Raw genomic sequence first — 57,671 nt, 5'->3', positions numbered from 1 at the left:
ATGTTGATTATGATTTTGCATCCATTGAAGTTTTCCAGGAACATCTGAATGCTGGTATGATGGGCTTTTCGTCATTCAAATTTACTGCGGGCGATTTTTTCAACCGCAATAAACTATACTTTATGGACTATAACCATTTCCAGGGTAACCAGGGTACTACATTCGACCCGACACCCGGCAGTTTCCATTTTCTGCCGTTTTATACTTATAGCGCCAACCAGGGGTTTATTGAAGCGCATTTTGAACATAACTTTACTGGTTACCTGTTTAATAATATACCCGGTTTAAGACGGTTAAAGCTCGATGAGATTATAGGAGCGAATTATCTGAGCGAAAATAACAATCATAATTACTCAGAATTCTATTTTGGTGTACAGCGATTGATCTTTCGTGTCGATTATGGATTTGTTTTCGAGGGTAATCACAAAACAATGCAGGGCTTCAGGATATTCTATGGTATAAAATAACGAGAGCTTAAGGGGTTGATATTCAGCACTTAAATGAAAATCCCCTGCTATATTAGTAGGGGATTTTCGGTATAAAGAATTAATTAGGGTGCTGCAAATATATAAAAGTTGTTTAAAAAGAAAAATTATTTATCTAATAAATAATTAATTGTGCCGTAATTAATTATAAGCCCTATCTGAACCTTGTAGCCTCATACTTTTAGAATATTGCCGAAAAATTGTACATTTGCGGCTCATTTAACGCTGTTTGCAGCAGTATCAATGTTTATGACAAAGTATAACACACTACTCTATTATTGCTATTCGGCAATAGAAGATGCGGAGCAGTATGCTGCCGATCATCTGAAGTTTTGCAAATCATTAGGTTTGTTTGGACGTATCATCGTAGCTGACGAAGGCCTTAATGGCACTATATCAGGCACGGCTGATGCTTGCAAAACCTATATGGACGCTGTTCATTCCGATGCTCGCTTTGCAACTACAGAATTTAAGATCGACGAAGTGGATGAGCCTTCATTTGTGAAAATGCATGTGCGCTATAAATCAGAGATTGTACATTCAGGCCTGCGTGATCCTAAGATCATCAACCCAATGGAAAAGACCGGCAAACATTTGGAGCCAAAAGATTTTCTAGCAATGAAAGACCGGGATGATGTGGTGGTTTTGGATGTGCGTTCAAACTACGAGCACTCGCTAGGTAAATTCAAGAATGCCATTACGCTGGATATAGAGAACTTCAGAGATTTCCCGGCTAAAATAAACGAGCTCGCTCAATTCAAAGATAAAAAGATACTTACCTATTGCACAGGTGGTATTAAATGCGAAAAAGCTTCAGCCCTACTACTGCATGAAGGTTTTACGGATGTATACCAGTTGCATGGCGGTATCATTAAATATGGTAAAGAAGCAGGTGGCGAGGATTTCGAAGGCAAGTGCTATGTTTTTGATAATCGTTTGGCCGTAGATGTCAATTCCGTTAATCCGGTTGTGATATCAACCTGCTTTAACTGTGGCAAGCAGACCGATAAAATGATCAACTGCGCCAACCCGGAGTGCAACGAGCATTTTACTCAATGCGACGAATGTGGCACTGCCCTGGATGGTTGCTGCAGCAACGACTGTAAATCGCACCCAAGGAAACGTGAATATGACGGTACCGGATATTATGTAAAAATTCCTCAACCGGTGAATGAAAAAAAAGGCGCTAAGGTTTGATCGTCAGTTAAGTCAGGTTGCAAAGGCAATCTTATAAGAATTAATTTATTTAGCGTGTAACAAATTACCTTTCTTAACGTAATTGTTATTGTATTTCTATTTACCAAATATCTTATCAACTATGAAACCGACCAATGTTTTTTCTCGCCGTTATCTATCGCTATTATTGTTAATATTTATCGCGGCTGCCTGCAAGAAGGCTGAACAGTCAAACGTACATGAGGGGCCTCCGGCAGACCTTCCTGGTTATACTTATACGTTCGCAGGACGTGGAGGAGCCTGGGGGGCAAATAATGCTAAGGGCAATGCTGCTACATTTGCTGCTCCAAACGGATTAGCTATTGATGCCAGCGGAAATTTCTATGTTGCCGATCAGGCAAATAATATGATCAGGAAAATTACGCCTGATGGGACAGTAAGTACGCTCGCAGGAAATGGTACTGCCGGCTTCAGAAATGGAACAGGCGCGGATGTTATGTTTAATAATCCAACTGGGGTGGCTGTAGATGCATTAGGGAATGTTTTCGTAGCCGATTTCGGAAATAATGTAATTAGAAAAGTAACTTCTGCTGGTGCTGTTACTACATATGCAGGAAATGGTACTGTTGGGTTTGCTGACGGCGTCGACAGCTTGGCAACTTTTAATGGGCCAGATGGTATTGTGGTTGATCGTGCAGGAAATGTTTTTGTGTCCGATAATCATAACGTAATACGGAAAATTGGTACAGATAAGCAGGTCAGCACATTTGCGGGTAAAGTATTTGGAGGACCAGGGTTTGCTAACGGAATAGGTTCATCCGCTAATTTCAGTCTTCCCGGAGGATTGGCAATTGATGCTTCTGACAATATTTACGTTGCAGATAATACTAATAACATGATACGGAAGATTACGCCGGCCGCTGTTGTAACTACCCTGGCAGGACAATTAACTCCAGGACTAACAGATCAACAGGGTGAGTTAGCTGCTTTTAAAAATCCTTACTATGTAGCAGCCGATGCCACCGGCAACGTTTATGTAACCGACAATGGCAATAATGTTGTCAGAAAAATCACGCCCAATGGTACAGTAACCACATTAGCGGGGAGTGGTATTGTTGGCAGCAGCAATGGCAAGAATTTGTCAGCTACTTTTAATAATCTGCATGGTATAGCTGTGGACGCAAAGGGGAATGTATTTGTTTGCGACGAAACAAATAACCAGATAAGAAAAATAATCCCTGATATTACCCAATAATCGATGGGCGATATTTTCTGATAAATGTACTAGGTTTGTTTGGCATCTGCCCAAGTCGTATTTTCGTCTCTATGCCTTTCTCAGGGACGAGGGTAAACTTAATTATGCGTAAACCAATTCTGATCATTTTATTTTTTTTGCTGCTTTCTTCGCTGCACGCGCAGACTGGATGCGGCATTAATCAATTTAAAGCCTTAACGATCATTTCAAAGAAGTACTCATTAACAGATTTGGATTTGGATATTTCCGTTCAACTATTAAAAAAGCTGGAGAGGGATAAGTGTTACGATTATATAGGTAAAAAGAATGGTCATGAATATGTTATTGCTAGCCGTACCTACTTGTTTGGGCAGATATGCCTTAAAAGAAACAGCCACAGCGCTGCTAGGGAGTATATAAACTATTTGAAAAGAGAGCATGGTTCGGCAGAAGAGCAGCTAAGCTTCTCATTCGAAAAGATTTTTGCTAAACGACCGGAGGATGTCTTATCTCTTTTAAGAAACGATCATGATTTGTTAAATCAATTGGGATGGGGTTTTATAAATAATCATAGCGCTGAGCTAACCGAAAAAAATTGTAAGGCTGTATTTTTTAAAGTTAGTCCTAAAATAAGAGAGATATATCCAAAATATAAAAAAGAAATAGATTATTTGCTCAACGATATAGCCAATGAGCTGAAAGGTTAATTCGTGAAAACAGGCCTATGCGAAAATCCATTCTGATCATTTTATCTTCTTTGTTGCTGGCTTCATTGCATGCAGCTGGTACCGATATAAAAAGTATCGGGGTGCCTTATGTTCAGAATTATACCAAAGCTATTTATCAGTCGGGTAATCAAAACTGGTCGGTTACACGCGATGAGCACGGTATCATGTATTTCGGTAACTCGGAAGGCCTGCTCACGTTTGACGGTAAATACTGGCAATCTTACCGAATGCCTAATGGATTGATCGTTCGTTCAGTAGCTGCTGATGGTAACGGTAAGGTGTACGCAGGCGGATTTGGCGAGTTGGGGTATTGGGAGAACAATAAGAGCGGACAGTTTACATATCATTCGCTTAACCAGCTTGTACCTAAAAAATATCAGCCTATAAATGAGGAAATCTGGAAGATTTATGTTGATAAGAGCCAGGTTGTTTTCCAGTCGTTTGGTTCAATTTATATTTTTAAGAATGGTAGGATAAATGTAGTAAAAGGGCCCCAGCCTTATCTTTTCCTATTCAAAACAGGTAACCGGTATTTTGTTGAGCAGGTTAATTCAGGCTTATACGAACTAAGAGGCAACAAACTTGAATATGTCAGTGGCAGCAACATAATGGGTAACAGCGGGGTGTTGTCCATTTTGCAGTTGTCAGCTAACCGGTACCTGATCGGAACAGCACGCAACGGTTTGTTTATATATGATAGTGGGCAGATCAAACCCTGGTACACCCCAGCTAGTGATTTTTTAAAGAATTATCAGTTAAACAATGGCGTACGGATAGGCAAATATGTAGCCTATGGCACCATCCTGAACGGGATCATCATTATCGACACCACGGGTAATGTAATTCAGCAGATCAACAAATCAAGCGGATTACAGAATAATACCGTCTTGAGCCTTTATATTGATAATGAGCAAAACCTTTGGGCCGGATTGGATAATGGGATAGACCGTATTGAGATCAACTCACCTCTTTACTTTTATTTTGATAAGACAGGTCGTTTTGGAACGGTTTATTCAAGTATCATTTTTAATAATAAAATATACCTCGGTACTAACCAGGGCTTGTTTTACAGCGACTGGATAGAGAACGGTAATAGGCGACTTTTTCAGTCGTTTGATTTTAAACTGATCCCCGGCTCGCAGGGGCAGGTTTGGGAACTATCATTGCAAGGTGGTAAATTACTCTGCGGGCATAATACGGGTACATTTCAGGTAAATGGTGATGCTATTTCGAAGATCACTACCATCAGCGGTGGCTGGACGATAAAAAAACTCAACAACAATCAACTGATCCAGGGCACATATACCGGCTTGATCATTTATAAAAAAGACAATTCAGGCAACTGGGTGTTCGACCATAAAATAGAAGGTTTTGGCGAGCCATCGCGCTATGTGGAGCAAGATAATAAAGGACAATTATGGGTGAGCCATGCTTATAAAGGCATTTATAAAGTGACTCTGAGTAGCGACCTGAAAAAAGCTACTTCGGTTAAATATTACGACAAGCAATACGGCTTGCCAGGTAGCTATAACATAAATGTATTTAACCTTGATAACCGGATTGTTTTCGCATCAGACTCAGGTTTTTATGTCTATGATGATATCAGCGACCGTTTTTCAAAATACGATGAACTGAACAAAAAGCTGGGGTCTTTTGCAAGATCAAACAAAATTATCCCGGCTCTTGGTAAAAAATACTGGTTTATTAATCATGGGCATGTTTCGCTGGCCGATTTTTCTATTCCGGGTAAGATTGGTATCGATTCAAACCGGTTCAGTATCCTTGAGGGCCGGATGGTGCAGAATTATGAGAACATTAGCCGCATTAATAGCTCCATTTACCTTATCAGTGTCGATGATGGCTTTGTGATTATGAATGATGAGGACGCATTAAGGCAGAGTGATGTCAAGCTCCCTTATGTTTTAATCAGAAGAGTGGAGAATATTACAGATAAGATTATAACAATAGCTAGCAATGGCAGCCAGGGCGATATAGAAATACCGTATTCCGAAAATAATATCCGTATATCTTATTCGCTGCCATTTTACAGGCAGGAGAAAATACGGTTTCAGTACTACCTGGAGGGTTACTCGCACCAGTGGTCTGATTGGAGCACACTAAGTCAGAAAGAATTCACCAACCTTAACCAGGGAACCTACCATTTTAAAGTCCGTGCTAAAGTAAACGATCAAAATATATCACCCGAAACCGTTTTAACATTCACCATATCACCTCCGTGGTACGCGGGGCGTATTGCAATTATATGCTATGTTCTGTTGCTTGTATTGGCTTACTTTTTAATACGTAAATATTATCGCCTAAAACTGCAACGCCACCAGCACCATATCCAGGAGCGGATGAAGAAGGAACATGATGAATATTTAAAGCAGGAGGCCATTGCTAACGAGCAACGCATCGCAAAAGTAAGGAATGAGCAATTGCAAGCCGATTTGGCCAGCAAGAGCCGCGAATTGGCCAATTCTGCAATGAATATTGTATACAAGAACGAATTGTTGCAAAAGATCAGTCACGAGATAACACAATTTAAAGACAGCTCAGGCAAAAAGCTGTCGGAAGATCAGCTCAGGAAGATTCAAAAAGTAATTGATGATGGCATGAGTGATGAGCGTGACTGGAATCTTTTTGAAAGCAGCTTTAATGAAGCTCACGAAAGCTTCTTTAAAAAATTAAAGGCGCAGCATCCCGATCTTGTCCCCAACGATCTTAAACTTTGTGCTTACCTGCGCATGAATATGAACAGTAAAGAAATGGCCTCCCTGCTCAACATTTCTGTTCGCGGGGTCGAGATCCGGCGTTACCGGTTACGCAAGAAACTCAATCTAGAACACGATAAGAACCTCGTGGAGTTTCTCATGGAGCTATAACACTACATCATTACCTCTCACTGGCCTTTCTTTATGTACTACCTGGCACTTCTTAAATGTAGTATGTTTGGCATACACATGTTTGATGTTATAATTTTGATAATCAATTCGTTGTGTTGAATTATAGAATCCCCTTGAGAAACTACTTTTTAAATGATGTAATAATGTAGAGTGCAGTTATTTGTTAAAAATGTATTATCTCCACAACTTCGTAGCTGTTACGAACCAATTAATCAATTCCTAAATTAATTTCTAGAACCACATGAAAAGAATCTTTACTATTTCAGGGTTGGTACTGTTGTGTTCCTTTTTCTTCACTTATGCCTATGCACAGAACATTACTTTAAAAGGTAAAGTCACTGATGCCACCACCGGCGAGAGCCTGATAGGGGTAAGTATAACCGTGAAAGGTACAGCAACGGGTACACAAACCGACGCCAACGGCGTATTTTCCTTGGCAGTTCCATCAAACGGAACTTTGATGTTTAGCTATCTCGGCTATACCAACCAGGAAGTTGCTGTGAATGGAAAAAACACAATCAATGTTAAATTATTAGCAAAATCAAACGAACTACAGCAGGTAGTAGTTATTGGTTACGGTACACAACGCAAAATTGATAACACCGGAGCTGTTTCGACGGTAAAAGGTGCTGACATATCCAAGCAGCCCGATGCCAATCCGGTAAGTGCTTTGCAAGGTAAAGTTGCCGGCGTAACTATTACCAACAATGGTACACCTGGCTCGGCGCCAATTATCAGTATTCGAGGTTTGGGTACCGTGTACGGTAACGTAAGCCCACTTTATGTTGTTGACGGTGTATGGTATGATGATATTACTTTCTTAAACAGCAACGACATCGAGAATGTCACCATACTAAAAGACGCGTCAAGTACAGCAATTTTTGGTGTAAGAGGAGCTAACGGTGTAGTACTCATCACCACCAAAAAAGGTGTAAAAGGCAAACCTAACATCAATTATAGCGGATATGTTGGTTTCCAGGCTGCAACAAATCAGCCTAAAATGGCTACGGCTTCTGAGTATGCGCAGGCTATTAATGAAACAGTAGCGTATGGTAACAACTTAGCTACCAGTCCGGATGATATTAAACCACCGATATTTGATAATCCTGCGAGTTTTGGTAAGGGTACAGATTGGTATGGACAAATACTTCGAAATGCCTTTACAACCAGTCACCAGGTGTCATTAAGCGGGGGGACTGAGAAATCAACCTACGACTATTCTTTTGGTTATTTAGATCAGGACGGCCTGGTTAGAAATAATAATTATCAGCGTTTTACCGTGCACCTTTCTAATGAGTTTAAACCTCTGAGCATATTGTCTATTGGATACAATGCAAACGGCGTTTACAGCTATTCAAAAGATGCTCCGGGCGGTATATTCCACCAACTTTATGCCGCATCGCCCACGCTGCCTGTGTTCTATAATGATGGTAAATATGGTGACCCAACTGACTATGGCACGGGTTCAGGCAATAATTTTAATCCTGAAGTGACCCTTGATTATAATAATCACCGTACAGTGGATCATCGCTTCACAGGTGATGTGCATGCTGAATTGAAAATAATAAAAGGCTTAAAATTCAGAACGAGTTTTGGCGGAGATCTTGGTCAGTTGGAGGCGAGAGGATTTACACCATTATATGCAGCTACGGTTGCGCAAACCACCACTACAACAAATTTGAATATCGAACATACCGAAACCAAAAACTGGATCTGGGAAAATACACTGACTTATGATTTCCAATACAAAGATCATAAGTTAACCGCTCTTCTTGGTTATAGCGCGCAGAACTACAGAACTTATCAGATTGTGGCAAATGGGAATGGCGTACCATATGTAAAAAGCGGTAATTTATATGATTCGTACCCACAGGGGGATACTACTGTAACCCGTATCAGAAACGCAACTGATCAAATTCACAACCGCACGTTATCACAATTTGCACGTATCAACTATTCGTATAAAAACAGGTATTTGCTGAATGCCTCGATCAGGCGTGATGGCGCTTCGCAGTTCTATCCAAACCCCTACGGATGGTTCCCTTCAATAGGTGGTGGCTGGGTGATCAGTAACGAATCATTCATGAAAGATCAGCATGTTTTTGATAATCTGAAGCTTCGGGCAAGCTGGGGCAGAATTGGTAATTCTGGCGTACCTATTAACCCGTCGGTTCAAACCGTTGCGGCTGATCCATATTTGACAGCTATTTTTGGTAACCCCCAGGTAGCACGCCAGGGAGCAAGTATTAATACCATTGTCCCTCCAACAACAGGTTGGGAAGTATCAAACTCGACAGATTTCGGTATCGAGGGAGCGATTTTACATAATAAGCTATCTTTCGAAGCTGATTATTATAACCGTAAAACTGAAGACGCCATATTTGCCATCCCAGTTCTTGCATCAATTGGTACCAATAGCGGTAACCTGATAGGCAATCAGGCAACTATTCAAAACAAAGGTTTTGAAATCTTGATTACCTGGAAAGACAAAATTGGCAGTGATTTCGGCTATTCCTTGAGCGGTAATATCGGCGTTAACAACAACAAGGTGTTAACTGTTTTGAGCGGTAAGAACCCTATTTATGCTGGCGGTAATGGTATTGCCAATGGTAACCTGGCAACCCGCACTGTGGTTGGCGAGCCAATTGGCGAATTTTATGGATACAAAGTGACCGGGGTTTTCCAAACGCAGGCGCAGGTTGATGGTTCACCTCAAAAAGGTACAAACACTCAGCCCGGTGACTTTATTTACCAGGATACAAATCATGACGGATCAATTGACAGCAAGGATCGCGTAGTGATCGGTAACCCAAATCCCAAGATCACCTACGGTTTTAATACTTCATTTACCTATAAACAATTCGACCTGGCATTAGACATGCAGGGTGTGGCAGATGTTGATGTATACAATGCTAATATCGGCTTCCGCTTTGGCGGTGAGAACTTTACGCAAGACTTTTACGAACACCGCTGGCACGGGGAAGGAACTTCTAATACCTATCCGTCTACAAACGTGGGTGCAAATAATAACTCTAAGCCAAATTCATTTTTTGTAGAAAGCGGTGCTTATTTCCGCGTTCGTAATGCGCAATTAGGCTATACCTTCCCGGGTTTGTCATTAAAGAAATATGGGATACAACGACTGAGGGTTTACGCGAATGCCCAAAATGCGATCAATATATTCGGGTACAAAGGCTTCACTCCCGAAATTGGCGGAGCAGCGCTTAGCAGAGGAATAGATACGGAGGTGTATCCACTGTTCGCTACTTATAACTTAGGTGTTAACGTTACTTTTTAATTTGAAAGATGATGAAAACTAATAAAAAAATATTACAAGGAACTTTAGGGCTTGGCCTTATAGCTTGTATGGTAGCATTTCAGGGGTGTAAAAAGTCCTGGTTAGATGTTAATCCAGCAGGTAATCAGTCAGCAACACAGTTCTGGAAAACGCAGAACGATGCCACTCAAGCTGTTGATGCTATGTATGCTAACCTGCACGAATGGTCAAATATAGCATTTGCGTCAATCGCCGTTGAAAGTATGGGTTCGGATGATGTGAACAAGGGCAGCAGGGCGGACGACGCGACGTTTATGAACGATTTTCATAATTTTTCAGCGAATTCCGGTGAAGGGCAAATTTCCGACTTTTGGGGTGGCGAATATAAAACCATCAATTTTGCTAACCAGGTATTAGATAATGTACCAAACATTAACATGGATGCATCTTTAAAGGGGCGTTACCTGGCTGAAGCAAAATTTATCCGCGCCTGGTGTTATTTCAGGTTAGTACGCGCATTTGGTGATGTCCCATTGCGCTTGCATGTCCCTAAAGGTGCTTCTGAATACAATATCCCACGTACTCCCAAGGCACAAGTATGGACCGCTATAGAAACTGACCTGACCGATGCAGCAGCTGTACTACCGCAGACATACTCCGGAACTGATGTTGGCCGTATAACCAAAGGCGCAGCTCTGGCGCTTCACGCTAAAGCGGCTATGTATCAAACATTAACAAATAAGGCTAAATGGAATGACGTATTGACTTATACAAACCAGGTTATGGCCTTAGGATACACTTTGTTCCCTAACTATGAGCAAATGTTCCGAACAAATAACAAGAACAATTCTGAATCAATTTTCGAGATCCAATGTATGCTGGTTCCAAATAATCCCGATGCATCTAACTCACAGTACTCACAAGTGCAAGGGGTCGACGGCTCAACTGGTGGCGGATGGGGCTTTAATGTGCCAAGCGCAAGCCTGGCTGCGGCATATGAAGTAGGCGACCCCCGCCGCGATGCCACTATTATTTTCAGGGGTGAAACCACACCAGAGGGCGATGTAATTCCGACATCAGGAGGTAACAGCACGATGTATAATCAAAAATCATACGTGCCATTTAGCCTTTATGTGTCGGGTTTTAATGAAGGATGCCAGCAAAATAAGATCTGCTTGCGTTATGCAGATGTGTTGTTAATGAATGCTGAAGCAAATAACGAGCTTGGAAATACTGCTGCAGCACTGGCTTCGCTAGAACTTGTGCGTGCAAGGGCAAGGGCAGGAAATAACGCAATTTTGCATCCGGTTACAACTACTGATCAAACGGCATTACGTACAGCAATCTGGAACGAACGTCACATAGAATTGGCTATGGAGTTTGACCGTTATTTTGATGTGATCCGCCAGGGCAGGGCCGCTGCTTTATTCGGTGCAAGAGGTTGGAAAGCAGGCAAAAATGAAGTTTGGCCTTTGCCACAAAATGAAATCGACTTGAGCGCAGGTACCTTAACTCAAAACCCCGGTTATTAATTTTTAAAAGAGAAAATGATGAAGACATTTAAAAATATAATTATAGCCGGTATCAGTACAATGGCTGTAGTTTTTGCGCTATCCTCATGTCAGAAAGGTTTTGACGCTAAGTCCTATGCGCCTAAAAAACCTTTGCCAAAGTTTGATGGATATGCCAACTCAAAAGATATCCAACCGGGAGCGCTTGTAGCTTACTGGCCATTTAATGGCGACCTGAAAGATAGCCTTTCGTCGGTAGTTGGTGTTGGTACAAGTACGTCATTCGGTGACGGGACAAAAGGAAAAGGTTTGATCGCAACCGGTAATAGTTATGTAGTCGTTAACACCCCAGATGCGGTAAAATCGCTAACTGATTTTACGATCAGTGTATGGGTAAAAATGCCGCTAAATACAGGCGCTGCCGGTATTGTGAGCGTGTCACATACGAGTAACTTCTGGGGTAATTTCGATATATTTTATGATAATGGCGGTAACGCAACAACAGGACAGCTTAAAGTGCATGTGTTTAACAATGCAAGTCTGGCGGATGCTGCAAATAACGGGAGCTCAAACGCCTGGGAAGGAGGTTATTCAGTTACTGACCCCTGGAATAAATGGACCCACATCGCCGTAACATATACCGGTCACTATACAGATAGTACATCAATGGTGAAAGTTTACTATAACGGCGCTTCTGTAGGTACCAATGAAGTAAAGGGCTTTGCCCCTCTCAATTGGTCAGCAGCCGGCCCTATGGTTTTCGGAACCTTACAATTCCAAACCACGCCATCGCTTACCACAGGTTCAGACGCACAAGGTTGGGCTGCAGCGATAAATGGCGATATAGACCAGGTAAGGGTATACAATAGGCCATTAACGTCGAGCCAGATTGATGGCTTATATAATCTTGAAAAAGCGGGAAGATAACAGTTGATTGATTTAGGTTGAGGTTGTACGTCCGTTAACTTGGCGGACTGCAACCTTTTTTTAATGCCAATTTTTGAATTCTGATAGAATAATGGAGAAGATGAGAAGCATTCGAAATTGCTCGATAGCTACGGTTTTACTTTTACAAATATGGAGCTGCTCGAAAGCGAAACAGCTATCACCCACGCCTGTAACACCTTCTTCATTCAGTTTTGCAGGTTTGAAAGTAAATGGCGTCTCCATTAATTCATCAGCATACAAAAATGTCAATACCCAACCTGTTATCCGTATATCGTTTTCAGCGGCTATCAATCACAACTCGACCGCTCAAAGTATAACTTTTGATACGAAAACAGGGACCGCAGTTTCTTATTTAACAGCTTATGATAATCACGACAGTACAATTGTGATCACGCCATCGGCATTGCAGGCTATTACGCAGTATTCTTTGACAGTTTCCACAAAATTGAGCTCATCCTCTGGTGGTAATTTACAAAGTTCGGTTTCGCTGCAGCTTACTACGGCTGTCGATACCACAAATAAATTCCCTGTCATATCAGACAATGCATTGCTCGATTTGGTACAGAAACAAACCTTTAAATATTTCTGGGACTTCGGTCACCCCACAAGCGGTTTGGCGCGTGAGCGGAATACTTCAGGAGATATAGTTACTACTGGAGGTTCGGGATTTGGAATAATGGCTATTGTAGCTGCTGTCAACAGGCAATTTATTACGCGCGCTGATGGTTTGGCCCGTATGCAGAAAATCGTTGGCTTCCTGAAGACAGCTCAAACCTTTCATGGCGCCTTTCCTCATTGGATGAACGGAGCGACGGGTGTTGCCGTACCGTTCAGCACACAAGATAATGGCGCTGATCTTGTCGAGACTGCATATTTGATGCAAGGGCTGTTAACCGCACGTCAATACTTTAATGATACCGGCGTACCGGAAGCTGCCTTAAGGAATGACATAAATACTTTATGGAAGGCAGTAGAATGGGATTGGTTCAGGCAAAATGGACAAAATACACTTTACTGGCATTGGAGCCCAAACTATGCCTGGTCGAACAATATGCAGGTAAATGGTTGGGATGAGGCTTTAATTACTTATGTGATGGCTGCATCGTCTACTACACACCCGATAACCAAGGCTGTTTATGATAGTGGTTGGGCGATGAATGGCGCTATGAAGAATAGTAATGCTTATTTCGGCGTGACCTTACCTTTAGGCCCGGCCGAAGGTGGTCCGTTGTTTTTTGCGCATTATTCTTTCTTAGGGATTAACCCAAATGGATTGTCTGATGCCTATGCAAGCTACGATGTGCAGAATAAAGCTCATGCCACGATCAACTATAAATATTGCGTATCAAATCCTAATGGGTATAGCGGCTATAGCGCCAATTGCTGGGGCTTGACCGCCAGTGACATCCAGAACGGTTATACAGCCAGTTCGCCAACAAACGATTTGGGTGTGATTGCGCCAACAGCTGCAATATCGTCATTGCCTTATACGCCAACACAATCGATGGCGGCCCTCCGGTACTTTTATTACAAACTGGGCGATAAAATATGGGGGCAATATGGCTTTTATGATGCTTTTAGTATTAATGATGCCTGGTTTGCTAATTCTACGTTGGCTATTGATCAGGGGCCGATCATCGATATGATAGAAAATTACCGCAGCGGGTTGCTCTGGAATTTATTTATGAGTTGTCCAGAAGTAAAAACAGGTATGAAGAACCTGGGCTTTCAAAGCCCGAACCTATAAAACTAAAAATTGATAAAGATGAAATCTTTTTTTATCGCAATTGTATTATGCTCAGCCACCTTGTTGGCCTTCTCTCAAAATAAATCAAAACAAGCTGACCAAGGCATTAAGTCTGTCGGTATCATAAAGGGCCTGTCTGATAGCGCCTTGCTGGATGTGGTTCAGCGTCAAACGTTCCGCTATTTCTGGGACTTTGGTCACCCGGTAAGCGGGCTGGCCCGCGAGCGCAGTAATGTAGCGTATGATTATGGGAATGAAGTAATAACAACCGGAGGATCCGGCTTTGGCATAATGGCCCTGATAGTAGCCGATCACCGTAAATGGATCACTCATGAGCAGGCAGTAGACAGGATGCTGAAGATCGTCGACTTTTTAGCTAAAGCTGATGAGTTTCATGGTGCATTCCCGCATTGGATGAATGGTGAAACGGGTAAAGTTATCCGATTTGGCCGTAAGGATGATGGCGGCGATATAGTAGAAACATCTTACCTTTTTGAAGGACTGCTATGTGCACGCCAGTACTTTACCGGGCACGACGGAAAAGAGCGCCATATCAGGGATGTTATTAATCAGCTATGGGATGAAATGGAGTGGAACTGGTATACACAGGGGGGGAGAGATAATCTATACTGGCACTGGTCGCCCAACAATGGCTGGGTGATGAATTTCCCGATACGCGGTTTTAATGAGTGCCTGATCACTTATATACTGGCTGAATCGGCCCAACGTTATCCGGTAAATGCAGAGATTTATGAAAGAGGGTGGGCACAAAGCGACTTCTTTAAAAACGGTAAAACATACTATGGTTTTAAGCTGCCTTTAGGGTTCGACTATGGTGGTCCGCTATTCTTTTCTCAATATTCATTCATGGGACTTGACCCGCACGGGTTAAAAGACCAGTATGCTGACTACTGGGAGCAGAATAAAAATCATACCCTTATCAATCACGCTTACTGTGTTGACAACCCAAAACATTATAAAGGTTATGGAGAAGACTGCTGGGGCTTAACCGCCAGTGATAATTACGAAGGTTACAGCGCCCATGCACCAGACAACGATCTGGGTGTAATAAGCCCAACCGCTGCTTTATCAGCATTCCCGTATACACCGGAATATTCTATGAAAGCTTTGCGCCATTTCTACTACGATATGGGCGATAAGATTTGGGGCGAATACGGTTTTGTAGACGCCTTCAGCGAATCGCATAACTGGTACGCCAAATCCTACCTGGCGATCGATCAGGGCCCGATCGTGGTGATGATCGAGAACCACCGTAGCGGTTTGCTCTGGAAATTATTTATGAGCTGTCCTGAAGTGCAGCACGGATTAAAGAAAATTGGTTTTCAAAGTCCTGCCTTTGCAAGGAATTGATTAAAAATTCGTTATTTACGTTCTGAAACCTGTAGAAAATATCTAAACGTGATAATGAAAACCATAAAAATATTTTTAACCGGAATGCTGGGCCTATGCCTGGCATTTCCTGTTTTCGCCCAATCGCCCGAAGCTTCGAGATTTGACCGGGGAAGTTATATTAATAAAGGCGATACGATCCCGTATCGTTTTATCTTCCCACAAAATTTCGATCCATCTAAAAAGTATGCGTTAATACTGGTATTGCATGGCGCCGGAGAACGCGGTAATAATAACGAAGCTCAACTGAAATACGGCACACAACTTTTCTTGAATGATACTATTCGCGCCAAATATCCGGCTATTGTGATATTTCCGCAATGCCCTGCGGCCAGCTATTGGAGTAATGTAAATAAGCAAACAGATGCCGCCGGCAAAACAATTTTTAACTTCCAGGCAGGTGGCGAACCCACTAAAGCAATGACGGGTTTATTGGGATTGATTGCTCAATGGCTGGATAAACCTTTTGTAGATAAGCACCACTTATATGTAGGCGGCCTGTCAATGGGCGGAATGGGCACATTTGAGTTGCTGCGCCGCAAGCCGGAATGGTTTGCAGCGGCCTTTGCTATTTGCGGGGGCGATAACACGCTGAATGCAAAGATCTATGCAAAGAAAGTCCCGATGTGGATATTCCACGGCCAAAAGGATAGTGTGGTGCCTTTTGATCATTCACAGATTATGGTAGCGGCTATCAAAGCAGCAGGCGGTGACCCGAAATTTACCGTTTATCCTAATGATGACCATAATAGCTGGGATGATGCTTTTAAAGAGCCACAATTAATCCCGTGGTTGTTTGCGCATAAGAAATAAGGCTGTTTGTTGTGCTGAACAATAGCGAAGCATCTGTTGCGAGTGGCATCCCGCTTTTAGATCCTTCGCTATTGAATGAATGACAAGGGGAGTAAGATATTATTCTTCTTTTTTCGGCTCGTCCTTTTGCTCAGGAGACGGATTTGCAGATTTTGTAACCCCAGCTTTGAATCGTGGTTTAAAACCAACAGGCGCAGATGCAGGCTCTTCTTCTTCTACAGTTTTCTCTGGTTCCGGTGCAGGCTCAGTATTTTCATTTGGTATAGCTGGTTTAGTAACTCCAGCCTTAAATCGCGGTTTGAATCCAACAGGTGCTGATGCAGGTTTTTCATCAGCAGGTTTTTCCGGTTCGGGTGCAGATTCAGTATTGGCCGCAGGCTCTGCTGGTTTAGTAATTCCCGCCTTAAAACGTGGCTTAAATCCGGTAGGGGCAGATGCGGGCTTTTCTGTTTCCTTAGATTTTTCTATTTCAGGTTTTGCTTCCGGTGCAGGTGCCGTTTCTGCCGGCTTTGTTGCGCCAGCTTTAAATTTTGGGGTGAAACCACATTTAGGAGTTGACTGTGCAGGTTTCTCGCCTAAAGTTTCTGTGATGGTTTGTTCAGCCAGGGGATTTTCAATTGCTATTTTTTCTACTTTAGGTTCCGGCGGAGCAGGGAAGCGCAGCCTTAATTTATTGAACCAATATTTTTTGGTGTGGTCGAAGCTTTTTTCGCCCATCTTTTCGAAGTGAACTTTAAATTCCGAAAAAAGTCCGGGCTCGCTCTGTTCAAGAGCGACCAGACTGATCTTTTTCTTCTTAAAAAATTCTTCGAATGTCATTTTATAGATTTGAGATGTGAGATATGAGATTTGAGACATTTGCCTTCACTCATATCTTTTATCTAATACTTAACATCTACATCCAGATCAAGCTGATTAAAATGTATCCCCTTATCTGTCAGTTTCCAATCTTCACGCTGTTCATTGGTAGCGTTTTGAAGTTTAGGGAAAAACTCCAATGGAAAAATCTCCGACTTGCCATCTTCCTTTTCAACAAAAAGCAAGCCATTGCTAAAGGTCACTTTAACTTGCTTTCCCTGCTTACGTGAGGTGAATAAAGGCATGGTGCAAATCTTAAATTCTAAATCCTAAACACTAAAAGCTAATCCCTGGTTAACTAATCACTACTCCGCCATGTTATGATAAACCGCCTGAACGTCGTCGTCCTCCTCCAGCCTATCGATCAGTTTCATGACGTCGGCAACCTGCTCTTCATTCACTTCGTGGAATGATTGCGGTATACGCTCCAGTTTGGCCGATTTTGTTTCAATTCCAATTCCTTCCAGGGCTTTCTGCATCTTTCCAAAATCTTCAAAAGCGGTATGAATTACGGCAATATCGTTACCTTCCTCATCAGCTTCAACGAATAGCTCTTCCAGACCCGCATCTATCAATTCAAATTCCAGTTCTTCCAAATCGCGGTCGCCGGGAACAAACGTAAATACGGATTTACGAGTGAATATAAAGTCAAGTGAACCGGTTTTGCCCAATGTTCCACCTACTTTGGTAAAATAGCTGCGCACATTAGCTACGGTACGGTTGATATTATCTGTAGCTGTTTCTACCAAAATCGCTACACCGTGTGGCGCATATCCTTCATAAACAATTTCTTCGTAATCTTTTTCGTCGCGACTGGTGGCCCTTTTTATGGCGGCCTCTACGCGGTCCTTCGGCATGTTTACCGCTTTGGCATTTTGCACAGCAGTACGTAGGCGCGAGTTAGTGTTAGGGTCACCGCCGCCGGCTTTAACTGCCATTACAATTTCCTTACCCAGGCGTGTAAACTGCACGGCCATCTTCGACCAGCGCTTTAGCTTTCTTTCTTTACGGAATTCAAATGCTCTTCCCATTTTTTCTTTAGTTCATAGTTAACAGTTCGCGGATGACAGGGGTAACTTTATCCCGAACCCTCTGTGTTAAAAGAGGCGGTAAATATAGCTATTTTGTTTTAATGCTTTGAGGGTTAGCCTAGGTCCAGATTGATACTTTAGGGTTTAACTGTATCCCGTGTAGACTCACCCGGTCATCGTTTCGCTCGACCACCCTCTCTACACTGCGTGTAAAGAGGGTTTAGGTTTTTATTTTTTCTTTCTTTTCTTCGCCTTCTTTATGGCTTGCCATAGAGAGGGTCGACCAGCGTTGCGTAGTCGGGGTGAGTTAATTATGCCACTTGTTTTAAGCTAATATGACGTTCTTCAAATTCTTCAGCATATCCTCAGTCATCGTCTTCAGATCATATTCCAGCTTCCATCCCCAATCTTTTTGTGCATAGCTGTCATCTATCGATTTCGGCCAGCTATCGGCTATGGCCTGACGAGGATCATGTTCAGCATAGCTGATTTCAAAGTTCGGGATCAGTTTTTTGATCTCCTCAGCCAGTTGAGCAGGAGTAAAGCTGATGCCAGCAAGATTGTATGATGAACGGATCGTAATTTGCTCCGCAGGGGTATCCATTAGGGTGATGGTAGCGCGGATAGCGTCATCCATATACATCATTGGTAAAGCGGTATTAGCCGATAAAAAGCTTTGGTAGCTGCCTTTTTTTAATGCCTCATGAAAAATGTGTACCGCATAATCGGTAGTTCCGCCGCCTGGATTTGCCCGCCAGCCGATTAAGCCGGGATAGCGCAGACTACGTACATCCAGTCCATGCTTTTCATAATAGTACTCACACCAGCGCTCGCCTGCCAGTTTGCTGAAACCATAAACAGTGTTAGGGTCCATCACGCAATATTGTGGTGTATTTTCTTGTGGCGAATGCGGCCCAAAAACGGCTATAGAGCTTGGCCAGAATACTTTCTTAACCCCAAACTCCACGGCGTAGTCCAGTATCTGTATCAGACCGGTCATGTTTAGGTCCCAGGCCATTTTGGGTTTTTGTTCGCCTACAGCTGATAAAATAGCAGCCAGCAAATACACCTGTGTAGGCTGATGTTTGGTAAAAATATGATGTAGATTGTCTTTGTCCAGCACGTTCACAAACTCGAACGGACCGCTGTGGCGGATAGCATAGATCGGGCTGTTAATATCGGATGCGATTACCTCCTCGGCGCCATATTTATCGCGCAATGCGTTGACCAGTTCGGTCCCAATCTGGCCATTAGCGCCGATCACTAAAATCTTTTCGCTCATGAAGTTAATTATTGATGCGCAAAGGTAGATTTTTTTGCCTGAACCCAAATCTGAAGTTTTTAGTTATTTGAAAAATTTGAAATTATCTGCATGGTTTTTACAATTAATTAAAAATTGGCATTGCAATCATGCAAGAAATTAAGATTCAAATAATTCCAAACCGGTAATGCATGATTAGAATAGAAAAATTCGGATATTTGGGGTTCAATAATCAATTATTTTATTATATAAGTAACAATTTTAGAAAGATGAAAGTCGCAGTAGTAGGTGCCACCGGGCTGGTGGGCACTAAAATGTTGCAGGTTCTAGCAGAACGCAACTTCCCGGTAACAGAATTAATCCCCGTAGCTTCAGAAAAGAGTGTTGGTAAAGAAGTAACATTCAAGGGTAAGCAGTATAAGGTGGTTTCTGTTGAGGATGCGATAAAACAGAAGCCCGACCTGGCTTTATTTTCAGCCGGCGGGAGCACTTCACTGGCCCAGGCACCTTTGTTTGCCGAAGCCGGTACAACCGTTGTAGATAATTCGTCAGCATGGCGTATGGACCCTACCAAGAAACTGGTAGTGCCCGAAGTGAATGCCAATGTATTGACAGCAGAAGATAAGATCATTGCAAACCCTAACTGCTCTACCATACAAATGGTGGTCGCGCTGAAACCATTGCATGATAGATATAAGATCAAAAGGATTGTGGTTTCTACCTACCAGTCGGTAACTGGTACAGGCGTAAAGGCTGTAGACCAGCTTTTCAACGAGCGTAAGGGTATTACCGATGGGCCAAGGGCATACACTTACCCTATCGACCTGAATGTGATCCCTCATATCGATGTGTTTACCGACAACGGTTACACCAAAGAGGAAATGAAGATGATCAAAGAAACCCGTAAGATCATGGGCGACGACAGCATCCGTGTTACGGCTACTACCGTTCGTATCCCGGTTATCGGCGGTCACTCAGAGTCGGTAAACATTGAGTTTGAAAACGATTTCGACCTGGACGAAGTAAGAGACCTTTTGTCAAAATCTCCGGGCGTAGTAGTGGTTGACGATGTTGCCAACCTGAAATACCCAATGCCGCTTGACGCACACGAAAAAGACGAAGTATTTGTAGGTCGTATCCGCCGCGACGAAAGCAATCCGAATACCCTGAACTGTTGGATCGTATCAGACAACTTGCGCAAAGGCGCTGCTACCAACGCGGTGCAGATAGCTGAGTATTTGGTTGCGAATCATTTGATAGGGCAGGCCAGTTTGGTTGAATAAGTTGATTGAGTTGGATTAGATTGATTGAGTTAACCTTTTTTGATCAACTAAAACATAAATGAATAGGGATAGTCAAGCGATTATCTCTATTTTTATTTCTGGACTTTTGTTTATATCATGAAACCTTTAAACCTGTTCCTGATTTTCTTTTGCTGTTCGCTCACATCAGTACTTTTCGCCCAAACGCCAAAACAAATTGAGGGTGATTTGGTAAAATCATATAAGATGATCGAATATTACAGTCAAAAAAATGATTATGACAAAACATCGGTCACTAACAAGAAATTTGAAACCAAGCTAAAAAGTTACATTGAAAAAGTGCCTTCAACTTTAAGCTACCCATTTGAAGCCTTGAAAAAAGCCAATGTGGACATTTCCACTTCAACTGATGGGTTATTCAGGATTTATTCATGGGACACTGAGGGCGGAGGTACAATGCACTTTTTTGAGAATGTGATGCAATTCAAAACAGGAACTGGCGTCAAGTCAATTCTCGACAAGCCAGATGGTGAGGCAGTAAATAACTATAACTATAATAAAGTCTATACTTTGCAGGTAAATAACAAAGTGTACTATCTGGCGCGATACGTAATGATAGGATCAACTAAAGATGTTTCTGATGGCATTCATGTTTTCACAATAGATAATGGAAAACTAACCGATGCCAAAATAATAAAAACGCGGTCTGGCTTGCATAGTGATCTGTCTTATGATTATGATTTCGGTTCGGTCGTAGATATGGATTATGAGAAGCGTCCTCGCCCTTATTTTGATGAAAAGACAAATATTATTTATTTGCCGTTAGTTGACGGTAACAACCAGATGACTAATAAATTCATCCTCTATAGATTTACTGGCCAATGTTTCGAGAAGTAAAAAACTAACTCAATCAATCACTCACATAATCAACCCAATCAACTAAATTCGCACCATGATCTCCTTCGCTCATCGCGTGTTTATGGAAGTGGCAGCCAATTTGAGTTTCTCAAAGGCGGCGCAGGTGCTGTTTGTTACACAGCCCGCCATTAGTAAACATATCAAGGCTTTGGAAGATCAATATAAAGTGCCTTTGTTTGAGCGTAAGGGCAACAGTATTTTGCTTACCGAGGCGGGCAAGCGTTTGAATGAAAATTTACTCCAGGCTACCGAGATAGAGCGGAAAATCGAGTATGACCTATCCATCCTCAGCAATGTATCACAGGCGGCCGGGCATTTAAGGCTTGGCGCAAGCACAACTATCGCTTTGTATATTTTACCCTCTATACTTTCCGGTTTTCAGCGCGAATATGCGAATGTGGATATCCAACTGGTGAACCGCAACTCAGAGTATATCCTGAACGCTTTATTAAACCACGAAGTGGATATCGGCATTATTGAGGTGGATAATAAACTCACTACAGTTTCCTATAATCCGTTTATGAGCGACGAGGTGATCCCAGTTTGCTCGTCAAAAAGTCCGTTGGCAGGAAAATCATTAACGCTAAAACAACTTTTAAAAACACCCATTGCTTTGCGCGAGCGTGGCTCAGGAACGTTGAATGCTTTACTAAAAGCTTTGTCCGACCATCACATCAAACCTGCTGATCTTTCTGTAAAGATTAGGCTTGGAGGCACCGAAGCATTGAAGAATTTCCTTTTGGCCGACCAATGCCTGGGCTTTATGCCACGACCGTCCATTGTGCGTCAACTGGCAGAAGGCGACCTGGTAGAAGTGCCCATTGAAGGGTTAACGATCACCCGCGATTTCTATTTTATCCGCCGAAAGGGAACAGAAGATTTTGGTCTCACCAGCAATTTTATGAAATATGCTATGCAGTTTGTTTGAGCATCGCCTTTCTCAAAAAATCAAAAACCAAGTATTTTGCCAAATGTAGTTTGATAGAAAGAAATTTAATTTTCAATCAATAAACACAAGCGTTATGGCAAGTTTAAATAACCGTAGGGTAGCTATCCTTACCGAAGAAGGGTTTGAACAGGTGGAGCTGACCAGCCCAAAACAGGCATTGGAAGAAGCCGGAGCTAAAGTAGATGTGGTTTCGCCAAAGGCCGGGAAAATAATGGCTTGGGATAAAACCAATTGGGGTATTGAGATCAATGTAGATAAGCTGCTGAATGATGTTAGTCCGGATGATTATGATGCATTGATTTTACCGGGAGGTGTTTTGAATCCCGATAAATTGCGTCAAAATAAAGAAGCAGTGGCCTTTGTCTCAGCATTTTTAGATGAGGGTAAACCAGTGGCAGCCATATGTCACGGCCCCCAAATGCTGATCGAAACCGGTATGATCGGTGGCCGCACATTGACTTCTTATCCATCTCTCGAAACCGATCTGAAAAATGCAGGTGCGCATTGGATAGACCAAGAAGTGGTGGTAGATAATGGTTTAATAACCAGTCGCCGCCCCGATGATTTGGAGGTGTTTAATCAAAAGACGATAGAGGAAATTGGTGAGAGGACGCATCATCATGCGTAAGCTGTGAGATATATGATCTGAACGAAAACGGGTGTCACACTGAGCTCAGTTGAAGTGCAGTTCGTAGAGGCCTTCCCCACCATGCTTCGAGTGCCTCAGCATGACACCCTACAAGAATCAGCGAAATCCTCCAATCAAAATAATCAGCGGTATATTTGCGCCATGCCTGCCAAAAAAGCTTTGATCATTGGTGCCGGAATTGCTGGAATTGCTGCGGCTATTCGCCTTGCAGTAAAAGGCTATGCGGTTGAAGTTTTTGAGGCGAACGATTACCCAGGAGGTAAATTAGCTGAGATCAAACAAGACGCCTTCCGCTTTGATGCCGGACCGAGCTTGCTGACAATGCCGCAATATGTGGATGAGTTATTCCAATTGGCCGGCAAAGATCCATCCCGGTTTTTCAGTTATCAAAAGCTGGATATTATCTGCAAATACTTTTATGAAGACGGCAGCCGAATGATTGCCTATGCCGATAAAGAGCAATTTGTAAATGAGGTTGACAAGCATACTGGCGAAGGAAAGGCTATGCGCTGGTTTATAAATAACAGCGGCAAAATATACGAGCTAACCGACCATCTCTTTCTGCAAAGGTCGTTGGATCGGCTAAAAACATTTTTTACCAGGAAAGCCTTAAAATCATTGTTGAGATTCGGCCAGATCGATACGTTCAGAACCATGCACCAGGCGAACAGTAGGTTTTTTGCCGACCAACGGTTGCAGCAATATGCCGACCGTTATGCCACCTACAATGGTTCTAATCCTTACCAGGCTCCCGCTACACTAAATGTTATACCACATCTGGAGCAGCATTTTGGAGCCTATTTACCGAAAGGTGGAATGTATAAGATCGTTAGTTGTTTGGTGGAATTGGCTGAGTCTTTAGGAGTGAAATTTCATTATAGGTCAAAAGTTGATGAGATAATTTTAAAAGATAAAAAGGCCATTGGTATCGGGGTAAATGGTGAGGTGATTAATGGAGATTTAGTTGTATCCAATATGGATGTGTGGTTTACCTATTATAAATTGCTGAACCAATATCCCGAATATCAGCCTAAGAAAATTCTTGAACAGGAAAGGAGCAGTTCAGCATTAATATTTTATTGGGGTATTAAAAAACAATTCGGGGAGTTGGATCTACATAATATATTTTTTACCAGCGATTACCAGGCAGAGTTTGACCACATTTGGCAAAAACAAACTGTCTATCATGATCCGACAGTGTATGTCAATATCAGCTCCAAACTAAAAACCGACGATGCGCCAGTAAGTTGTGAGAATTGGTTTGTGATGATCAATGTGCCTGCGAATAAAGGGCAGGATTGGAATAAATTAATTCAAGAAGCGAGGGGAAACATTCTTCGAAAACTCTCCCGGGTATTGGAAACTGATATTACTGAATTGATTGTCTGCGAATCCATTCTTGATCCCCGATCTATCGAAGCCCGTACATTATCCTATCAGGGCTCTATTTACGGAACAAGTTCCAATAGTCGTTACGCTGCGTTTTTGCGGCATGCCAATCGCTCACAAAAAATCAAAAATCTGTACTTCTGTGGAGGTAGTGTGCATCCTGGAGGAGGGATACCGTTGTGTTTGTTATCGGCGAAGATTGTGAGTGAAATGATATAATCTAAAGTCGTGCTGAACTTGTTTCAATACCCCATTATGCAGGGGTCTACATCATGCGGACGACTTGTCCTGTTGGATCCTAAAATAAATTCAGGATGACGCTATTGTTTTTCTACCATCCCCGCTAATGCCTCAATAAATTTCGGAGAATCATTCATGCTCTCCACCAGTTGTACGTGCTCACCGCCTAAGGCTTTGAATTCATCGCCATATTCGGTAGTTACTTCATAAATTGTTTCAAGGCAGTCAGCTACAAAAGCAGGGCAAAATACCAGCAGGCGTTTCTTACCTTCTTTAGCCATTTGTGCTACTACCTCGCTGGTGTAAGGCTGCACCCACGGGTCGCTGCCCAGGCGCGACTGAAAGCAAACGGTATACTTTTCTTTCGGGACCTCTAATTCTTTAGCAATTAGTTTTGCTGTATGATAAGATTGAGCCGAATAGCAGAATTTATTTTTATCCGTAAGCGTCTGGCAGCAATCAACCGACTTTAGGCAATGATTATGCGTATGATCCGACTTGATCATCTGGCGCTGTGGCAAACCGTGAAAACTAAACAAAATATGATCGTAAGTCTCTGGTTTATGTTTACGGGCGTTGTCGGCAAATGCTTCGATCATCAATTTATTGTCGTGGAACGAGTTGATAAAAGAGATGGTTGGACTAGTGGGCCATTTGCCGACCAGGTCCATTACCTTTTCATACACTGAGCCGGTACTTGCCGATGCATATTGCGGGAAAAGTGGGATAACCTGGATGTTATCTACTAAAGCAGCCTTCAATCGCTCTAAAGCCGATTCAATATTGGGGCTTTGGTAACGCATTGCCAACTCAACGATAAAATCATCGCCAAGGCGTTTTTGCAATAGTTGCTGTTGAAGTATGCTGTAATGTAATAAAGGAGAGCCGGTTTTCGGGTCCCATATCTTTTGGTACAATTTAGCTGATTTAGGGCCGCGGGTTGGCACAATAATGCCTTTAACCAGCAGGGTACGGGAAATCGGGTTAATGTCGATCACCCGGGGATCCATCAAAAATTCACGAAGATATTTACGCACATCGGCAGTCGACGGACTGTCTGGCGTTCCCAGATTGATTAGTAAAACTCCCTTTTTGCCCATATTGAGGTGCAAAAGTAAAATAATTTTTCCCCTGTTTGACTTTGATAATCAATTATTGCCAATAAATGAATAATGGCATTCAGAAATGTAATGAATTAAAACTCCTCCAGCGCAGCTTTCACATCTTCCATCAGCCACATTGGCGTAGAAGTAGCACCTGCAATGCCCACCTTATCGCCCGGAGCGAACAAGGATTTATCCAACTCGTCAGGTGATGAAATGAAATACGTATTCGGGTTATGTTTGCGGCAAACTTCAAACAATACCTTGCCGTTAGATGATTTGCGGCCCGATACAAATACGATCTTGTCGAACTTGGCTACAAATGCAGGCAGGTCCTTATCACGGTTGGATACCTGGCGGCAAATGGTGTCGTTCGCCTTAACCTCATAGCCACGCTCAATCAGTTTCTCCTTGATATCGTAGAATTTTTCAGTGCTCTTGGTGGTCTGACTGTAAAGGGTGATTTTTTGAGGTAATTCCACTTCATCCAGTTCGGTAATATCCTGGAAAACCAAAGCCTGGTTGTTGGTTTGGCCCGATAATCCGATCACTTCAGCATGGCCATGTTTACCAAAGATCAGTATCTTCTCGTTGCTGTCGTAAGAGGTTTTGATACGGTTCTGAAGTTTCAAAACTACCGGACAGGAAGCATCGATCAGCATAATATTGTTTTCTAAAGCCAGGCGGTAAGTTTCAGGAGCTTCGCCATGCGCGCGGATCAATACTTTTTCGTTGCGCAGATTTTTCAGGTCATCATGACCAATGATGCGCAGGCCCTTTGCCTTCAGCCGTTCTACCTCCTCGTCGTTGTGAACAATATCGCCGAGGCAGTACAAATAACCATCCTGCCCGAGAATTTCTTCCGCCATATCAATAGCATACACCACTCCAAAGCAAAAGCCTGAATCCTGATCGATGGTTACCTTTAACTGATAATCGGCCATAAGGCTGCAAATTTACGCTAAAAAAATTACTTGCACTAAGTATAATGTTCCGAAGAAAATAAATTGGGTTAGAAGGAATACCGATGCGACAACACGTTGATATTTAAAACGGAACAACTCGTAGATCAAAAGCATTACCACACCTGCAAGAAACCACGAGAGATAGTTTTTAAAAGGAACAGCACCGTCAGCCCAGTGCCAATAATCCAATCGCACAGCTACAGGTTCAATCAGAAAATCTAACACGACTAATATGAATGAACCAATAATTACCCTGAAAAGCATGCTTTTTAACCGGCTGCGTTGCATTAACACACTGGCAGAATACGTTAGCAGGAACCAGTTGACAGCTATGATTAAAGGCACTCCTGACACTTTGATCCCTAAAGTTTTGCCATAAGAATAAGCACCGAAAAACCAATGTTGGTGTATCCCAACCCATTCCGCCGCAAATCCAGAGATAAAAATGAGTGCCATGAAAAATATAAAGCGATTGTCGACCCGGTTGTGATTGAGTACGATAACTGCCAGCATCAACAATAAATGCCATGGAACCAAGTATAAGAATATCGTCCGCGTTGCGGGAATGCTCAAACCAATCAACCCGATGAGGTGAAAAATAATGATGATAGAAATAGCTTTTCGGTTGATGGATAATTCCTCAGCTTGTTGGTGGAGACCCGGTAGCCTCAGATTTTCCTGCCTTTCCATTCGGTAGTTTTGGTTAAATATTTTTGTATGGCCGAAAAGGCGATCAGCACAAGGCTGAACATCTGCAGCGGGTGCAAGATAACATTAATATAGGCATTTTGCCCCGATTCCAGCGAGATCATGATACGGGTGAGCAGGATGAGCCCGCTCATCATCAGTATCAACTGAAAGTTTAACGTAATAATAACTATCATTGGACCTGTTATCAGTAGCAAAAGAAAAACAAGGAAGCTGAAAATATTATAGTTAAACGCCGCAAGGAAATTTTTTCCGAAACCATTTATTGCAGTATTATAGCCTGTGTACATGCGACAGCTGATCATACCATTGGCAAGCAGGCTTTCGCCATTAAATCCTCGTGCTTTCACCTGCTTCATTATTTCTACATCTTCCACGACCTTGTCTTTAGCACCTTTATGCCATTCGTATTGGCGGTAGATTTCTGTATTGAACAACATAAACTGCCCGCTTGCTGCAGCCACTGCCGGGTTTTTTGCCAGGTATACCAAACGCAGCGGAAGTAAATTGAGCAATAGGTAATGCATTAGCGGAACGGTTAGCCATTCGCCAAATGTGTTCATTTGCTGATTCGTAAACAAGCTCAATAGGGCCAGTTTGCGAAAATGCATACGATGAATAGCGCTATTGATCAGCCCGTTGAAAATCTGCTCATCGGCGTCAAGGAATAGTAAAAATTCACCCCTGGCCCGTTTGGCTAACTGGTAACAGGCGAAATTTTTGCCCAGCCATGGGCCGGTAAGCTCTTTGCCTTTAATTACACTGAAAGCGGAATGTTTATGTGCAAATTCCGCACAGATATGATAAGTACGATCGCTGGAATCGTCATCCAGAACTATCACTTCGTAATTATTATAGTCTTGTTTTTCGATAGATTGTAAAAGCGTGAGAATGTTTTTTTCTTCGTTTCGTACAGGGATGAGTATAGAAACCAGGTTGTCATAATTTCTGCTCACCCGGCGCAATTTTGGATCCGAAATGAAATTAAAGATCGTTACGGCAAAGCGCAAAATGATGAAAATGAAAGTTGCGTAGATAACAATGAACACTTTATATCACAATTTCGGTTTGCTGCAATTTAGCATTATCATAATGTATTTGATAAGCATTTTTTAAATCTTCAAAACTTTTGTCCTGCAATGGCTCAACCTGCAAATAAACGGCCGCTGTGGGTTTTTTATGCTTCAGATATTGAACAAAAGTTGCTGCAAATAATAATTGGAATTTTCCTTCGGCCTTTTCTATTACACGAGTGATTCCCTTCTCAAACTGCATGGTATTTACAAAGTTGGAGTATAACTTCCCTTGTGGGAATATCAGTACAAGGTTTTGCGGATTTTTTAATAATTCAGCAGCGTAATCCAATGATTGCAATACATCCTTTGATTGTCTATTGATGGAAAATGCACCGCCATATTTCACATATTGAAATTTGATTGTCGTATCCTCACGTACCATTACGTGAAAATTTTTCTTCAGCAATTTCCGGCATAGGATATACAGAATCAGTGAATCCCAATAACTGAAATGATTGGCTATTAAAAGGATTGATTTACCAGGATCAACGCGAATAGGATCGAACTTCAATTCGTGAAAATGGTGCTTTACTATCCAGGTAACATAGTAATGCAGTATTTGACGGATAATAAAATTATTCCCTGGCTTTATCATTAATGCTCGGCATTTACCTGTTCCTTCAAAGCTTTTTTGTGATGGTGGTTGATCACAGTTTTTAATCTTTCAAAATCGAAATCGCGGTTAGTGCCGCAATTCAAAAACCGGAAGTAGACAGACGGTTTCAGGCTTTCGAAGTATTCAATAAAAGCTGAATAATAGATAATCTGACAATCGCCTTTTATCTTTTTGACAATATAATCGATACCACGTTCGATATTGATCTCATCAATATGGTTGGATTCTAATGCGCCCTGCGGGAAAACAGTAACCAGGTTATCGGGATCATCAAGCAGCTTTGCCGCATATTGCAGCGATTCCACCACTTCTTTTGATTTGCGATTAATAGAAAAGCCACCAATCCGATTAAGGAACATGCGCTTTTGCAAATGATCTTCCTGCATCATGATAAAAAAGTCGCGCTTCAGGTAAGTATGGGTTAGATGCCCGGCGAAAAAGCCATCCCACCAACTAAAGTGATTGCATAACAATAATACGGAATGGCCCGGAAGCACCTCGATTTCATCATACTTCAATGTTTTAAAAGCCTTGCGTAGCCTGTAAGCCAGGTAAGGGGCGAACAATTTTTTGATGAGCCGGTTGCTGCGCTGAGGTATCATTCAGACAAATCTAATAAATACTCGTCCAATGCAGGTACAACCAGCCAATGGCCTAATGGCACCTCATGTATTTCGGCTTCAGTCAATTGATCGGTAAATGGTCTGGCTGCTGATCTTGGGAACAACTTATCATGCTTGCCAAATATGATGGTGCATTTAACAGGGTGCTGGTCAATCAGTTTAATTATCTTATTCGTGTCTGGTTGCAATAGGCGTATCAGATTCAATGTGTAGTACACATCCAGGCGTTTCTTTTCCGTATCAATCTCGTTGTAAGCGATGTTATACAGGTTGCCATCAATGATCCGAAGCCTTCTGAGATTCCTCAAAAGTGCAGGTGCCATCCAATTGCTTTTGGTGGCTTTGCGAAAAAAATACTTACCGATGGATTTGTTCGTCAGAAAATCAAAGCCTTTATAAACTGACAAGCCATCTGGTGCCATCAGGATAATCTCGTCAATCCATTCCGGGTATTCTTCCAGCAGGATCAACGCCAGTTTTGCCCCAATGGAATAGGCCATGAGCGATACCCTTTGCGTTCCAAACGCCTTGAACCATTCCTCCAAATAGTATTTTACAAGGCTCCTGGGCATGCCTGCAAGGATGTGTTCTTCAGTCCAATCCTCTAAAGCACTTTCGCCATGAAAAAAATGATCGAAACCGTAAACATGGTATTTGGTCAGAATGGAATTTTGCAGTACATGGAATTGTTTCCCGGTCATGCCATAGCCATGAAAAGCCAGCATAGGTCTATTGCCGCTGCCATATTCGTGATAATGCACTCTGCCCAGTCCGTGAATTTGCAAAAAGCCCATAACGGGCAATATTAAGGATAATGGAGAAGATTGAGTATATCAATTAAAAAACATTGCTAGTCTGAAGTAAGATATCCCATGATCATCTCCGTCGCGCCTGTATGTTCTTTTATATACTCCCCGATCTTTTTTCTGATGGATTGGTAGCGCAGTTCATCTTCTGTTAAAAAATCAAAAGTCTTTTTCAACTCACTTACGTAGCTGATACTAAAGCCGATTTGCAGAGCGATCAAATCCTTAGCTTCTTTAAACTTATCGTAATTTGGTCCGAAGATGACCGGCAGGCCGAAAGCTGCAGCCTCCAGGGTGTTATGAATCCCAACTCCAAAGCCCCCTCCGATGTAGGCGATTTGACCGTATTGATAAAGGGAAGACAGCATGCCGATGTTGTCAATGATCAAAGTTTGTGGGGAGTGGTGACTTCCGACCTCCGACGCAGTAAGTTGTGAATATCTGATGGATGAATTCGGGGGCAATAGCTCAATCAACCTGTGGATCTTTTCCTCTTTTATTTCATGCGGTGCGAAGATAAATTTCCAATCAGGGTGATCCACAGCCAATTTAGCCAATAACGGCTCATCTTCTGGCCAGGTGCTACCTCCTATAAATGTTTTTTTGCCTTGTATAAACTCAGATATGGCCGGGAATGATTTCGGATTTTGGGCATTGGCCCAGACGCGGTCGAAACGGGTATCGCCGCTTACAGATACATAACTGATACCAATACTCTGCAGCAAGTGCTTGGAATTATCATCCTGTACAAAAAATCGTGTCACAAAGCCGAGCATTTTACGGTGCAGGCCGCCGTACCATTTAAAGAAAACCTGGTCAGACCTGAAAATTCCTGAAATGATATACAAGGGAATTTCCCTGTCGTGAAGCTCGCTAAAAAAATGGTACCAGTATTCATATTTGGTAAATACGGCTATAGCGGGATCGATGGCATCGATAAACTTCCGGGCGTTTGAGGCAGTATCTAATGGCAGATAGTAGACGGCATCCGCATAAGAAGTATTTTTCCTGATCTCAAAACCAGAAGGCGAAAAAAATGTTATGATAATTTTTGTGTGGGGATATCTCTCCCGGTAGGCGATCAAAACAGGCAGGCCCTGCTCATACTCGCCCAGGGATGCGAAGTGGAACCATGCGCTTTTACTGAACTGCCTGTAGTTTGTGTTTTTTCTGCCATTGGCCCAAAGTTTTGCTTTTTTATTAAAAAAAGAAGCAATAATTATCAAAATGAAATAAAACCTGACTCCTAAGTTGTAAAGTAGCAACATTGAATTTGAAATTATTACCTTCGCGGGGGTAAAAGTACTAACTATAAAAAACATAAATAAATACTATGAAAATTGCTGTGGTTGGAACAGGTTACGTAGGTCTGGTTACGGGCACCTGTTTAGCTGATACCGGAAACCAGGTTATATGTGTAGATATTAACGAAAAAAAAGTAGAGATGATGAAGAACGGCCAGGTGCCGATCTATGAACCTGGTCTCGAACAATTATTTAACCGGAACATTAATCAAAACAGGTTACATTTTACAACCAATCTCGCTGAAGCCATCGTCGAAGCAAAAATCATTTTTCTTGCCCTGCCAACTCCTCCGGGTGGCGATGGCGCTGCCGATCTGAGTTATGTGTTGGGGGCAGCAAAAGATATAGCCAAATTGATAAGAGAATATAAAGTGATCGTTACCAAATCGACTGTGCCGGTGGGCACTGCGGATAAGGTGACCGCTATTATGAAACAGCATACGGAAATGGAATTTGCCGTGGTATCTAACCCGGAATTTTTGCGCGAGGGCGTTGCTGTGGATGATTTTATGAAACCTGATCGCGTAGTGATTGGTACTGTGGACGAGCGCGCACGGAAGCTAATGGGCGAACTGTATGCACCTTACGTACGTCAGGGCAACCCGATTATTTATATGGATGAGCGCTCATCAGAACTCACCAAATATGCGGCTAACTCTTTCCTGGCAACCAAAATATCTTTCATGAACGAGATTGCCAATATGTGCGAACTGGTTGGTGCGGATGTGGATATGGTACGGCGCGGTATAGGCTCTGATGATCGTATTGGTCGCCGTTTCCTTTTCTCAGGTATTGGTTACGGTGGCAGCTGTTTCCCCAAGGACGTGCAGGCGCTGGCAAAATCGGCAGAAGAAAATGCGTATGACTTCAAGATACTCAACTCAGTAATGAAGGTGAACGAGATTCAAAAGAAATCGCTGGTTGAAAAGGTGAAGAAATATTTCAAAGGCGATATCAAAGGCAAAAAATTTGCCTTGTGGGGTTTGGCCTTTAAGCCTGAAACGGATGATATCCGCGAAGCGCCTTCATTATATGTAATCGAAGAGTTATTGAAGGAAGGCGCTTCGGTAACTGCTTTTGACCCCGAAGCAATGAATAATGTAAAAACGCTATTGGGTGATCAGATCAGCTACGCGGCAAATCAATACGATGCACTTAAGGATGCTGATGCTCTGTTAATCGTAACCGAGTGGTCGGTATTCCGTACACCTGATTTTGATTTGCTTGAGAATCAACTAAAAAATAAAGTTATTTTTGATGGCCGTAACCTGTACGATCTGCAAAAAATGATCGACTGCGGGTTTTATTACAACAGCATAGGCAGAAAAGTTATAGGATAATGGACAACCGTAAACGGGTACTCATAACAGGGGCCGCCGGATTTTTAGGTTCGCACTTATGCGACCGCTTTATTAAGGAGGATTTTTATGTTATCGGGATGGATAACCTGATCACCGGTGACCTTCGTAATATCGACCACCTGTTTAAACTGCCTAATTTTGAGTTTTACCAGCACGATGTATCGACATTTGTTCACGTGCCCGGAGAATTAGACTATATACTTCATTTTGCTTCGCCTGCCAGCCCTATAGATTATTTAAAAATCCCGATTCAGACCTTAAAAGTAGGTTCGTTAGGTACACACAATCTTTTGGGTTTAGCTCGTTCGAAAAAAGCGAGGATGCTGATCGCCTCTACGTCAGAAGTATATGGCGACCCAACCGTGAACCCACAGCCCGAAGAATACTGGGGAAATGTAAATCCGGTTGGCCCGCGTGGAGTGTATGACGAGGCCAAACGCTTCCAGGAAGCTATTACTATGGCTTACCATAATTTTCATGGTTTGGAAACACGTATTGTCCGGATATTTAATACCTACGGCCCGCGTATGCGCCTGAATGACGGCCGTGTGTTGCCGGCATTTATCGGTCAGGCATTAAGGGGTGAATCACTTACCATGTTTGGCGATGGTTCACAAACCCGTTCATTCTGCTATGTGGATGACCTGGTGGAAGGTATTTACCGCCTCCTGTTCAGCGACTACACCCAGCCGATGAATATCGGTAACCCTGATGAAATCACGATAAGGGAGTTTGGCGAAGAGATTATTAAACTTACCGGAACGGATCAAAAATTGATCAGCAAGCCTTTACCGGTAAATGACCCTAAGCAACGTCGTCCTGATATAACTAAGGCAAGAGAGATTTTGGGATGGGAGCCAAAGGTATCGCGGAGCGAAGGTTTGAAAATTACTTATGAGTACTTCAAATCGCTTCCGGCGCATGAAATTCAGCATAAGGATTTTACCTATTATAATAAAAGATAATGTCGAAAATATTAGTTACAGGCGGCCTTGGCTACATAGGTTCGCATACTGTGGTTGAGTTGATTAATGCTGGCTTTGAGCCGGTAATAGTTGATGACCTTTCTAACTCTCAGCCTAAAATATTAGATCAGATCACCAAAATAACAGGCAAAAGGCCTGTGTTTCATGAACTTGACCTGAGTGACGAAAATGCCGTGAAAAACCTGGCAACTGCTGAGCCCGATATTGCAGGGGTTATTCATTTTGCTGCTTTTAAGGCTGTTGGCGAATCGGTGCAGCAACCATTAAAATACTATCGTAATAATATTTATTCGCTGATCAATTTGCTCGAAAGCTATTATGGCAAACCGATCAACTTTGTGTTTTCGTCAAGCTGTACGGTTTACGGTCAGCCGGATGTATTGCCGGTTACCGAGCAGGCGCCTATCAAACCAGCGCAATCGCCATATGGCAATACAAAGCAGATAGCCGAAGAGATTTTGTTTGACACCATAGCAGCAGGATCATCCTACAAAGTAATCGCGTTAAGATATTTTAACCCGGTGGGAGCGCACGAAACCGCTTTGATTGGAGAGTTGCCCATCGGCGTACCGCAAAACCTGGTGCCTTTCATTACGCAAACTGCTATTGGCAAACGCGAAAAATTAACCGTTTTTGGCGATGATTATAATACAAAAGACGGTAGTTGCGTTCGTGATTATATACACGTAGTCGATCTGGCAAAAGCACACGTAGCTGCTTTACACCTGATGAAAAAAAATGAATTTAAAGGATACGATGTGTTCAACATTGGTACCGGTAATGGTAACACGGTGCTGGAGATCATCAAAGCCTTTGAAGAGGTTACGGGCGAGAAATTAAATTATACAATAGGCCCACGCCGCGCAGGCGATGTGGAGCAGGTATGGGGTAATGTATCCAAAGCAGAAGAAAAATTGCATTGGAAAGCCGAACTGGGTATAGACGCTATGATGTCATCTGCCTGGGCTTGGGAAAAATATATTGCGCAAAACCCTGTCCAATAATTTTAGAATAGGAACATGCAGAAAATAATTATTACAGGCGGAGCGGGATTTATAGGGTCGCATGTTGTACGCCGTTTTGTAAAAAATTATCCGGATTATACTATTGTCAATCTCGATAAATTGACGTACGCCGGCAACCTGGCTAACTTAAAAGATATTGAGCACCTCCCTAATTATCGTTTTGTAAAAGGTGATATTACGGATGCCGCCTTTATTAATCAGCTTTTTGAAGCGGAGCAACCTGATGCAGTGCTTCACCTTGCAGCAGAATCGCATGTTGACAGGTCAATTACCAACCCAATTGAGTTTGTGATGACCAATGTGGTGGGTACCGTAACCTTGTTAAATGCTGCCCGTCATTATTGGAAAGGTAAATATGATAAAACGCGTTTTTATCATGTGTCGACAGATGAGGTGTACGGTAGCCTGGGCGAAGATGGTATGTTTACGGAGGCTACCAATTACGACCCCCATTCACCTTACTCTGCGTCAAAGGCTAGTTCTGATCACTTTGTAAGGGCTTATCACGATACTTATGGATTGGATATCGTAATCTCTAATTGTTCAAATAATTACGGTTCTTTTCACTTTCCTGAGAAGCTGATTCCTTTAGCTATAAATAATATCAAACAAAATAAGCCCGTACCCGTATATGGGAAAGGGGAGAATGTGCGCGACTGGCTTTGGGTGGAAGATCATGCACGGGCCATTGACCTGATATTCCATGAGGCAAAGGCTGGAACAACCTACAATATCGGCGGCCATAACGAGTGGAAGAATATCGACCTGATCAGGCTGCTATGCGCTATATTGGATAAGAAACTCGGCAGGGCAGAAGGCGAATCGGCTAAACTGATCACTTTTGTAACGGACCGTGCCGGGCATGATCTAAGATATGCTATTGATGCCACCAAACTTAAAAAAGAGCTGGGTTGGATGCCAAGTATCACTTTTGAAGAAGGATTGGAGAAAACCGTTGACTGGTACCTGGCAAATGAAGAGTGGCTCACTGACGTTACCTCGGGCCATTACCAGCAATATTATAGTGAACAGTACGCTAACAGATAGTAATGTTTAGTTTTTTTAAGAAGAAAGATACGCTCACTCCGGTGAATTACGAATCGATAGCCGTCGATATGCACTCGCATGTTCTGCCGGGTATCGATGATGGTGCACAGGATGTTGGTCAATCCATTGATCTGATCATAAGGATGATGGAGTCGGGTATCAAAAAGATAATTGCTACTCCCCACGTTATGGCCGATTACTACCGGAATACGCCTGAAACGATTGGCAACGCGCTCGCAATTTTAAAAACAGAACTGAAAAGGCAGTTGATCGATGTAGAAATTGAAGCTGCTGCTGAACATTACTTTGATGAAACCTTTGAGGCTCGTGTAAACGAGCATAAGTTGCTCACCATGGGTGATAATTATGCATTGTTCGAACTCTCATTCATTAGCCTGCCCATGAATGTCATCGGGGTGATACAGCGTATGAGGGAGTTGGGATATAAACCTATACTTGCCCACCCAGAAAGATATTCTTACCTGGATATTGAACAATTAAAAAACCTGCGCGATTGGGGCTGCGACCTGCAGATCAACACGATATCGTTAACCGGGTATTACGGCAAGGATGCAAAAAAAATGGCCGAGGCAATGGTCGACAATGAGATTGTCGACTTTATGTCGAGCGACATGCACCATTTACGACATGCCTCTGCCTTTAGAAAAGCACTCGACACCCCATACGTACAACGTCTGCTGCAGGATTACCCGTTGAAGAATATACTTTTGAAATAGATTCACAATAGAGTCAAGAGACAAGAACCAAGATACAAGAAAGAAGGAAAAAAATCCTGGCTCTTGACTCTTGGTTCCTGGCTCTGGCGCAGGGCTAATTTTTTACTATCGGGTCCTGTTTATTGCCAGTAGTTATGTTACCTGCTTTCCCTTCTTCTTTCGGAGACCCTGTTGACTTTGAGTCTTTAACTAAATCTTTAACGGCTGTTGCAGAGGAGTCGGCTGGTTTTTGTTTCAGTGAATTTAACTCAATAGTTAATGTATCATTTTTACTGGTCCACTCTTTTTGCTGTGCCTGTAATACGCTTAGGTCTTTATTTAACTGGGCTATTTTGGATGCCTGGCTTTCAACCGTCAGATTTTTGGTAATAAGCAATTCCTTCAGACTGTCAGATTTATTTTCAAGTCGTTTTATTACTTCATCGTGTGCCTCTTTTGTGCCCTCCAGTTTTGCTAGTTTAATTTGCAATTGAACTACACTTTCATTTTTAACGGACAATACTTTTTCAAGGCTATCCACTTTTTTTGTTAAAGCCTGAATTTTTTCTTTTTTGCTTTGTGCAAATGCATTGGTCAATCCGAACATTACCAAGCAAGTCATCATGATGACTATTTTCCCCCTTTTCATATCAATTAAATTTAAGTACCGCACCTTAGTAAAATATCTGTACATTCAAAATCAGTGCGTTAACCGGCTGATATGAATGGAAATATCGGATGAAAATTTAGGAGGTTGTGTTATAAGGATTTATACTACTTAAACATCCACAGGAAATTTATTGTTTACAGATTTGCCAGTTTTATTTTTACAAATCATTGCTGAGTTACAGGCACAAAGTGAGCTGGTAAGATGAATTGAAAAGTATACGAATTTTTACCTTTTAGCTTTCGCCTTTCAGCTTTAGTCTTTCGCCTCTACTCGTATCTCAAAGACTCGATGGGGTCAAGCTTGGAGGCTTTATTCGCAGGATAATATCCGGATATCAGGCCAATTAATGTACAAACAATGATAGCCACCGTTAGCCAGAACCATGGGATCACAAATGATCCGCTGATCTGTACGGCTATCAGGTTCCCTACTGCTATCCCGAGTACTATACCGCCAATGCCACCAATAATGCAGATCACAATAGCTTCGATCAGAAACTGTTTACGGATGATGGCCGGAGTGGCACCAATGGCTTTTCGTACACCAATCTCGCGGGTGCGTTCGGTAACAGAAACCAGCATGATATTCATCAATCCAATAGCAGCGCCAACCAGCGTGATAAAGCCAATGGCTGAGCCCCCGATTGTTAAAGCTGCAATATTGCTGTCCAGTTCTTTTTGAATAGAGTCGCTTCGTGAAATTTCGAAATTATCAGCTTGCGAAATATTTAAACCGCGAATGTTGCGGAATGCAGAGGTTGCCTCCCCGATGGTAGCATCTAACACGTTTGGATTGGCTGTTTTTACCGTTACATTGAATGAAATATTCTTCAGCGTGTCCATTTGCTTGGCTTTCAAAACCGGTATAACACAGAATTTATCACCGCCAAAGCCTGAGCTGGATCCTTTTGATGCAAATATTCCAACTATTCTGAATTTGTAATTACCTATAAAGATGAGCTTGTTGATAGGATCTTCATTTTTAAAAAGGCGCTTCCTGATGTCTTCGCCAATCATCACTACGTTATCTCCGTGTTCCAATTCTGACGAAGAAAAATCTCTTCCGAATGCTATTTTACGGCCACTAGTTATCAGATAATTCTCGTCCGAACCGGTAACCGATATATTAGGATTGGTTTTAACATTCCCATATTTGGCTACTGCTGTTCCGGTTACGCTCAGGTTGATGGAAGTACTAACCGGAAGCTTGAATAGTTCTTTAAACCGGGCGGCCTGTTCGTAAGTAATGGAGGGGTATACTTTGCGGTGACCGCCTCCGCCAAAATTGAGACCTTCACCACGGTTTTGCAGTGTGAATGAATTTGCACCAAGACTTGCAAACGCATCATTCAGATTGTTCTGAATGCCACCTATAGCTGTTAAAATGCCCACCAAAGCCATAATGCCAATAGCAATAATAAGCGCAGTGAGCGATGTCCTTAACCTGTTGCCGGCTATGGATTGTAATGCTATGGATATATTTTCTTTGAGCGAGGTTTTTACCGGCATACCGTAAATCAGAATTCTGTTCTATATGACTATACGATATGCCGGTTTGTTACAACCTTTATTGATTTAAATATTCTGCCTGGGCCAGGTAGTAATACGGCCAGAACATGTGATGTTCAAAAACATCTTTCGGATCATCAGGGAATTGCTTGCGGTAGGTGTTATCAGGCATTAAAACAATTGGAGTGCCACAGGCAGTAAAGTTATTGTCTTTCAAATAAACAGGCTCTTTGAATTTTGGCAATTGTTTTTGCACAAATGTATATGCCAGTTTGCCAAGATATTCTTCATGTGTATCCTGGGCATTCTCTGGCGTTTTTTTCAATTTGTTATATATGTGTTTTACATACAGACGCTTAAAGAAAGGCTGTTTCTTTATCTGCTCGTTTATATTAACAAATGGGTTTGGTGTATTAAAATTGCTGATAGTCTGAATGGTGAACGGTGTTTGCGGAACCCAGTCGGCAGCATTCACTACTGATACACACCATCCATTACGGGTAAGGTAATTGAAATCATAGCTGTAATAAATATTACCTGGTTTTGGTGGCGCGCTGCAGTAAGTTTTAAAGGTAATATCATTGGCAAGCAGTTGTTTACTTTGCAGGTCGCCTAAATACGAACGCAGCATACACGCAATAGCTGCGCCCTGGCTATGTCCCACTATAATAAAGTTTTTGATATTTTTTGAATTGTACAGCCAATAGATCTTTGGCAGGATTGTTTTTGAAAGATCAGCAAGGCCCAATAGCCAGCCAATATGCACACCAGCTTTTGGATTAGTGCCCAGATTATAAGCAAAATCTTCCGAATCGCTGATATGTAGTTTACCAGTGGCTGGAACCATAGCAGCATAAAAGTTTTCGAGCCAGCTTAATTCCGACTGTGTGGTGCCACGAATACTGATAACGGCAATGCCTTTGTTATTTACCCATAAGTCCCAGCGATTTTTAAGTGGACCTTCGGGCGAGCGGTAAACAAGTCCATATTGCTTTGGCAATGGAGTGTGGTCGTCCTTAATGGGGTCGTTAAATTGCTGCCGCGATATACGAAGCATTTCCAGGTACTCTTTGGCATCAAAGCCGGGCTTTAATAATTGGGCATTACATACCGAGGTCGTAAACAGACAAAACAGAAGAATGTAGAAATACTTCATAGTTAAAATAGGGTGATTGATTGTGTAAAAGACAACTTGGATCCAGCGTTTGGTACGAGGACTGCAGGTAAGATTGGTTGAAGATATTTAAAAACTTTCACAACACAAAGAATATATAGCTATTTAGTGTTACCTGTTACGTATAAATCAGCTTAAATGTTCCTATATATCACATATTTATTTTTAAAGTATCGGGAATGATACATAAAGTAGATTTTATTGCGAATTAGTAAAAAATATCCAATAATCAATTGCATATCAATTTAGCTTTTATAGAAAGATATTAATACTGTTATAGAATAGATGAATCATTTTAATTATTAATTTGGCGAACATAATTTATTGATATATCATACTAAACCTTATGGCTAAATACCTGACATTTTTGGTTATTATTTTAAATAGCATTCTCGCTTCGGCGCAAACCGATATCAAGGTCCCAATTGAACAGCTTGGATTTAATGAGAAAACGGTTGTTGCTGATTCAAACGGGGTAAAATATAATTACTCAGAATGGAGAAAAATGATGGCCACTGGACAGTATCGCTTAAAGCCCGTTCATGATGACAGTGATACAACCGTATTTATATTAGCTAAAAGGGACAAAAAAATCGATGACGAGCTCGCCTCAAATGCGCCTGAGCCGAATGAAACCGGTTTTTTTAAGACAGGTGCCCATTTTAAATTCTTCGATATGAAAGATATCAATGGTATTGATATTAAATCCTCTGATTTGGACGGAAAGATAGTCGTTGTGAACTTTTGGTTCATAGCTTGTCCGCCATGCAGATATGAAATGCCAGAGCTGAATCATTTGGTTAAAGAATATCACAATAATCCGGATCTGGCATTTATTGCAATAACACTAGATCGAAAAGAAGATGTGCAAAGACTTGTGAAGGTATCTCCATTTGATTTTCGTATAGTTACTAACTCATGGCCCCTGTTTAACAATTACAAGATCACAGAGTGCCCGGTTAGCCTTGTGATTGATAGAAAAGGGGTAATCCGTTTTAATAGTTTGGGCTATAATAATGGGAATGTCCCTTATTGGATCGAAAAGACTATTGAACAATTGAAATAATATCCACAGAAACAAAAAAGCATCCGTTTTCGGCGGATGCTTTTCAAAATATCTCTAAAATATTATTATACCGAGAATGACGAACCACAACCGCAGGTACTGGCGGCATTCGGGTTATTGAAGGTAAAACCACGTGCATTCAATCCATCCTGAAAATCGATCTGCATGCCCACCAGGTATAAGCCATGTGCTTTATGCATATATACTTTTATGCCATCAATCATGTATTCCTGGTCGCCTTCTTTCTTCTGGTCGAAGCCTAAAACGTAGTTCATACCAGAGCAGCCTCCACCTTCAACGCCGACACGGAGACCAAAATCATCACTCAGCTCTTGCTGATCTTTTAGTTTATTAAGCTCTTTAACAGCGCCTTGCGTAAAGCTAACCGGTGCTAATGCAGTTTCAACAGCAGTACTCATCTTATTTTAAATTAAACATACAAATATAAGGTAAATTGCAGATTTTTGTTGCCTGTCAATTATTATGACCTTTGCCTAACATAAAAAATATGGTGCTAACGAACTATTTATTCGACATTTTGAAATTTACCATGGCTGGTATCGCTACAGTTTACGTAGCCTTTTATTTAATAAAACCTTACCTGGATAAATCAGAAAGCATGCAGCTTATTGAGTTGAAAAAGACTATCAGCAACCAGACTTTGCCTTTGCGTTTGCAAGCTTATGAGCGAATTGTATTGTTTGTGGAGCGGGTAAATCCTGCCAATATGCTTGTCCGCCTGAGCGAGCCCGGTCTTTCAGCCGCCGAGCTATACAGCATTGTGGCGACCGATATCCGCAGCGAATTTCAGCACAATATAACCCAACAAGTATATGTGAGCAGTCGTGCATGGGCGGTTGTTACCCGTGTGAAGGATGATACGCTAAGCGTAGTAACCAATGCGGTAAAGGCATTGCCCGAAACCGCAACGGGCCTCGATTTGAGCAAAACTATATTGGCCCATTTAAGCCATTTGCAGGATAATCCCTATGATATCGCTTTGAAGATCGTAAGGGAAGATATGGAAGCGTTGTTTTAATTTGAAAATGTGTCCATTTGAAGATTTGAAAATGGATAATTCAATCATATCAAATCATTTTCAAATTAGCACATGCTCAAATTTTCAAATCAAAAAAGATGTCTGGTAAAAAATTCACCACCACTTCAGGGATCGAGATAAAGGAAGTTTATTGCCAGCCATCGGCGATGAATGAGCTTCCTGGTGAATTTCCGTTTACACGCGGTATTCAGAAGGACATGTACCGCGGCAAACCCTGGACAATGCGCCAGTATGCGGGATTTTCAACTGCTGAAGAGTCCAACAAGCGTTACCATTATCTACTTAGCCAGGGTACAATGGGACTGTCAGTAGCTTTCGATCTGCCTACGCAGATCGGATATGACTCGGATAGCGACTTTGCCGATGGCGAAGTAGGTAAGGTGGGTGTGGCTATTGATTCATTAAAAGATATTGAGGTGCTGTTTGATGGTATCCTGCTAAAGGATATTACCACTTCTATGACCATCAATGCAACAGCTTCCATTTTGCTGGCAATGTACATCGCGTTAGCAAAAAAACAGGGCGCCGATCTGAAACAACTATCGGGCACTATACAGAATGATATATTGAAGGAGTACGCTGCACGCGGCACTTATATTTATCCACCTGGCCCGTCCATGCGGCTGATCACCGATGTGTTTGAGTATTGCAGCAAAGAGGTACCCAAATGGAATACAATTTCTATATCAGGCTACCATATTCGCGAAGCGGGATCAACTGCCGTACAGGAACTGGCCTTTACTTTGGCTAATGGTAAGGCATATTTGAAAGCTGCTTTAGATAAGGGTTTGGACATTAATGTATTTGCCAAAAGATTGTCCTTCTTTTTTAATTGCCATAACAATTTCTTCGAGGAGATTGCCAAATTCAGGGCAGCACGCAGGATGTGGGCACACATTACCAAGGAACTGGGTGCGACTGATCCCGGCGCACAAAAATTAAGGTTTCATACCCAAACCGGAGGCTCGACGTTGACTGCACAGCAGCCGATGAATAATATAGTGCGTGTAAGCAACCAGGCATTGGCGGCGGTGTTGGGCGGAACGCAATCGCTGCATACCAATGGTTACGATGAGGCGTTGTCGCTGCCAACAGAGGCCGCAGCCAAAATAGCTTTGCGTACACAACAGATCATCGCTTTTGAAAGTGGTATAACTGATACTGTCGACCCACTTGCCGGTTCTTATTTTATAGAAGAGCTGACCAATGAACTGGAAAAAGCTTCACAATTATATATAGATAAGATAGACGCAATGGGTGGTGCAGTGAAAGCCATTGAGCAGGACTACATTCAACAAGAGATTGCACGGTCAGCCTATGAATATCAGAACGAGATTGAGAGCGGCGAACGGGTGATAGTTGGTGTAAACCGTTTTGTCCAGGAGAAAGCACCTGCCGAAAATATTTTCCGTGTAGATGATTCTATCCGAAAAATGCAGATCGATAAGATGAATGTGCTCAAAGCTTCGCGTGATAGTAAAGCTGTACAGGAGGCACTTCAGCAATTAGGGAATGCTGCAAAAGGGTCGGCCAACCTGATGCCTTATATATTAACCGCAGTAGAAAATTATGCCACCCTCGGCGAAATTGCCAATATCCTCCGCGCCGTGTTTGGCGAATACTGAACAATTCTGACAAACCGCGGTATTAAATCAGATGAATATCTGATTACTATTTCTCAGAAAAAATTATTATCTTGTTGAAACAGGATTTTTAAAAGGTGTTATTATCTGATATTTTTTGCCAAACAATTAAGTATCTGTTAACGTAAACAGTATAAACATATGTTGATAACGTGCGTGAGTTGCGCGGCGGAAATGAAAAAGATGCCTTAGCAATGCAAGGAAGCAATATTCTGTGGAATGTGCAGAATATAAGATTTTTCCTTAAAAAAATGCAATGTTAAGTGTTAATTAAAGGTGAATTAATTAGATAAAATTTTAAAATTTAATTTTTTAAATAGGTTTTTTTTTGAATATTCGATGTTCCGTAACAGCCCCTTTTGATTTGTCGCTGAGGGGGTGAGAATCAAGATTTTAATAAAATATATATGGATAAAACTTGTACAAACGTTTGGAATAGCTGCCTTCAAATCATTAAAGACAATATCCCGGCGCAGAGCTATAAGACTTGGTTCGAACCAATCAAGGCCTTGCGTATGGAAGGAAGCGTCCTGACGATACAAGTACCAAGTTTGTTCTTCTACGAATGGCTGGAAGAACATTATGTAGGTCTGCTGCGTAAAACGATAAAGAAGCAGCTTGGAGAAGAAGGACGCCTCGAGTATAATATTGTAGTAGAGCAATCATCGAGTAAACCGTACACCACCAATATGCCGTCTACCGGCAATGGTGCCGAAACGAAAAATCAATCCATGCCTGTTCCTATATCAATAAATAAGGACATCAAAAATCCTTTTGTGATACCAGGCTTGAAAAAACTGAATGTAGATCCGCAATTGAATCCAAACTACACCTTCGAAAACTTTGTTGAAGGTGATTGTAATCGTTTGGCCCGTTCTGCCGGTTATGCCGTAGCAGCAAAACCGGGTGGTACCTCGTTCAACCCATTGATGATATATGGCGGTGTTGGTTTGGGTAAAACTCACCTGGCGCAAGCTATAGGTAACGAAATTCGCGTAAAGCTACCGGATAAACTGGTGCTATACGTATCATGCGAAAAGTTCACTCAGCAATTTGTGGACGCACTTAAGCACAATAACATTAACGACTTCGTAAACTTTTACCAGGCTATTGATGTGCTGATCATGGATGATGTGCACAACTTTGCCGGTAAAGAAAAAACACAGGATTTCTTCTTCCATATTTTCAATCACCTTCACCAGTCCGGCAAACAACTGATCATTACATCAGATAAAGCGCCGAAGGATCTGGCTGGTTTGGAAGAACGCCTATTATCACGTTTCAAATGGGGATTATCAGCCGATTTGCAGGTTCCTGACCTGGAAACCCGTATGGCGATCCTTAAAAATAAGATTTACCAGGATGGTATCGAGTTATCAAATGATGTGGTGGAATATGTAGCCCACAACATTGATAACAACGTGCGTGAACTGGAAGGTGCCATGGTATCTCTGTTGGCACAATCGACCCTTAACCGCAAGGAGATCGACCTGAACCTGGCGAAACAAATGCTGAAGAACTTTGTAAAAAATTCGTCCAAAGAAATCTCGATGGAGTATATCCAGAGCCTGGTGTGTGAGTATTTTGAGGTGCCTATCGAAATGGTAAAATCTCAAACCCGCAAACGCGAGATCGTTCAGGCCCGTCAGATATCCATGTACCTGGCAAAGGCTCATACCAAAAGCTCGCTGAAATCTATTGGCAGCTTCTTCGGTGGTCGCGACCACTCAACAGTGATCTACGCCTGCCAGACAGTTGAAGACTTGATCGATACTGACAAGAAATTTAAAGGCTACGTAGCTGATATTCAAAAGAAGCTTAAAATGTCGTAATCCGACTCTAGCGATATTGAAAGAAGCCGTCTCATAAACTAGTTATGAGACGGCTTCTTATTTTATTTTAGTGAGGTATTTATAGTTACCTCCTTCTTTAGCAAGCACTTTATAGTTCCAGAAGGCATCATCGTCCAGTGTTTTAAAGGAATAGTCCCAGATGGTGAATGCACTTAGCGCGTATATTATAGGATTTTCATTGTGGGTAACATTTAAAAGTGTCGGCCTTATAAGTGTCCATTCATAAAGCTCTTTGGTATTGGGCAACAAAACGAAGTAACGGGCAGTCGTGATTCCATTTTCATTTGTTATCCTGATCGGGTTGAGTACCACATGCCGGTCTTTCGGGAATATCAATAAAAAATCCTCCGATGTATCTTCCAATTTTATAATATGGTTTGAATGTGACTGAATCTGAGCCTTGTAAAACGGCAGCAGAATATCTTTGATCATTTTTTCCTTGAAAACCCGGTTATCCTCCTCTTTATCATTCTTCAAACTATTAGCAATCATTTCATTCATGCCAATATAATCCCGGTTTTCACGCTCTTCGGTATCCCACATGAGCTTATATTTTTCCCACTTTGGATCTTTCCGTTTATCTTCTATCTTTTTGAATAATTTACCTTCCCAGAAATTCGGGCTAGGTGTTGCAGAATCATCAGCAAAAAAATCCCATTGTTGCAGATTGTTGAGATATTGAAGCTTACCCCGTTCTAGATTTTCAGCATCGAAATAGGTTACTTCTGATTTTTCAAAATACCATTTACCCTGATATCTAACTCCTTTTACTATATAAGCATACGTCTGAGGTGATTGATTTAAATAGTCTTTGTCATGAATGTCTTTTGAGGTAATAACTTTGACATTCTTATCTTCTTTATCACTTAGTAAGCCTTTTGGGTTCTTTTCAATAGTTTTGATAAAAAATCCCACAAATTGAGTATTGTCACGATTATAAAAGCATTGATATAAATTATCAAGGTCAATTTTAGAGCTATTTGCGGGTATTACCTTACGAATGAGCGAAGCATCGAATGGTTGGTGAGAGATTGAAGACTCAATATAAGCAGATCTTTCTTCTGCGAGTGTCCTTGCCCGTTTCAAAGTGGGATTAGTTAATGCTGCCTCCCTGATCACATCTGACAAAGCTTGTGACAAAGCATTATTGATAGTGCATCCAATGGTGCCCTGCTCGCATGTAAACTCAAAACCATGGTTGTTAAAATCGCCAATATATTCTTTATCAATAAGTAGGCTGTTTGATTGCAATTCATAAAGCTGAACCTTCATTTTGCATTTACTTTGGCCATTTTCTTTGTAGAAATCAACTTTTGGGAAGCTTACAATATAAGCGGTATGGGCTGATGCTGCAACCTTTTGGAAGCTTCCCAACTTGCCCTCCACTACTGTATCCTTTAAAAGCAGCAGACAATTTGGGAACCTCTCGTAAAAACGATAGGTGAGATATTCTTGAGAAAGCAGGCTGATTTGCTTAACAAAATTGATTTTTTTTAAAAAATCAATCGAGCTTTTTTGCATTAATGTAATGTTGGCAGGTGTTCCGTCGGGAATTGGCTGTACTATTTTTTGCTTTGCAAATGTTTTGAGTTTGGCCTCGTTTGTATTCACCTCCTTCTGTAATACAGGAGCATAAGTAACACTACCCGGAGACAATATTAATAACTGAGGCTCGTAGATTTGTTGTTGTGCTCTGCAAACTAAGCATGAGCATATAATTGCCAGAAATGATAAGGTTAGTAATTTCATATTACTGCTCAATTTAGTAAAATCGGGGACAGTTAAGGCAAAAATTATTATCCCCAAAAGCTGATTTAAAGCTCCCCCAACCTCATCAAAGCATAAAACAGCCCGGTGCAATGCAGTGCCTGTGCTATTTTGTTATTGAGTAAAAGATCTTTTATTTCGGCAATGGTGAATTCTTCTACCACAATTTCTTCCTGCTCATCCAAGTGTTGTTCCTGCACTTTCTTGCCACCCCTGGCCAAATAGCAATAGGTGTGATTATTGGCAGTAGACGGGTTTGCATAAACAACAGTGAGCAACTCGAAGTCATCAAACTGGTACCCTGTTTCTTCCAGTAGTTCCCGGCGCATGGCTTGTTGAGGTTCTTCACCCGGATCGATTACCCCGCCAGGTATCTCCAATGAAACGATCTCAGCTGCATGGCGGTACTGATGCACCATCAGTACTTTATTATCTTCGGTAATAGCAACGGCGTTTACCCAATTGCTGTATTCGAGCACGTAGTAATCCTCAACCAGATGCCCGTTTGGCATTATGCATTTATCAGTTCGAAGTGTAGCCCATGGGCCTTTATGAATATAATGGGAGGAAAGTTTTTTCCAGGTAAGATGTTTCATTTTGTTCAATTAGTGAATTAGCCAATGAGTGAGTTGGTGATTGGGCAAGATTAAAGAATTTACAAGGCAAATTAAAGATCAATCTTAAAATCACTCATTCGCAAACTCACTCAATCACTAATTAAAAACTACCAGCTTCCGCTTGAGCCACCGCCGCCAAAGTCACCTCCGCCGAAGCCACCGAAACCACCACCGCTGTCTCCACCACTATCTCCGCCAGAGAAACCACCCCAGCCGCCGCTGCCGCTGCCACGACCAAGCAAAGCACCACCCAGGAACCACCAGAACGGACTTGCACCGCCACGGCTGTCAATGATCTGGCCGCCGCCGCCACGGTTGCGGAAAACGATGATCAATATCACCACAATTATGATAATCAATATGGCTATGCTGCCACCATTTTTTATCTGTTGTTGTGGTTTTTTGTCGGATTTATATTCACCCTTTACGTACTTAATGATATCGTCGGTGCCTGCATCAAGTCCTGCATAATAGTTACCTGCCTTAAAGTTCGGCCGGATATCGTTTTGAATGATCTCATGTGTTACAATGTCAGGTAGTACCGCCTCCACACCATAGCCTGTTTGGATAGCCACTTTACGGTCGCCAATGGCTACCAGTAATACAACTCCGTTGTTTTTGCCTTTTTGACCAATTCCCCATGCACGACCTAACCGTTGTGCGTAGTCGTTAATGTCATAGCTGCCAACCGATTTCATGATCACTACCGCTATCTGGGTCGAGGTAGAGTCGTCAAAGGCAACCAGTTTGTGCTCCAACTGCTGTTGTTCCGAATCCGAAAGGGTATTGGTAAAATCCGTCACCAGTGTATTGGGTTTCGGTGGTAGTTCCTGTGTGAATGCGAGCAGTGTGCATAGCATTAAACAGGTAATAAATAGTATCTTTTTGAACATGATCTTTAGTTTTTATTCGCCATCCATAAAGGCGATATCATCCGACAGTTCGTTAGCTCCCTTAGCCTGATGTGGGAAGTATTTTTGCAGATGATCGCCGGCTATTTTAAGTCCGGTAACAATACCCTCCACCAAATCACCATATTTAAAATGGTTGAGCATATCTTCTTTGGCCTCGTCCCAGAAATTGGCAGGGACGGTTTTATTGATGCCGCGATCGCCAATAATAGCAAACTTACGGTCGACAGTAGCCACATAGATCAATACGCCATTACGCAGCTTGGTTTTGTGCATATCCAACTGGTGGAAATATTTGGCTGCACGGTCGAGTACCTCTTCATTGCAGCTTTTTTCGATACAAACACGTATCTGGCCCGAAGTGTGCCTTTCGGCATCTTCTATCGCCCTTCGGATACGCTGTTGTTCCTCCTCATTAAATATAGGCATGGTTTATAATGATTGATTTAGTGAATGAGTGAGTTAGTAAATGGCTTTATTAAATCACCCATTCACTAAATCACTCATTCGCTCATTAAAACTGAACTTTAGGTGCATTTGCCGATGCAGCGTCTGCCTGGAAGTATCCCTTCTCGGTAAAGCTGCCAAATTTGGCAATAATATTAGTCGGGAACGATTTGATCTTGGTGTTATACGCCTGAACTGCTTCGTTGAAATCACGTCTTGCAACAGCTATGCGGTTTTCGGTACCTTCCAATTGTGCCTGTAGGCCGCTGAAGTTTTCAGTAGCTTTCAGTTCGGGATAGCGTTCGGATGCAACCAGCAAGCGGCCTAATGCAGTGCTCAATTCGCCTTGTGCAGACTGGAATTTTTGAATGGTCTCAGGAGTTAATTTGGTCGGATCAACCTGGATAGAAGTAGCTTTAGCACGTGCATTGGTTACGTCAACCAAGGTACTTTTTTCAAAATTAGCTACACCTTTTACAGTAGCAACCAGGTTTGGAACCAGATCTGCACGACGTTGATAGTCGGTTTGAACAGTTCCCCATTTAGACTGTGCATTCTGGTCGAGGCTTACGATACCATTGTAACTAGATACGCAGCCACAGCCACCGATGAACAGGATAGCAACGATTACAATTATAACAATGTAGGATGTTTTCATTTTTTTATGTTCTTATTAAAGGTTGAATTTACTACTTTGATTGCAAAACCCATACCGTTGTTACAAATTGTCGTTTTGGCAGGATTGGTAGGAGCATAAAAAATCTCTCCGTGTTGGGGAGAGATTCCTTAATATCGGGACTCGCGCTGAATTTTACCCTCTTTGTCGTTGCTGCGCTCGCCATCTCTCCCCAAGTTTAGAGAGAGAATCAGTAAATGAACCCAAGCCAAAAGCCCCTCCCCTGGAATTAGGGAGCTGGGAGGGGTAAAAATGAAACGAGTGTTACTTATTCACACTCGCACTCCTGTCACTCTTTAATTGAAAATCCGGATGCCCGCATTGCCATAGCACAAAGGCAAACTGATCGGCGAAGTTGGCCCAGGTTACATTCTTGTCTTCGGTAAAGTGCCCGTCATCATAATTTACCTTCAATATAACAGGTTTGCCCGATGTTGAGGCATTTTGCAAGGCAGCTGCAAATTTCCCGGGTTCCCATGGCACTACCCTCGGATCATTCCAACCGGTAACGCAAATAACTGCCGGGTATTTGGTGCCGGCTACCACGTGTTGCATGCCGTCCATTTCATAAAGAGCCCTACATTCTACGCTGTCTTTTACGGTGCCAAACTCGGGGATATTCACTGGCCCATTGGCGCTAAATTCCAACCGCATGGCATTTGCACAGCCAACATTGCAGATAGCTGCAGCATACAAATCAGGCCGCTCTGTAATTGCGCGGCTTATTAAAATACCTCCGGCGCTGGTACCTGTCCCAGCCAACCTGGCGGGACTGGTATAACCCTGCGCTACCAGGTATTCGGCGCAACTGTTAAAATCTTTCCAGGTGTTGGGCTTGGTGGCCTTATATCCGGCCCGGTACCATGTTTCGCCCTTTTCGCTGCCACCCCTTACGTGCGGATAGGCAATAACTACACCTTTTACGGCCAATGCATTCTCGAGCGAACTAAAGTAAGGCACCATGCTATAACCGTAAGCCCCATAGCTATCCATCAGGCAAACATTATTGCCGTCAAGCTTAATGCCCTTTTTATAGACGATGGAGAGCGGCACCATTACGCCATCGTGCGCTTTAACTTCCACTTCTTTCACCTCGAGGTTTTTATAAGCGTCGGGATAGACAGGCGCTTTATTGAATACGCCCGGTGTAAACTCTTCTTTAATCGCGTTGAAGTCAAACTCGGTATAAGGCTTGGTCCATGAAGTGATCCCTACGGTACAATCATTGGTTTTATTGTTCACACAAAACAACCCGGCGGTACCACTAAATGGTAATTTTACCTCAGACGTTTTACCTGTTGTAACGTTGTATTTATAAACATGATTATTTATCCCGTCGCTGTATACCATAAACAAATAATCCCGGCTATGGGTGATATATTCAAGAGTCAGGTCACTTTTTTCTTCGGCTATCACTGTGGCATGATCCCAATCTACATGCTTTAAATCGGTTGATAGCAGCTTATAGTTTTTGGCCCCATCATAAGTGATGGCAAACACTTTATCGCCAACTAACTCCAGTCCGCGTACCAATTTGTTTTTGGGAGTGCATAGCGTTTTCCATTGAATTTTCCCCGAATTGAATTGAGATATAGGCGCATAATACAATTCAAGCTCGGGCTGAACAGTACCTACACCTGAGAAAACATAGTTTCTGTTATCATTGGTTGTAAAAATGAACGGGTAAGCTTTGGGTTCTATCTTAAGTTCGGGGTAACTGGCATTGCTGAAAAAGTCAATATCATTTTTGCCACCCAGTGTGTGCAGTTTGGTTTTGGGATTCAACCTGGCCTGAGGGTCCTTATTGTCGGCGCTTTTCAGCCACATGTACAGTACCGATTTATTATCAAAACTCCAACCCTGAACGCCGGCTGTAGGGTAAAGCTTGTCTTTAAGGAATTTTTTGGTGGCTACCTCCATTATTTTTATAGTGCCCACCTCGGCGCCACCTTCCGTATAGGAAATGGCTACATATTTGGCATCAAAGCTGGGTACAAAGTTTTGAATAGATAATGTTTTACCTTTGGCGTAGGTTAAGGGATCAAATAATAGCTGCTCTTTACCATTTAATCCTTCGCGATAGTATAGCTTGCCAACAGACTGCCCGGGCAGGGTTTTGCGGTAAAACATACGCCCTTTCATGTACGTCCTGCTATTGATCTGTGCCGGTTGCAGTTTGTCGAGCTTTTTCCATTCGGCTATCAGCTCATCACGGCCTGAGATATTGTTCAGCGTGAATTTGCTGAAATCGGCTTCCTGTTTAAACCAGGTTACGACGGACGAATCTCTAATATGCTCCAGCCATCGGTAGGGGTCTTTGTACGTGACACCAAAATAGGTATCGGTGCTGTCGACGGTTTTGGTTGCAGGTAGTTTTACTTGTGCGGATGCAGAGAGAAAACAAAGGCACATAGCTAGAAGGATCAACTTTTTCATAACACAAAGGGTTTAAGAAGTTAATAATTAACCAGGCGGGGTAGGTAGTATAAATTTAGTATACAAATAGTTGATAATCAATAGTAAAACTACGTTAAGTTATGCACAATCAGCAGCAGAGTTACGTGGCATTAAAAGGCAATTAAGCCGTTAACCAGACTGTAACATGTGTAACAGGTGTAAACCCCTTTTACAGGACGAGTCACCCCTTTACACTTGTTACACCTGTTACAGTTAATCGTAACAAATCCATCAACAATCCGAATAATCTCACAATCGTGTTATATTTGGCGCAATGAAACGCCTATTTTTCTCAATAATGGCTGCCCTGCCCATCCTGGCATCGGCGCAAGCAAAAAAATCAGACAATTTAGTTCAATATGTGCACCCGATAATCGGTACGCAGCGCATGGGCCACGTGTTCCCCGGTGCTACGGTGCCTTTTGGCATGGTGCAGCTAAGTCCCGAAACCGATACTGTGGGCTATGAAAAAGACGGGCATTATGATCCTAAAGTATATAGCTACTGTGCGGGTTATCAGTACGATGATAAAAGCATCGTTGGATTTAGTCATACACACTTCAGCGGCACTGGCCACTCCGACTTAGGCGACTTTTTGGTGATGCCGACTGTAGGCACACTAAAACTCAATCCTGGAACGGCAGATAAACCCGGCAGCGGCTACCGCTCGGCGTTCTCACATGCCAACGAGGTAAGCGAAGCCAACTACTATAAAGTAAAACTGGATGATTATAACATTCAGGCCGAGATGACCACTACCACCCGCGTGGGCTTTCATCAATATACCTTCCCGAAATCGGATAATGCACACATCGTGCTCGACCTGATGGCCGGCATTTATAATTATCCCGATAAAAATGTGTGGACATATCTGAGGGTGGTGAATGATTCTACAGTGATCGGTTACCGCTCAACCAATGGCTGGGCACGCACCCGTACGGTGTATTTCGCTATGAAGTTCAGCAAGACGTTTATCGCACATGGTTATAAAAAATATGACAAACGCGAAGTCTACGGCGGTTTCTGGGGACAGTTTAACCGTACGCCAAACTTCCCTGAAGCGGCAGGCAGGCAGTTGAGAGCTTATTTCGATTTTAAAACCAATGAAGGCGAGAAGATCAAAATAAAAATGGCACTATCGCCGGTGAGTATGGATGGCGCAATGGCCAATATGCAGGCCGAATGCCCGGGATGGGATTTTGAAAAAGTAAAAGCCGACGGACAGGCACAATGGGAAAGCGAACTGCATAAAATTGTGATTGAGGGCGGACAAGAGGAGAAGGAGAACTTTTATACCTCGATGTATCACGCCATGATCAATCCAACCATTTATATGGATGTTGATGGTCAGTATAAAGGTTTAGACCAGAACGTACATAAAGCCGAGGGTTTTACTAATTATACTACCTTCTCGCTTTGGGATACTCACCGTGCATTGCACCCGCTATTCAATATCATCGATCCAAAACGCAACGCGGATATGGTGCAAAGCATGATCGCCCATTACGAGCAAAGCGCAGAGCACATGCTGCCGATATGGAGCAACTCGGGCAACGAAAACTGGTGCATGAGCGGTTATCATAGCGTATCTGTGTTGGCTGATGCGGTTATAAAAGGTAATGCGCCATTTGATGGCAATAAAGCTTTGGAAGCTTGTGTGGCTACTGCCCGTCACCGTGATTATGCCGGGATAGGTTATTATATGGATATGGGTTACATTCCGGATGAAAAGAATGGCAACTCGGTATCATCTACCCAGGAATATGCTTATGACGACTGGTGCATAGCGCAGTTAGCCAAAAAACTGGGCAAACAGGACATTTATGAGGAGTTCATCAAACGCTCGCAAAACTGGAAGAATGTGTATGACCCGAAATCGGGCTTTATGCATCCAAAACTAATGGATGGTACATTCAGAAAAGCATTTGACCCATTCACCACCATCAATCAGGGATTTATTGAAGGTAACGCCTGGAATTATACATTGTATGTACCGCATGATCCGAAAGGGTTGATCCAGACCATGGGCGGAAACAAACGCTTTGTGACTTATATCGACAGCCTGTTCAGCTATAACCTGCCGGATAAATACTTTGCCGAAACCGAAGATATTACCAAAGACGGTATCATCGGTAACTATGTGCACGGCAACGAACCATCGCATCACGTAGCCTACCTGTACGACTGGACCGACAAGCCCTGGAAAACCCAGGAAAAAATCCGCATGATCCTGAAAGCGCAATACAAACCTGCTCCGGATGGTTTAGGCGGTAATGACGATACCGGGCAAATGAGCGCATGGTATATTTTCAGTACACTTGGCTTTTACCCCGTAGCACCGGGTTCAGATCAGTATGCGATAGGTAGCCCCGCGATGAACAAGGCAGTGATCAATCTGGATAATGGTAAAGCTTTTACTATTAATGTAAAGAACCAGGGTGATAAGAATGTGTATATTCAAAAGATTGTGCTAAATGGTAAGGCGCTGAATGGATTTTTCTTATCGCATAGTGATATTGTGAATGGGGGAGAGATGACGTTCTTTATGGGTTCTAAGCATAAGTAGGATTCAATTGGTGTGCAGGCCGCTCAATTGCCACGGAGGTTTTGTTACTTTTGGCTTGACCCAAAAGTAACAAAAAGGTCAAGACAGAAAAAAGCTTCCACCCGCTCCGCCGGTTCTTAACACTTTTTCCGTGCTGCGCAGATTGCAAAAGCTAAACCGTCATTCACGTCATACGCCCGGCCCGCTTTTCTGTCAACCCTGCGCTCTTTTGTTTAGGATTCATTTAATAAACTAATAGTACTAAATGAACCGCGTCAATAGACCAGCTTCGGGCGAAATCAGACAAAATAATGCCGGGCTGTGTAGTGGAAAGGCATTAGCAAACTTTGCTGAAGTAGTGGCCTGTGCGAACGTGAGTAGGGCAAAGTATTGCAGCCGTGGTTTATTCTGATTGCAGGATAAAAGCCTTGTGCCGCAAAGAAGCAAGTGTCAATAGACTTGATTTTTGGTTACTTTGTATCAAAGTAACAGCCACAGCGGCAATAGAGCTGAACAGGTTATCAAATTTTTCCATAAATTTCAATATGACTAAGAATCACAGAAACCTCCTATCAATCCTTCTTTCTGTTTTTTGCTTTGCAGCAAACGCCCAGCAAAAACCGTTAGCCCAACTACAACAGCAATTTGTTGACTTACGTTTCGGGATGTTCATTCACTTTAATATCCCAACCTATATGAACCAGGATTGGGCCGACCCGGAAGCAAAACCGGAGATTTTTAACCCAACTAAACTGGATTGCGACCAATGGGCAAAGGCGGCAAAATCAGCCAATATGACTTACGGATGCCTGACTACCAAGCATCATAGCGGGTTTTGTATCTGGGATACTAAGACCACCGATTACAATGTGATGCATAGTCCTTATAAAAAGGATGTGGTGAGGCAGTTTGTGGATGCTTTCCGAAAGAATAGATTGAAAGTGATGCTGTATTATTCCATCCTGGATACACACCATAAGCTTCGTCCGAATGCTATCACTCCCGCAGATATTCAAATGATAAAAGGACAGTTGACCGAATTGCTGACCAATTATGGTCCGATAGAAGCGCTGATCATTGATGGCTGGGATGCGCCTTGGTCCAGGATAAGTTATGATGATGTGCCATTTGAGGAAATATATACTTTGGTGAAAAAACTTCAGCCTAATTGTGTGCTGATGGATTTAAATGGTGCCAAATATCCGCCTGAGGGAATATTCTATACAGACATCAAAACCTATGAGATGGGTGCAGGCCAACGTGTGTCAAAAGAACATAATACGATGCCGTCATTAGCCTGTCTGCCGATACAGGGAAGCTGGTTCTGGAAAACATCATTCCCGACAGAAGCAACCAAGGACGCTGCCAAATTAGTGAATGATGATATCGTTCCATTAAATAATGTAAACTGCAACTTTATACTGAACGTAGCGCCAAATCGTGAGGGGCAATTTGACGATAATGCACTGGCGACATTAAAAAAGATAGGTGAGCTCTGGAAAAATGCCGGTCCGGAAGCGCCGCTGCCAAAACTGGATGCGCCGATCATCTCGCATAACCTGGCAAAACATCAGCAAAGTAACTCGAGCTGGAGCGATGACATGAACATCATGGATTTTGCCAATGATGATGATTTTACTACATCGTGGATATCGAATACAAGAGTAGATAAGCCATGGTATGAGATCGACTTCAAAAAAGAAACTGCCTTCAATGCTATCGCCATTACGGAAGAAAAACCAAATATCAGCAATTATGTGCTGGAGTATTATCACGATGGTACATGGAAAGCCATATTTGATGGTGTTAACGGGAAGCGTGTAAAAATAAATCGCTTCGACCGGGTTAGCGGCACCAAAGTGCGTATGCGGATATTGAAATCAGATCACCAGGCGTCGATTGCAGAGTTTGGGGTGTATGATGAGAAGAGCTAGGTAGCGCTTTTACCCCTCCCGGCCTCCCCTGAATTCAGGGGAGGAGTAATATAATTAAAAAATTCTCTCCCTAAACTTAGGGAGAGATGTCGAGCAAAGCAATGATGGAGGGTAAATAAACAAAAAGCCCTCCCCAACTGCACTGCCCCCAAAAAGTTAGACACTATTTGGGGGCATTTTTATGGCAAAAAACAGAAAGCATGGAGTAAAATTTA

49 protein-coding genes (1 of these 49 running past the window's edge) are annotated in these 57,671 nt (G+C 42.4%); 27 read left to right on the top strand and 22 right to left on the bottom strand.

All coding sequences use genetic code 11. The features are described 5' to 3' along the window. The 11 genes from Q3A68_RS04950 to Q3A68_RS04900 form a co-directional block, all read left to right on the top strand. Positions 1–467, top strand: the 3' portion of a protein-coding gene (locus tag Q3A68_RS04950) for a DUF5686 and carboxypeptidase regulatory-like domain-containing protein (RefSeq protein WP_302899946.1). 1,990 nt of this gene lie to the left of the window's left edge; only the last 467 of its 2,457 coding nucleotides appear in the window; its start codon lies beyond the left edge, outside the window; the stop codon is at positions 465–467. Between the two features lie 267 nt (positions 468–734). Further along, positions 735–1,682: an oxygen-dependent tRNA uridine(34) hydroxylase TrhO gene (trhO, locus tag Q3A68_RS04945; RefSeq protein WP_302899945.1), complete on the top strand. Its 948-nt coding sequence runs from the start codon at positions 735–737 to the stop codon at positions 1,680–1,682. A 121-nt stretch (positions 1,683–1,803) separates the two neighbouring features. Further along, positions 1,804–2,916 (top strand): NHL repeat-containing protein, encoded by a 1,113-nt coding sequence (locus Q3A68_RS04940; protein WP_302899944.1) that lies wholly within the window; start codon positions 1,804–1,806, stop codon positions 2,914–2,916. A 104-nt stretch (positions 2,917–3,020) separates the two neighbouring features. Further along, complete coding sequence (locus tag Q3A68_RS04935) at positions 3,021–3,602, top strand: hypothetical protein (protein WP_302899943.1); 582 nt, start codon at positions 3,021–3,023, stop codon at positions 3,600–3,602. 17 nt (positions 3,603–3,619) lie between these two features. Further along, entirely contained in the window at positions 3,620–6,508 is a 2,889-nt protein-coding gene (locus tag Q3A68_RS04930; protein WP_302899942.1) for a ligand-binding sensor domain-containing protein, read from the top strand. Between the two features lie 262 nt (positions 6,509–6,770). After that, positions 6,771–9,827: a SusC/RagA family TonB-linked outer membrane protein gene (locus tag Q3A68_RS04925; protein WP_302899941.1), complete on the top strand. Its 3,057-nt coding sequence runs from the start codon at positions 6,771–6,773 to the stop codon at positions 9,825–9,827. 8 nt (positions 9,828–9,835) lie between these two features. Next, the gene (locus Q3A68_RS04920; RefSeq protein WP_302899940.1) at positions 9,836–11,338 is read left to right on the top strand and encodes a RagB/SusD family nutrient uptake outer membrane protein; all 1,503 of its coding nucleotides are present in this window, start codon (positions 9,836–9,838) and stop codon (positions 11,336–11,338) included. A 15-nt stretch (positions 11,339–11,353) separates the two neighbouring features. Next, positions 11,354–12,244, top strand: coding sequence for a LamG domain-containing protein (locus Q3A68_RS04915; protein ID WP_302899939.1), 891 nt, complete (start codon positions 11,354–11,356; stop codon positions 12,242–12,244). Between the two features lie 100 nt (positions 12,245–12,344). Continuing rightward, positions 12,345–14,012, top strand: a complete 1,668-nt coding sequence (locus Q3A68_RS04910; protein ID WP_302899938.1) for a glucoamylase family protein — start codon at positions 12,345–12,347, stop codon at positions 14,010–14,012. An 18-nt stretch (positions 14,013–14,030) separates the two neighbouring features. Next, positions 14,031–15,383, top strand: a complete 1,353-nt coding sequence (locus tag Q3A68_RS04905) for a glucoamylase family protein (protein ID WP_302899937.1) — start codon at positions 14,031–14,033, stop codon at positions 15,381–15,383. A gap of 54 nt (positions 15,384–15,437) precedes the next feature. Further along, positions 15,438–16,235: a carboxylesterase family protein gene (locus Q3A68_RS04900; RefSeq protein ID WP_302899936.1), complete on the top strand. Its 798-nt coding sequence runs from the start codon at positions 15,438–15,440 to the stop codon at positions 16,233–16,235. A 99-nt stretch (positions 16,236–16,334) separates the two neighbouring features. Here the strand turns inward: Q3A68_RS04900 and Q3A68_RS04895 are convergent, their stop codons facing one another. The 4 genes from Q3A68_RS04895 to Q3A68_RS04880 form a co-directional block, all read right to left on the bottom strand. Next, a complete protein-coding gene (locus Q3A68_RS04895) occupies positions 16,335–17,054 on the bottom strand; it encodes a hypothetical protein (RefSeq protein WP_302899935.1) in 720 nt (239 codons plus the stop codon). A 62-nt stretch (positions 17,055–17,116) separates the two neighbouring features. Then, positions 17,117–17,338: a DUF2442 domain-containing protein gene (locus tag Q3A68_RS04890; protein WP_302899934.1), complete on the bottom strand. Its 222-nt coding sequence runs from the start codon at positions 17,336–17,338 to the stop codon at positions 17,117–17,119. A gap of 60 nt (positions 17,339–17,398) precedes the next feature. Next, on the bottom strand, positions 17,399–18,124 hold the full coding sequence (locus Q3A68_RS04885) for a YebC/PmpR family DNA-binding transcriptional regulator (protein WP_302899933.1): 726 nt from the start codon (positions 18,122–18,124) through the stop codon (positions 17,399–17,401). Between the two features lie 325 nt (positions 18,125–18,449). Continuing rightward, complete coding sequence (locus tag Q3A68_RS04880; RefSeq protein ID WP_302899932.1) at positions 18,450–19,406, bottom strand: NAD-dependent epimerase/dehydratase family protein; 957 nt, start codon at positions 19,404–19,406, stop codon at positions 18,450–18,452. A gap of 248 nt (positions 19,407–19,654) precedes the next feature. Here Q3A68_RS04880 and Q3A68_RS04875 point away from each other — a divergent pair, with 248 nt between their 5' ends. The 5 genes from Q3A68_RS04875 (at position 19,655) to crtD (ending at position 24,771) form a co-directional block, all read left to right on the top strand. Beyond that, complete coding sequence (locus Q3A68_RS04875; protein ID WP_302899931.1) at positions 19,655–20,668, top strand: aspartate-semialdehyde dehydrogenase; 1,014 nt, start codon at positions 19,655–19,657, stop codon at positions 20,666–20,668. A 117-nt stretch (positions 20,669–20,785) separates the two neighbouring features. Beyond that, positions 20,786–21,544 (top strand): hypothetical protein, encoded by a 759-nt coding sequence (locus Q3A68_RS04870; protein ID WP_302899930.1) that lies wholly within the window; start codon positions 20,786–20,788, stop codon positions 21,542–21,544. Between the two features lie 55 nt (positions 21,545–21,599). Continuing rightward, positions 21,600–22,493, top strand: coding sequence for a LysR substrate-binding domain-containing protein (locus Q3A68_RS04865; protein ID WP_302899929.1), 894 nt, complete (start codon positions 21,600–21,602; stop codon positions 22,491–22,493). A 94-nt stretch (positions 22,494–22,587) separates the two neighbouring features. Then, a complete protein-coding gene (locus Q3A68_RS04860; protein WP_302899928.1) occupies positions 22,588–23,142 on the top strand; it encodes a type 1 glutamine amidotransferase domain-containing protein in 555 nt (184 codons plus the stop codon). A 162-nt stretch (positions 23,143–23,304) separates the two neighbouring features. After that, positions 23,305–24,771, top strand: a complete 1,467-nt coding sequence (gene crtD, locus Q3A68_RS04855) for a 1-hydroxycarotenoid 3,4-desaturase CrtD (RefSeq protein ID WP_302899927.1) — start codon at positions 23,305–23,307, stop codon at positions 24,769–24,771. Between the two features lie 101 nt (positions 24,772–24,872). Here the strand turns inward: crtD and hemH are convergent, their stop codons facing one another. The 8 genes from hemH to Q3A68_RS04815 form a co-directional block, all read right to left on the bottom strand. Beyond that, positions 24,873–25,892 carry a ferrochelatase gene (gene hemH, locus Q3A68_RS04850; RefSeq protein WP_302899926.1) on the bottom strand — a complete coding sequence of 340 codons (1,020 nt, stop codon included), beginning with the start codon at positions 25,890–25,892 and terminating at the stop codon, positions 24,873–24,875. Positions 25,893–25,987: 95 nt separating this feature from the next. Continuing rightward, the gene (locus tag Q3A68_RS04845) at positions 25,988–26,839 is read right to left on the bottom strand and encodes a 4-hydroxy-3-methylbut-2-enyl diphosphate reductase (protein WP_302899925.1); all 852 of its coding nucleotides are present in this window, start codon (positions 26,837–26,839) and stop codon (positions 25,988–25,990) included. Positions 26,840–26,851: 12 nt separating this feature from the next. Further along, on the bottom strand, positions 26,852–27,550 hold the full coding sequence (locus tag Q3A68_RS04840; protein ID WP_302899924.1) for a carotenoid biosynthesis protein: 699 nt from the start codon (positions 27,548–27,550) through the stop codon (positions 26,852–26,854). Beyond that, complete coding sequence (locus tag Q3A68_RS04835; RefSeq protein WP_302899923.1) at positions 27,529–28,524, bottom strand: glycosyltransferase family 2 protein; 996 nt, start codon at positions 28,522–28,524, stop codon at positions 27,529–27,531. The genes Q3A68_RS04840 and Q3A68_RS04835 overlap by 22 nt, the downstream gene beginning before the upstream one ends. Positions 28,525–28,618: 94 nt before the next feature. Further along, positions 28,619–29,239, bottom strand: a complete 621-nt coding sequence (locus Q3A68_RS04830) for a lysophospholipid acyltransferase family protein (protein ID WP_302899922.1) — start codon at positions 29,237–29,239, stop codon at positions 28,619–28,621. Beyond that, positions 29,239–29,862, bottom strand: a complete 624-nt coding sequence (locus tag Q3A68_RS04825; RefSeq protein ID WP_302899921.1) for a lysophospholipid acyltransferase family protein — start codon at positions 29,860–29,862, stop codon at positions 29,239–29,241. The genes Q3A68_RS04830 and Q3A68_RS04825 overlap by 1 nt, the downstream gene beginning before the upstream one ends. Then, positions 29,859–30,677 carry an alpha/beta fold hydrolase gene (locus tag Q3A68_RS04820; RefSeq protein WP_302899920.1) on the bottom strand — a complete coding sequence of 273 codons (819 nt, stop codon included), beginning with the start codon at positions 30,675–30,677 and terminating at the stop codon, positions 29,859–29,861. Before Q3A68_RS04820 ends, Q3A68_RS04825 begins: the two co-directional genes overlap by 4 nt. A gap of 56 nt (positions 30,678–30,733) precedes the next feature. Beyond that, positions 30,734–31,957 carry a 3-deoxy-D-manno-octulosonic acid transferase gene (locus tag Q3A68_RS04815; protein WP_302899919.1) on the bottom strand — a complete coding sequence of 408 codons (1,224 nt, stop codon included), beginning with the start codon at positions 31,955–31,957 and terminating at the stop codon, positions 30,734–30,736. A gap of 65 nt (positions 31,958–32,022) precedes the next feature. Here Q3A68_RS04815 and Q3A68_RS04810 point away from each other — a divergent pair, with 65 nt between their 5' ends. Genes Q3A68_RS04810 through Q3A68_RS04790 form a run of 5 tightly spaced genes read left to right on the top strand, consistent with a single transcriptional unit; the run spans position 32,023 to position 37,149 of the window. Next, positions 32,023–33,333: a UDP-glucose dehydrogenase family protein gene (locus tag Q3A68_RS04810; protein WP_302899918.1), complete on the top strand. Its 1,311-nt coding sequence runs from the start codon at positions 32,023–32,025 to the stop codon at positions 33,331–33,333. Next, the gene (locus Q3A68_RS04805) at positions 33,333–34,319 is read left to right on the top strand and encodes a UDP-glucuronic acid decarboxylase family protein (protein ID WP_302899917.1); all 987 of its coding nucleotides are present in this window, start codon (positions 33,333–33,335) and stop codon (positions 34,317–34,319) included. The genes Q3A68_RS04810 and Q3A68_RS04805 overlap by 1 nt, the downstream gene beginning before the upstream one ends. Beyond that, complete coding sequence (gene galE, locus Q3A68_RS04800) at positions 34,319–35,344, top strand: UDP-glucose 4-epimerase GalE (protein ID WP_302899916.1); 1,026 nt, start codon at positions 34,319–34,321, stop codon at positions 35,342–35,344. The genes Q3A68_RS04805 and galE overlap by 1 nt, the downstream gene beginning before the upstream one ends. A 15-nt stretch (positions 35,345–35,359) precedes the next feature. Then, positions 35,360–36,412 carry a dTDP-glucose 4,6-dehydratase gene (gene rfbB, locus Q3A68_RS04795; RefSeq protein ID WP_302899915.1) on the top strand — a complete coding sequence of 351 codons (1,053 nt, stop codon included), beginning with the start codon at positions 35,360–35,362 and terminating at the stop codon, positions 36,410–36,412. A 2-nt stretch (positions 36,413–36,414) separates the two neighbouring features. Beyond that, on the top strand, positions 36,415–37,149 hold the full coding sequence (locus tag Q3A68_RS04790) for a tyrosine-protein phosphatase (RefSeq protein WP_302899914.1): 735 nt from the start codon (positions 36,415–36,417) through the stop codon (positions 37,147–37,149). A 94-nt stretch (positions 37,150–37,243) separates the two neighbouring features. Here Q3A68_RS04790 and Q3A68_RS04785 read toward each other — a convergent pair whose 3' ends face one another. The 3 genes from Q3A68_RS04785 to Q3A68_RS04775 form a co-directional block, all read right to left on the bottom strand. Then, positions 37,244–37,777 (bottom strand): hypothetical protein, encoded by a 534-nt coding sequence (locus Q3A68_RS04785; RefSeq protein WP_302899913.1) that lies wholly within the window; start codon positions 37,775–37,777, stop codon positions 37,244–37,246. A 287-nt stretch (positions 37,778–38,064) separates the two neighbouring features. Further along, positions 38,065–39,306 carry an ABC transporter permease gene (locus tag Q3A68_RS04780; protein ID WP_302899912.1) on the bottom strand — a complete coding sequence of 414 codons (1,242 nt, stop codon included), beginning with the start codon at positions 39,304–39,306 and terminating at the stop codon, positions 38,065–38,067. Positions 39,307–39,364: 58 nt separating this feature from the next. After that, complete coding sequence (locus tag Q3A68_RS04775) at positions 39,365–40,462, bottom strand: lipase family protein (RefSeq protein ID WP_302899911.1); 1,098 nt, start codon at positions 40,460–40,462, stop codon at positions 39,365–39,367. A 364-nt stretch (positions 40,463–40,826) separates the two neighbouring features. On the opposite strand from Q3A68_RS04775, the gene Q3A68_RS04770 reads away from it, so the two are divergent. After that, positions 40,827–41,546, top strand: coding sequence for a TlpA family protein disulfide reductase (locus tag Q3A68_RS04770; RefSeq protein WP_302899910.1), 720 nt, complete (start codon positions 40,827–40,829; stop codon positions 41,544–41,546). A 65-nt stretch (positions 41,547–41,611) separates the two neighbouring features. On the opposite strand, the gene Q3A68_RS04765 is transcribed toward Q3A68_RS04770, so the two are convergent. After that, complete coding sequence (locus Q3A68_RS04765) at positions 41,612–41,965, bottom strand: HesB/IscA family protein (RefSeq protein WP_302899909.1); 354 nt, start codon at positions 41,963–41,965, stop codon at positions 41,612–41,614. A gap of 89 nt (positions 41,966–42,054) precedes the next feature. Between Q3A68_RS04765 and Q3A68_RS04760 the strand changes: the two genes are divergently transcribed. The 3 genes from Q3A68_RS04760 (at position 42,055) to dnaA (ending at position 46,081) form a co-directional block, all read left to right on the top strand. Then, the gene (locus Q3A68_RS04760) at positions 42,055–42,585 is read left to right on the top strand and encodes a DUF7935 family protein (protein ID WP_302899908.1); all 531 of its coding nucleotides are present in this window, start codon (positions 42,055–42,057) and stop codon (positions 42,583–42,585) included. Positions 42,586–42,683: 98 nt separating this feature from the next. Next, positions 42,684–44,231, top strand: coding sequence for an acyl-CoA mutase large subunit family protein (locus tag Q3A68_RS04755; protein ID WP_302899907.1), 1,548 nt, complete (start codon positions 42,684–42,686; stop codon positions 44,229–44,231). A gap of 425 nt (positions 44,232–44,656) precedes the next feature. After that, positions 44,657–46,081, top strand: a complete 1,425-nt coding sequence (gene dnaA / locus Q3A68_RS04750) for a chromosomal replication initiator protein DnaA (protein WP_302899906.1) — start codon at positions 44,657–44,659, stop codon at positions 46,079–46,081. Positions 46,082–46,138: 57 nt separating this feature from the next. On the opposite strand, the gene Q3A68_RS04745 is transcribed toward dnaA, so the two are convergent. The 6 genes from Q3A68_RS04745 to Q3A68_RS04720 all read right to left on the bottom strand — a co-directional run bounded on the left by Q3A68_RS04745 (position 46,139) and on the right by Q3A68_RS04720 (position 52,956). Then, the gene (locus tag Q3A68_RS04745) at positions 46,139–47,851 is read right to left on the bottom strand and encodes a hypothetical protein (protein WP_302899905.1); all 1,713 of its coding nucleotides are present in this window, start codon (positions 47,849–47,851) and stop codon (positions 46,139–46,141) included. A gap of 65 nt (positions 47,852–47,916) precedes the next feature. Next, positions 47,917–48,465 (bottom strand): NUDIX hydrolase, encoded by a 549-nt coding sequence (locus tag Q3A68_RS04740; protein WP_302899904.1) that lies wholly within the window; start codon positions 48,463–48,465, stop codon positions 47,917–47,919. Positions 48,466–48,593: 128 nt separating this feature from the next. Next, positions 48,594–49,379, bottom strand: coding sequence for a TPM domain-containing protein (locus tag Q3A68_RS04735; protein WP_302899903.1), 786 nt, complete (start codon positions 49,377–49,379; stop codon positions 48,594–48,596). Positions 49,380–49,391: 12 nt separating this feature from the next. Beyond that, positions 49,392–49,826, bottom strand: coding sequence for a TPM domain-containing protein (locus Q3A68_RS04730; RefSeq protein WP_302899902.1), 435 nt, complete (start codon positions 49,824–49,826; stop codon positions 49,392–49,394). Between the two features lie 85 nt (positions 49,827–49,911). Continuing rightward, positions 49,912–50,502, bottom strand: coding sequence for a LemA family protein (locus Q3A68_RS04725; protein ID WP_302899901.1), 591 nt, complete (start codon positions 50,500–50,502; stop codon positions 49,912–49,914). Positions 50,503–50,784: 282 nt separating this feature from the next. Beyond that, complete coding sequence (locus Q3A68_RS04720; protein WP_302899900.1) at positions 50,785–52,956, bottom strand: prolyl oligopeptidase family serine peptidase; 2,172 nt, start codon at positions 52,954–52,956, stop codon at positions 50,785–50,787. Positions 52,957–53,251: 295 nt separating this feature from the next. Between Q3A68_RS04720 and Q3A68_RS04715 the strand changes: the two genes are divergently transcribed. Then, the gene (locus Q3A68_RS04715; protein ID WP_302899899.1) at positions 53,252–55,543 is read left to right on the top strand and encodes a GH92 family glycosyl hydrolase; all 2,292 of its coding nucleotides are present in this window, start codon (positions 53,252–53,254) and stop codon (positions 55,541–55,543) included. Between the two features lie 524 nt (positions 55,544–56,067). Beyond that, positions 56,068–57,456 (top strand): alpha-L-fucosidase, encoded by a 1,389-nt coding sequence (locus tag Q3A68_RS04710; protein ID WP_302899898.1) that lies wholly within the window; start codon positions 56,068–56,070, stop codon positions 57,454–57,456. Positions 57,457–57,671: the final 215 nt, after the last annotated feature.

The sequence above is a fragment of the Mucilaginibacter tolerans genome (genome assembly GCF_030519375.1).
In the GTDB taxonomy this organism is placed as follows: domain Bacteria; phylum Bacteroidota; class Bacteroidia; order Sphingobacteriales; family Sphingobacteriaceae; genus Mucilaginibacter.
Note: the sequence above shows the minus strand (reverse complement) of the source record. Positions and strands in the feature narration are given on the sequence as shown.

What these genes read in the sequence shown, in the direction of transcription:
- Q3A68_RS04805 (WP_302899917.1), top strand. Translation starts at nt 33,333, where the DNA reads ATGGACAACCGTAAACGGGTACTCATAACAGGGGCCGCCGGATTTTTA.
- galE (WP_302899916.1), top strand. Translation starts at nt 34,319, where the DNA reads ATGTCGAAAATATTAGTTACAGGCGGCCTTGGCTACATAGGTTCGCAT.
- Q3A68_RS04875 (WP_302899931.1), top strand. Translation starts at nt 19,655, where the DNA reads ATGAAAGTCGCAGTAGTAGGTGCCACCGGGCTGGTGGGCACTAAAATG.
- Q3A68_RS04775 (WP_302899911.1), bottom strand. Translation starts at nt 40,462, where the DNA reads ATGAAGTATTTCTACATTCTTCTGTTTTGTCTGTTTACGACCTCGGTA.
- Q3A68_RS04905 (WP_302899937.1), top strand. Translation starts at nt 14,031, where the DNA reads ATGAAATCTTTTTTTATCGCAATTGTATTATGCTCAGCCACCTTGTTG.
- Q3A68_RS04745 (WP_302899905.1), bottom strand. Translation starts at nt 47,851, where the DNA reads ATGAAATTACTAACCTTATCATTTCTGGCAATTATATGCTCATGCTTA.
- Q3A68_RS04715 (WP_302899899.1), top strand. Translation starts at nt 53,252, where the DNA reads ATGAAACGCCTATTTTTCTCAATAATGGCTGCCCTGCCCATCCTGGCA.
- trhO (WP_302899945.1), top strand. Translation starts at nt 735, where the DNA reads ATGACAAAGTATAACACACTACTCTATTATTGCTATTCGGCAATAGAA.
- Q3A68_RS04780 (WP_302899912.1), bottom strand. Translation starts at nt 39,306, where the DNA reads ATGCCGGTAAAAACCTCGCTCAAAGAAAATATATCCATAGCATTACAA.
- Q3A68_RS04730 (WP_302899902.1), bottom strand. Translation starts at nt 49,826, where the DNA reads ATGCCTATATTTAATGAGGAGGAACAACAGCGTATCCGAAGGGCGATA.
- Q3A68_RS04735 (WP_302899903.1), bottom strand. Translation starts at nt 49,379, where the DNA reads ATGTTCAAAAAGATACTATTTATTACCTGTTTAATGCTATGCACACTG.
- Q3A68_RS04925 (WP_302899941.1), top strand. Translation starts at nt 6,771, where the DNA reads ATGAAAAGAATCTTTACTATTTCAGGGTTGGTACTGTTGTGTTCCTTT.
- dnaA (WP_302899906.1), top strand. Translation starts at nt 44,657, where the DNA reads ATGGATAAAACTTGTACAAACGTTTGGAATAGCTGCCTTCAAATCATT.
- crtD (WP_302899927.1), top strand. Translation starts at nt 23,305, where the DNA reads ATGCCTGCCAAAAAAGCTTTGATCATTGGTGCCGGAATTGCTGGAATT.
- Q3A68_RS04765 (WP_302899909.1), bottom strand. Translation starts at nt 41,965, where the DNA reads ATGAGTACTGCTGTTGAAACTGCATTAGCACCGGTTAGCTTTACGCAA.
- Q3A68_RS04940 (WP_302899944.1), top strand. Translation starts at nt 1,804, where the DNA reads ATGAAACCGACCAATGTTTTTTCTCGCCGTTATCTATCGCTATTATTG.
- Q3A68_RS04830 (WP_302899922.1), bottom strand. Translation starts at nt 29,239, where the DNA reads ATGATAAAGCCAGGGAATAATTTTATTATCCGTCAAATACTGCATTAC.
- Q3A68_RS04840 (WP_302899924.1), bottom strand. Translation starts at nt 27,550, where the DNA reads ATGGAAAGGCAGGAAAATCTGAGGCTACCGGGTCTCCACCAACAAGCT.
- Q3A68_RS04870 (WP_302899930.1), top strand. Translation starts at nt 20,786, where the DNA reads ATGAAACCTTTAAACCTGTTCCTGATTTTCTTTTGCTGTTCGCTCACA.
- Q3A68_RS04790 (WP_302899914.1), top strand. Translation starts at nt 36,415, where the DNA reads ATGTTTAGTTTTTTTAAGAAGAAAGATACGCTCACTCCGGTGAATTAC.
- Q3A68_RS04725 (WP_302899901.1), bottom strand. Translation starts at nt 50,502, where the DNA reads ATGAAAACATCCTACATTGTTATAATTGTAATCGTTGCTATCCTGTTC.
- Q3A68_RS04890 (WP_302899934.1), bottom strand. Translation starts at nt 17,338, where the DNA reads ATGCCTTTATTCACCTCACGTAAGCAGGGAAAGCAAGTTAAAGTGACC.
- Q3A68_RS04825 (WP_302899921.1), bottom strand. Translation starts at nt 29,862, where the DNA reads ATGATACCTCAGCGCAGCAACCGGCTCATCAAAAAATTGTTCGCCCCT.
- Q3A68_RS04865 (WP_302899929.1), top strand. Translation starts at nt 21,600, where the DNA reads ATGATCTCCTTCGCTCATCGCGTGTTTATGGAAGTGGCAGCCAATTTG.
- Q3A68_RS04815 (WP_302899919.1), bottom strand. Translation starts at nt 31,957, where the DNA reads ATGTTGCTACTTTACAACTTAGGAGTCAGGTTTTATTTCATTTTGATA.
- Q3A68_RS04880 (WP_302899932.1), bottom strand. Translation starts at nt 19,406, where the DNA reads ATGAGCGAAAAGATTTTAGTGATCGGCGCTAATGGCCAGATTGGGACC.
- Q3A68_RS04720 (WP_302899900.1), bottom strand. Translation starts at nt 52,956, where the DNA reads ATGAAAAAGTTGATCCTTCTAGCTATGTGCCTTTGTTTTCTCTCTGCA.
- Q3A68_RS04820 (WP_302899920.1), bottom strand. Translation starts at nt 30,677, where the DNA reads ATGGGCTTTTTGCAAATTCACGGACTGGGCAGAGTGCATTATCACGAA.
- hemH (WP_302899926.1), bottom strand. Translation starts at nt 25,892, where the DNA reads ATGGGCAAAAAGGGAGTTTTACTAATCAATCTGGGAACGCCAGACAGT.
- Q3A68_RS04760 (WP_302899908.1), top strand. Translation starts at nt 42,055, where the DNA reads ATGGTGCTAACGAACTATTTATTCGACATTTTGAAATTTACCATGGCT.
- Q3A68_RS04930 (WP_302899942.1), top strand. Translation starts at nt 3,620, where the DNA reads ATGCGAAAATCCATTCTGATCATTTTATCTTCTTTGTTGCTGGCTTCA.
- Q3A68_RS04935 (WP_302899943.1), top strand. Translation starts at nt 3,021, where the DNA reads ATGCGTAAACCAATTCTGATCATTTTATTTTTTTTGCTGCTTTCTTCG.
- rfbB (WP_302899915.1), top strand. Translation starts at nt 35,360, where the DNA reads ATGCAGAAAATAATTATTACAGGCGGAGCGGGATTTATAGGGTCGCAT.
- Q3A68_RS04710 (WP_302899898.1), top strand. Translation starts at nt 56,068, where the DNA reads ATGACTAAGAATCACAGAAACCTCCTATCAATCCTTCTTTCTGTTTTT.
- Q3A68_RS04895 (WP_302899935.1), bottom strand. Translation starts at nt 17,054, where the DNA reads ATGACATTCGAAGAATTTTTTAAGAAGAAAAAGATCAGTCTGGTCGCT.
- Q3A68_RS04845 (WP_302899925.1), bottom strand. Translation starts at nt 26,839, where the DNA reads ATGGCCGATTATCAGTTAAAGGTAACCATCGATCAGGATTCAGGCTTT.
- Q3A68_RS04900 (WP_302899936.1), top strand. Translation starts at nt 15,438, where the DNA reads ATGAAAACCATAAAAATATTTTTAACCGGAATGCTGGGCCTATGCCTG.
- Q3A68_RS04910 (WP_302899938.1), top strand. Translation starts at nt 12,345, where the DNA reads ATGAGAAGCATTCGAAATTGCTCGATAGCTACGGTTTTACTTTTACAA.
- Q3A68_RS04740 (WP_302899904.1), bottom strand. Translation starts at nt 48,465, where the DNA reads ATGAAACATCTTACCTGGAAAAAACTTTCCTCCCATTATATTCATAAA.
- Q3A68_RS04885 (WP_302899933.1), bottom strand. Translation starts at nt 18,124, where the DNA reads ATGGGAAGAGCATTTGAATTCCGTAAAGAAAGAAAGCTAAAGCGCTGG.
- Q3A68_RS04810 (WP_302899918.1), top strand. Translation starts at nt 32,023, where the DNA reads ATGAAAATTGCTGTGGTTGGAACAGGTTACGTAGGTCTGGTTACGGGC.
- Q3A68_RS04755 (WP_302899907.1), top strand. Translation starts at nt 42,684, where the DNA reads ATGTCTGGTAAAAAATTCACCACCACTTCAGGGATCGAGATAAAGGAA.
- Q3A68_RS04770 (WP_302899910.1), top strand. Translation starts at nt 40,827, where the DNA reads ATGGCTAAATACCTGACATTTTTGGTTATTATTTTAAATAGCATTCTC.
- Q3A68_RS04915 (WP_302899939.1), top strand. Translation starts at nt 11,354, where the DNA reads ATGATGAAGACATTTAAAAATATAATTATAGCCGGTATCAGTACAATG.
- Q3A68_RS04920 (WP_302899940.1), top strand. Translation starts at nt 9,836, where the DNA reads ATGATGAAAACTAATAAAAAAATATTACAAGGAACTTTAGGGCTTGGC.
- Q3A68_RS04860 (WP_302899928.1), top strand. Translation starts at nt 22,588, where the DNA reads ATGGCAAGTTTAAATAACCGTAGGGTAGCTATCCTTACCGAAGAAGGG.
- Q3A68_RS04785 (WP_302899913.1), bottom strand. Translation starts at nt 37,777, where the DNA reads ATGAAAAGGGGGAAAATAGTCATCATGATGACTTGCTTGGTAATGTTC.